Raw genomic sequence first — 57,671 nt, 5'->3', positions numbered from 1 at the left:
CCACCGGAACCGTCTCGGCACCCGGCACCTGACCCGCTGTGCGAGCTTCGGCGGTTTCCGGGAGCTCCGGTCCCTGTTCGACGATCACGTGCGCGTTGGTGCCGCTGATCCCGAACGACGACACCGCCGCCCGGCGCGAGCGGTCGGTCTCCGGCCACTCAGTCGGCTCGGTCAGCAGCTCCACCGCACCCGAGGACCAGTCCACATGCGACGAGGGCGCGTCCACGTGCAGCGTCCTGGGTAGCGTCCCGTGCCGCATCGCCATGACCATCTTGATCACGCCCGCGACACCGGCGGCGGCCTGGGTGTGCCCGATGTTCGACTTGATCGAGCCCAGCAGCAGCGGCCGATCCTCCCGCCGATCCTGACCGTAGGTGGCGAGCAGCGCCTGCGCCTCGATCGGGTCACCCAGCGTCGTCCCCGTACCGTGCGCCTCCACCGCGTCCACCTCGGACGCCGACAACCCCGCACTCGCCAGCGCCTGACGAATCACCCGCTGCTGAGACGGACCATTCGGCGCCGTCAACCCGTTCGACGCACCATCCTGATTCACCGCGGAACCACGCACCACCGCCAACACCCGATGACCATTACGCCGAGCATCCGACAACCGCTCCAGCACCAGCATGCCCACGCCCTCGGACCAGCCCGCACCGTCGGCGCTGTCGGAGAACGCCTTGCACCGTCCGTCGGCGGCCAGCCCGCCCTGGGCGCTGAAGTCGATGAACGAGGTCGGCGTGGCCATCACCGTCACGCCACCGGCCAGCGCCAGTGAACACTCACCACCGCGCAGCGCCTGCGCGGCCAGGTGCAGCGCCACCAGCGAGGAGGAGCACGCGGTGTCCACCGTCACCGCCGGCCCTTCCAGGCCGAGCGTGTAGGACAGGCGGCCGGTCGCGACACTACCGGCGCTACCCGTACCGGAGAAGCTCATCGCCTCCGGTGGCAGCTCAACACCGGTCGCGTAGTCGTGGTACATGACCCCGGCGAACACGCCGGTACGGCTGCCACGCAGCGAGAGCGGGTCGATCCCGGCCCGCTCGACCGCCTCCCACGATGTCTCCAGCAGCAACCGCTGCTGCGGGTCCATCGCCAGCGCCTCACGCGGCGAGATCCCGAAGAACCCCGGATCGAACTCCCCGGCCTCGTGCAGGAACCCACCCTCACGCACATAACTGGTCCCCCGGCTCTCCCGATCCGGGTTGTACAACGTCCCGAGATCCCAGCCGCGTGACGTCGGGAACCCGGTGATCGCGTCGGTCTCCTCGACCACCAGACGCCACAGATCCTCCGGAGAAGAAACCCCACCCGGATAACGACACGCCATCCCCACGATCACCACCGGATCGTCGGCCACCGACCGCACCACCGGCGAGAGCACGTCCTCATCGGCCCGCTCGCCGAGCAACTCACCCAGCAGGAAGTCCGCCAGCCCAACCGGAGTCGGGTAGTCGAAGACCAAGGTGGCCGGCAGGCGCAGCCCGGTCGCCGCGTTCAACCGGTTGCGCAGCTCCACCGCGGTCAGGCTGTCGAAGCCCAGCTCAATGAACTCCCGCCGGACGTCCACCGCCTCCGGCGAGGCATGCCCCAGGACCGTCGCCACCTGCGCCCGCACCGTGTCCACCAGCAACCGCACCCGATCGGCCTCACCCAACCCGGCCAGCCGTCCCACCAGCGCACCGTCACCGGTCACGACCGACGACACCGCCGATCTGCGCGAGCCGCGCACCAGCCCGCGCAGCAGGTGCGGAACCTCACCACCCGCCCGCACCGCCGCCAGATCCAACCGCGCGATCACCAGCGCCGGACGATCCGTCGCACGCACCGCGTCGAAGGACGCCAGTCCCTGCTCGGGCGAGAAAGGCGCCATCCCGGAACGCGCCATCCGCCGCAGATCCACCTCATCCAACCCGCCCGTCATCCCGGCGTCCTGCTCCCACGGACCCCACGCCAGCGAACGCCCGGTCAGCCCCAGCCCGCGCCGATGCCCCGCCAACGCGTCCAAGAACGCGTTGCCCGCCGCGTAGTTGCCCTGCCCCGCCCCACCGAACGTCCCCGCCACCGACGAGAACACGATGAAATCGGCCAGATCCTCGTCTTGAGTGAGCTCGTGCAGATGCCAGGCGGCGTCCACCTTCGGCCGCAAGACAGCGTCCAACCGCTCCGCCGTCAGCGACGGGATCGTCCCGTCATCCAGCACACCCGCGGTGTGGATCACCGCTGTCAGCGGATGAGCGGCGTCGATCCCGGCCAGCAGCGCCGCCACCTGATCCCGATCGGCCACATCACACGCCGCGACCGTGACCTCGACCCCGTGCGCGATCAACTCGGCCTGCAACTCCACCGCGCCAGGAGCATCCAACCCCCGACGGCTGGTCAGCAGCAGACGCCGCACCCCACGCTCGGCCACCACATGCCGCGCGAACAAACCCCCCAGACCACCCGTACCACCAGTGATCAACACCGTCCCCTCCGGATCCCAGACCCGATCCTCACCCAGATCAGCGTCAACCCCGGAGCCGGACGACACCGCCCGCACCAGCCGGGCAACCCGCACCTCACCCCCGCGCACCGCCACCTGCGGCTCACCCGAGGCCAACACCCCCGCCAACACCGACGACGACAACTCCTCATCGATATCCACCAGCACGAACCGGCCAGGATTCTCCACCTGCGCAGAACGCACCAACCCCCACACCGCCGCAGCCCCCAAATCCGCGACCACCTCACCCTCCCCGGCCGCCACCGCACCCCGCGACACCACCACCAACCGCGAACCCCCACACCGCTCATCAGCCAACCACCCCTGCACCAACCCCAGAACACGAACCGCCAAAGCACGCACCGCCCCCACCACATCCCCATCCCCGCCCGACCCCACCACGACGGTCACCACCTCCGGCACCACCTCCAGCGCCGCCAACTCCGCCACCGGATCCGATGCCGGGTCCAGGGACAGCTCGGCCGTACGACTGACGGAGCCGGACCCCGAGGAGGTCGCCGTCTCCGGCCTCCGCACCCACTCCTGGTGGAACAGCGCGTCCCGCCCCAGCACCCGACCGTCGGCGAGGGGGAGGTCATCCGTCGAGACCGGGCGCAGCGTCAGTGAGCGCACCGACAGCACCGGCTCCCCGACCACGTCCACCGCGCTCAACGACAGCTCACCATCACCCGTCCACGCCAACCGCACCCGCAGCACCGACGCCCCACCCGCGTGCAGACACACCCCACCCCACGAGAACGGCAACCGCACACCCTCAAAACCATCCAGATCGGCGAAGGCCACCACATGCAACGCCGCGTCCAGCAGCGCCGGGTGCAAGCCGAAACCACCCGCATCGACGACCTGCTCAGGCAGGCCGACCTCGGCGAACACCACACCGTCCGCGTCCCGCCAAGCTCCCCGCACCCCCTGGAACACCGGCCCATACCCCAGCCCACCCTCGGCCAGCCGCTCGTACAACCCACCCAACTCGACCACCGACGCACCCCTCGGCGGCCACACCCCACCCTCGAAAGCCTCGAACCGCTCCCCGGCCTGGCCATCGGACGCCAGCACACCGATCGCGTGCCGTACCCAGGGCTCCTCGTCCCCGGCCTCCGCAGGGCGGGCGTGAATGCTCACCTCACACCGGCCTGACTCATCCGGTGTCCTCACCCATACCTGCACCGCCACCGCGTCTCGTTCGCCGAGCACCAGCGGAGCGGTCAGGGTGAGTTCTTCGACCAGGTCACAGCCGACCTCATCACCCGCCCGCACCGCCAGCTCCAGGAACCCCGTGCCTGGGAAGATCACCGTCCCGCCCACCATGTGATCGGCCAGCCACGGATGCGACGTCAGCGAGACCCGGCCGGTCAGCAACACCCCGTCCGAACCCGCCACTCCCACAGCGGCTCCCAGCAGCGGATGGCTCGCGGCCGCGAGTCCCGCCGCCGTCACGTCTCCCACCTGCGAGCCGACGCCGTCGGGCCAGAACCGTTCGCGCTGGAAGGCGTACGTCGGCAGATCCACTCGGGCGGCCCGAGGAAGTGCCTCCGACCAGTTCACCGGCACCTTGCGCACGTGCAGGGCGGCGAGCGCCATCATGATCGATTTTTGCTCGTCCTGGCCCCTGCGCAGGGCCGGTACCAGCAGCACGTCCGGATCCGCCGCCGACCTCGCCTCCGCGCCGCTCACCGATCCCGCTGACGCAGCCCCGCGCGTCATCCCATCGATGTTCGCGTCGGCGAGCGCGGTGAGGGTGTCGTCGGCCATCGCGGTGAGCACACCATCGGGGCCCAGCTCCAGATATGCCCGCACCCCCTGGCCGTGCAGGGTACGGACGGCGTCGGCGAAGCGGACCGCGCCACGGACCTGCTCCACCCAGTAGTCCGGCGAACACAGCCGCTCGGCCGTCGCCTGCCCCCCGGTGAGCGTGGACACGATCGGGATCTCCGGCGCACCGTAAGTCAGCCCCCCGGCCACCGCCCGGAAGTCCTCCAGCATCGGATCCATCAACGGCGAGTGGAACGCGTGCGACACCCGCAACCGCTTCGTCCGCACCCCCCGCTCCTCCAGGCCGGCGGCCACCTCAAGCACCGCCTCCTCACCCCCGGAGATCACCACCGAGGACGGGCCGTTCACCGCCGCGACCGACACCTCACCCTCACGCCCGGCCAGCAGCTCGGCCACCTGCTCCTCGGCGACCTGGACCGCCACCATCGCCCCACCCCCGGGCAGCGCCTGCATCAACCGCGCCCGACCCGCCACCAACGCACACGCGTCCTGCAACGACAGCACACCAGCCACATGCGCCGCCGCGATCTCCCCGACCGAGTGCCCGGCCAGCACATCGGGCCGGATCCCCCACGAGGACACCAGCCGGAACAACGCCGTCTCCACCGCGAACAACGCAGGCTGCGCCCACCCCGTCCGATCCAGCGCCTCCGCCTCAGCCGACCCCGGCTCGGCGAACACCACCTCACGCAACGACCCCTCAAGCAGCGGCTCGAACTCGGCGAACACCTCGTCCAACGCCTCGGCGAACACCGGGAACCGCTCGTACAGCTCTCGCCCCATCCCGGCCCGCTGGCTGCCCTGACCGGTGAACAGGAACGCGACCTTGCCGCCGCTCCGCACCGAACCGGTCACCACCCCCGGATCCGCCGCCCCCCGAGCCAGCGCCGCCAGGCCCCCCACCAACTCCGCACGCCCGGCACCGACCACCACCGCCCGATGCTCGAACGCCGACCGAACCGTCGCCAGCGACACCCCCACCCCAGCCAATCTCGACCCGGACAAGCCCTCCACGTGCGACAACAACCGCTCCGCCTGCGCCCGCAACGCCACCTCACTACGCCCCGACACCACCCATGCGACAGTCCCGCCGTCGACCTCCTCACCACCGGCGTCCACCGGTTCCTCCACCGGCACCGGAGACTGCTCCAAGATCACATGCGCGTTGGTGCCGCTGATCCCGAACGACGACACCGCGGCCCGGCGCGACCGCTCCACCCGAGGCCACGCCCGTGCCTCGGTCACCAACTCGACCGCGCCCTCGCTCCAGTCCACATGCGAGGACGGCTCGTCCGCGTGCAACGTGCGCGGCACCATGCCCTCGCGCATCGCCATGACCATCTTGATGATTCCCGCCACACCGGCCGCCGTCTGGGTGTGACCGATGTTCGACTTGATCGAACCCAGCAGCAACGGCTCTCCGGTGTCACGGCCCTGTCCGTAGGTGGACATCAGCGCCCGCGCCTCGATGGGATCGCCCAACCGCGTCCCGGTGCCGTGCGCCTCGACCACATCCACCTCGGACGCCGACAGCCCCGCACTCGCCAGCGCCTGACGAATCACCCGCTGCTGAGACGGACCGTTCGGCGCCGTCAACCCGTTCGACGCACCATCCTGATTCACCGCAGATCCGCGAACGACCGCGAGCACCTGGTGGCCGTTGCGCCGAGCATCCGACAACCGCTCCAGCACCAGGATGCCCACGCCCTCGGCCCAGCCCACCCCATCGGCCGACTCCGCGAACGACCGACAACGCCCATCCACCGACAAACCCCGCTGCCGAGCGAACCCGATGAACGTGTTCGGCGTCGACATCACCGTCGCCCCACCCGCCAGCGCCAGCGAACAATCCCCCGACCGCAACGCCTGTGCCGCCAGGTGCACCGCCACCAGCGACGACGAGCAGGCGGTGTCCACCGTCACCGCCGGACCCTCCAGGCCCAGCGTGTACGACACCCGACCCGACGCCACACTCGGCGCCGTCCCGGTGCCCTCGTAACCCTCGACGGCATCACGTTGGCCGAGACCTTCGACCACCTCGCCGACGGCCGCCTGGTGCACCCGGCCGGCCGCGTTACCCAACGCCAGACCGTAGTCGTTGTACATCAAACCGGTGAACACCCCGGTCCGGCTCCCCCGCAACGAGCCCGGCTCGATCCCCGCCCGCTCCACCGCCTCCCACGACACTTCCAACAGCAACCGCTGCTGCGGATCAACCGCCAACGCCTCACGCGGCGACATCCCAAAAAACCCAGGGTCGAACTCATCCGCGTCATGCAAAAACCCGCCATGACGCGTGTACGACGTCCCCACCCGACCAGGATCCGGATCATAGATCCCCTCCAGATCCCACCCCCGATTCGTCGGGAACCCGGTGATCGCGTCGGTCTCCTCCACCACCAGACGCCACAAATCCTCCGGAGAAGACACCCCACCCGGATAACGACACGCCATCCCCACGATCACCACCGGATCGTCGGCCACCGACCGCACCACCGGCGAGAGCACACCCACTTCGGCCCGCTCGGCGTCCACCGAGCCGAACAGCTCCCCGTGCAGGAACTCCGCCACGCCGTACGAGGTCGGGTAGTCGAAGACGAGCGTCGCGGGCAGCGAGAGCCCCGTCGCCGTGGCCAGCTGGTTGCGCAGTTCCACCGCGGCGAGCGAATCCAGCCCCATCGCGCTGAACGCCTGATCGGGCTCCACCGCATCCCCCGACGCGTGCCCCAGCACCACCGCCACGTGCCGTCGTACCAGCTCCTCCAGCACCCGCCGGCGCTCGGCCGTGTCCAACCCGTCCAGGCGCCGCCGCAAACCGTCCTCTCCGCCGCCACCCGCGGCCACCCGGATCGGCCGCCTCGCCGGTACCAGCCCGCGCAGCAACGCCGGCACCTCGCCGCCACGGCCCCGCATCACCTCCGTGTCCACCCGAAGCGGTACCGTCAACGCCGCGTCCGTCCGCACGCTCACGTCGAACAGCCGCACTCCCTCGGCCGCGGACAGCACGGGCAGCCCGAGCCTGGCCAGCCGGTCCCGGTCGGCGTCGGACAGCTCGGAGCTCATGCCGGTGGCCACATCCCACAGCCCGTACGCCAGCGACGTCGCCGCCAGCCCTCGCGACCGTCGATGGGCCGCCAGCGCGTTCAGGAACACGTTCGCCGCCGCGTAGTTGCCCTGCCCCGCCGCCAGGACCAGCCCGCCGGCCGAGGACACCAGCGCGAACATCTCCAGCGGCAGATCCCTGGTCAGCTCGTGCAGATGCCAGGCGGCGTCCGCCTTCGGCCGGAGCACCGTCTCCAGCCGGTCTCGTGACAGCGCCTCCAGCACGCCGTTGTCCGCCGCTCCCGCCGCGTGCACCACACCCACCAGCGGAGCCGAGTCGGGAACCGACTCCACGACCCGTGCCAGCGACTCCCGATCCCCGACGTCACACGCCATCACGCGGACCTCGGCGCCCAGCGCCGTCAGCTCCCGCACCAGCGTCTCGACGCCCTCCGCCGACGGTCCTCGCCGGCTCACCAGCAGCAGGGAACGCGCGCCGTGATCGGTCACCAGACGACGGGCCAGCAACGCCCCCAGTCCGCTCGTACCTCCCGTCACCAGCACCGTCCCCGCCGCCAACCCGGCGGAGCCGTCGGCCGGCTCGACGGAGTCCGGGCCCGAGCCGTCGGCGGGCCGCTCGGGCCTGGCCATCCTGACCAGCCGGGGCACCAGGAACGTCTCCGACCTCACCGCGAGTTCCGGCTCGCCGGAGGCCACCGCCGCCCGCACCGCCACGTCCCGTTCCTGGTCCTCCTGAAGGTCCAGCAGCACGAAGCGCCCGGGGTGCTCGGCCTGTGCCGCCCGCACCAGTCCCCATACCGGCGCGACCTTCACATCCACGTCCGCGCTCTCACCCACTGCCACCGCTCCCCTGGTCACCACCACCAGAGGTGCCGATCCCCGGCTCTCCCGCTCCAGCCACGCCTGCAGCGCCTCGAGCACGTCTCCGGTCACCGAGCGCACCACGTCCGGCGTCTCGCCGGTCGGCGGTGCCGTGCAGTCCACCACCGCGATCGAGTCATCGGCACCGGCAGCCGGGTCGGACACGTCGGAGGCATGGTCGGCGGCGAGCGCGGACCACTCCGTAACCCGCGCCGAACCGGCCGTGGGCATCTCGATCGGGTTCCACTCCACCAGGAACAGGGACCGCTCCCCTGCCGCGCCCAGCTGCTCCGCCGACACCGGACGCCCCACCATCGATCCCGCCGACAGCACCGGCCGGCCGTTCTCGTCGGCCACGTCCAGGACGAGCGTGTGCTCGCCCGAATGCCGCACCCGCACCCGCAGCGTCGAGGCGCCCGCCGCGTGCAGCACCACCTGCCGCCACACGAACGGCAACACCGCCCGCCCGCCGCTCGCCACGCCCGAGGGATCGATGAGTGACACGTGCATCGCCGCGTCCAGCAGGGCCGGATGCACCCCGAACCGCCCCGCCTCCGGGGCCATCCGCTCACCCAGCACGACCTCGGCGAACAGCTCCTCCCCTCGCCGCCACGCCGCGCGCAACGCCTGGAACGCCGGACCGTAGCCGTAGCCGACCTCGGCCAGCCGTTCGTAGGCCCCCGTCACGTCCACCTCGGCCGCACCCGCCGGCGGCCATTGCACCAGATCGAACCCCGGCTCCTCCGCTCGCTCGGCGAGCACTCCCTGGGCATGCAGCGTCCAGTCGCCGCCCTCTCGCCCGTCGGCCCGGGAATACACCCGGACCGCGCGCCTGCCGGCCTCACCGGGGCCGTCGACCACCACCTGGACCCGCACTCCACCGGTCTCCGGCAACACCAGCGGCGCCTGCAGCGCCAGTTCCTCCAGCACCGCGCAGCCGACCTCGTCGCCCGCGCGGACCACCAGTTCCACGAATCCCGTCCCCGGCAGCAGTACCCGGCCCAGAACCTCGTGGTCGCGAATCCACGGGTGGGTCGACGCCGACAGCCGCCCGGTCAGGACCACCCCGTCCGACTCCGGTGACACCATCACCGCACCCAGCAGCGGGTGGAGCGCCGTCTCAAGCCCCAGACCCCGCGCGTCCCCGCCTCGCCTGCCGCTCGGCCAGAACCGCTCCTTCTGGAAGGCGTAGGTGGGCAGCTTCACCCGGCGGGCGTCGGGGAGCACGGCCGGCCAGGTCACCGGTATGCCACGTACGTACAACCCGGCCAGCGCCGTCACGATCGTCTTCTGCTCGTCCTGGCCTCCGCGCAGTACCGGCGCCAGCAGCGCGTCCGGACCTGAAGCGGTTCCGGCCGCCACGTCGGCGAGCGCTGCGAGGGTGTCGGACGCCATCGCGGTGAGCACCCCGTCGGGGCCCAGCTCCAGATATGCCCGCACCCCCTGAGCGTGCAGGGTGCGGACGGCGTCGGAGAAGCGGACCGCGCCACGGACCTGCTCCACCCAGTACTCCGGCGAGCACAACCGCTCGGCCGTGGCCTGCTCCCCGGTCAGGGTCGACACGATCGGGATTCGCGGCGGGTCGTAGGTGAGCGACCCGGCCACCGCCCGGAAGTCCTCCAGCATCGGGTCCATCAACGGCGAATGGAACGCGTGCGACACCCGCAACCGCTTCGTCCGCACTCCCCGCTCCTCCAGGGCGGCGGCCACCTCCAGCACCGCCTCCTCGACGCCGGAGACCACCACCGACGCGGGACCGTTCACCGCCGCGACCGACACCTGCTCCTCACGCCCGGCCAGCAGCTCGGCGATCTCCCCTTCGGAGGCCCGCACCGACACCATCGCCCCACCCTCGGGCAGCGCCTGCATCAACCGCGCCCGCGCCGCCACCAACGCACACGCGTCCTGCAGCGACAGCACACCGGCCACATGAGCCGCCGCGATCTCCCCGACCGAGTGCCCGGCCAGCACGTTCGGACGGATCCCCCACGAGGACACCAGCCGGAACAGCGCCGTCTCCACCGCGAACAGCGCAGGCTGCGCCCACCCGGTCCGATCCAGCACCTCCGCCTCCACCGACCCCGGCTCGGCGAACAACACCTCACGCAACGACCGGCCACCCAACCCTCCGGCCGATCCCCGCTCCACCCCCTCAAGCAACGGATCCAGCTCCGCGATCACCGCGTCCAACGCCGTCGCGAACACCGGGAAACGGTCGTACAACTCCCGGCCCATCCCGGCCCGCTGGCTGCCCTGACCGGTGAACAGGAACGCCAGCCGCGGCTCGCCTCCGGCCACCCCGCGCACCACACCCGCACCCGGCAGGTCCCCGGCCAGCGCACCCAGCCCGGCCAGCACACCCTCACGACCATCGGCCAGCACCACCGCCCGATGCTCGAACGCCGACCGCGTCGTCGCCAGCGAGAACGCCACATCGGCCAACCCGAGATCAGGCTCACCCTCCAGGAACGACGCCAACCGCCCGGCCTGCGCCCGCAACGCCCCCGCCGACCGGCCCGACACCACCACCGGAACCACACCCGGCTCGACCTCACCGTGCGGAGCCTCCGGCTCCCGCCGCGCCTCGTCGGCCTCGGCCTCGGGGAACTGCTCGATGATCACATGCGCGTTGGTGCCACTGATCCCGAACGACGACACCGCGGCCCGGCGCGGACGGCCCGTCTGCGGCCATTCCACCGGCTCGGTCAGCAGCTCCACCGCGCCCGAGGCCCAGTCCACGTGCGACGACGGTGCGTCCACGTGCAGCGTCCGAGGCAGCACCCCGTGCCGCATCGCGAGCACCATCTTCATCACACCCGCCACACCGGCCGCCGCCTGTGTGTGACCGATGTTCGACTTGATCGAACCCAGCAGTGCCGGCCGGTCCTGCGGCCGGTCCTGGCCGTAGGTCTCCAGCAGGGCCTGGGCCTCGATCGGGTCACCCAGCGTCGTACCGGTCCCGTGCCCCTCCACCGCGTCGACATCCGACGCCGAGAGCCCCGCTCCGGCCAGGGCCTGACGGATCACCCGCTGCTGCGAGGGACCGTTCGGCGCGGTCAGTCCGTTGGACGCGCCGTCCTGGTTGATCGCGGAACCGCGCACCACCGCGAGCACCTCGTGGCCGTTGCGGCGCGCGTCCGACAAGCGCTCCAGCACCAGCACCCCGACGCCCTCCGACCAGCCGACCCCGTCGGCCGAGTCGGCGAACGACCGGCACCGCCCGTCAGAGCTCAGACCGCCCTGGCGGGAGAAGTCGACGAAGGTGTCCGGGGTCGCCATCACCGTCACCCCACCGGCCAGCGCCAGCGAGCACTCACCCGAACGCAGCGCCTGCGCCGCCAGGTGCAGCGCCACCAGCGACGACGAGCACGCGGTGTCCACCGTGACCGCCGGACCCTCCAGGCCCAGCGTGTACGACACCCGCCCGGAGGTCACGCTTCCCGTGGTCCCGTTGACCACGATCCCGCGCAGTTCCTCCGGTGCGCCGTCTCCCGTCGACGGATAGTCGTGGTACATCATCCCGGCGAAGACACCGGCCCGACTGCCCTTCAAGGTGAGCGGGTCGATGCCCGCCCGTTCGACGGCCTCCCAGGAGGTCTCGAGCAGCAGTCGTTGCTGGGCGTCGATCGCCAGCGCCTCGCGCGGCGAGATCCCGAAGAACGGAGCGTCGAACTCGGCCGCGTCGTACAGGAATCCGCCCGCGCGGGCGAAGGACGCGTCAGGAACCTCCCAGCCTCGGTCGGCGGGGAAGTCCGAGATGACGTCCCTGCCCTCGGCGACCAGTTCCCAGAGTTGTTCAGGAGAGGTGACGCCGCCCGGGTAGCGGCAGGCCATGCCGACGATGACGATCGGATCCCCGGCGAGAGGGGCCGTGACCTGCGCGGGGGGCGTGTGGGTCGCCTCGACGCCGTCGAGGCGCTCGCGGATGAAGCCGGTCACCGCCGTCGGGGTGGGCTGGTCGAACACCAGGGTGGCGGGCAGCCGGATACCGGTGGCCTCGGTCAACCGGTTGCGCAGTTCCACCGAGGTGAGGGAGTCCAGGCCGAGGTCCTGGAAGGTGAGGTGCGGCGAGATCGCGTCCGCCGAGGCGTGCCCCAGCACGGCGGCCACCTGCCCGAGCACCAGCGTGGAGACGGCCTCGCCGAGTTCCTCACCCGACAGGGCGCCGAGGGCGTCGGAGCCGGTGGAGACCCCCGTCCGACGGGCGGCCCGCCGGATGGGAGCGGGTACCAGGGCACGGAAGACCTCCGGCACGTGGCTCCGCGCCCGTAGTGCGGCCCGGTCCAGCCGCGCCGCCACCGGTGTCGGCTCGGGGCTCGCCAGCGCGGCGTCGAGGAAGGCGAGCCCCTGCTCTCCGGAGAGGGGGCGCAGCCCGACCCGTGCCATGCGCCGCATGTCCGTCTCGGTGAGGCCGGCGGTCATGCCGGTGTCCTGCCGCCACGGCCCCCACCCGATCGACAGGCCCGCCAGTCCTCGGGCGGTGCGCTGCCGCACGAGGGCGTCGAGGAAGGCGTTCGCCGCGGTGTAGCTCGCCTGGCCTCCGTTGCCGAGCGTCCCGAACACCGAGGAGAACAGCACGAAGGCGGTCAGGTCGAGATCGCGGGTGAGCTCGTGCAGGTGCCAGGCGCCGTCCGCCTTCGGCCGCAGCACGGTGTCGATCCGCTCGGGTGTCAGCGACTCGACCAGCCCGTCGTCGAGCACGCCCGCGGCGTGGACCACCCCGGTGAGCGGGTGCTCCGGGGAGATCTCGGCGATCAGTTCGGCGAGGGCTTCGCGGTCGGACACGTCACAGGCGACGGCCGTGACCTCGGCGCCCAGGGCGATCAGTTCCGAGGTCAGTTCCGCGGCGCCCTCGGTGTCCATGCCGCGACGGCCGACCAGGGTCAGGTGCCGTACGCCGTGCTCGGTCACCAGGTGGCGGGCGACGAGGGCGCCCAGCCCGCTCAGGCCACCGGTGACGAGGACGGTGCCCCCGGTACGGAAGGTGCTCGGTGCGGACCCGGCACGAAGAGTGCTCGGTGCGGACCCGGCACGGAAGGTGTCCGGGGTGAACGAGGCGGCATCGCCGTCGGTGCTCCGCGGAGTGTTCGACGTGAGAGAGGCGGCGGCGCCGACCTCGACGAGTCTCGGCACCCGGAGCAGACCGTCGCGTACCGCGATCTGCGGCTCGGCGGAGTCGAGCGCCGCGACCAGGGTCTCACCGGTCACCCGCTCGACGTCGAGGTCGAGCAGGAGGAACCGCCCCCGGTTCTCCGCCTGCGCCGAGCGCACCAGACCCCAGGCCACCGCGGCGACGGGATCCGGTTCGGCGTCGGCGTCGACGGCGACCGCCCCACGCGTCACGAAGATCACGGGAGTGTCGGGGTGCTCGTCGCGTCCGCTCTCTCGCAGCCGGGCCAGGACCGCCGAGGTCACCGACCGTACGGCGGCCGGCACGTCGTCCCCGGCCGGTGTGGAGACCTCGACCAGCGTCACGTCCGCGGCCGGGTCGGGCTCGTGTACGAGATCCGCCGTCTGCCCGGCCGCGCGCAGGGCGGCGACGAGACCGCGTTCGTCGGAGCCGAGCACCGACCAGCGCCTCGCCGGACGGTCCTCGCTCCCGGACTCCGGTGCGAGCGGCCAGTCCAGCCGCAGCAGAGGCCCGCCGGTGCGCGTCGCGGGCCGTACGTCGTTCGGCCGGAGCGCGAGGGAGCGTACCGAGGCGACCAGGCCGCCCTCGGCGTCGGCCACGGCCAGCGTGATGGCGTCCGTACCGGTCCCGCTCATCCGGACGCGGAGCGTCGAGGCGCCGGACGCGTGCAGGGACACCCCGGCCCAGGCGAACGGGAGCAGCCCACCGTTCGCCTCGTCGATCCCGGTGAGGGACGCCACGTGCAGCGCGGCGTCGAGCAGGGCCGGGTGCAGCCCGTAGGAACCCGCGTCGGCGGCGGGGCCGTCCGGCAGGGCGACCTCGGCGAACACGTCCCGGCCGGTACGCCAGACGGCGCGCACCCCCTGGAACGCGGGGCCGTAGGAGAAGCCCGCCTCCGCCCGCCGCTGGTAGAAACCGTCGAGGTCCATCGGGACGGCGTCGGCGGGGGGCCATTCACCCATGCCGGGGTCGGGGACACCCGGCACGCCGGGAGTGAGCACGCCGGTGGCGTGCCGGGTCCAGGGCGCCTCCGGCTCGTCCGCCGCCTGGGAGTACACGCCGATCGTCCGGGCTCCGTCGCCGTCGGCGGCGCCGATCGCGACCTGCAGCCGCACGTCGCCCCGTTCGGGCAGCGCGAGTGGCGCGGTGAGGGTGAGTTCCTCCACCAGGCCGCATCCGACCTCGGCGGCCGCCCGCGTGGCCAGCTCGACGAAGGCCGTGCCGGGGAACAGCACCCGCCCCGCCACCACGTGGTCGGACAGCCACGGGTGCGCGGCCGTCGAGACCAGGCCGGTGAACAGGAACCCGCCGGTGTCGGGCAGGTCCACCGCCGCGCCGAGCAGCGGGTGTCGCGGCCGGTCCAGTCCCGCCGAGGTGACGTCGCCCACGGTCGCCGAGGGGTCCGGCCAGTACCGCTCCCGCTGGAACGCGTACGTCGGCAGGTCCACCCGGCGAGCCTCGGTACCGGAGAACAGCTCCGGCCAGCGCACCGGCGTCCCGCGCACGTACAGCCGGGCGGCCGCCGTCAGGGCGGCGGCCTCCTCGCCGCGGTCCCTGCGCAGGATGGGGAACGCCTGCGGTTCCGGCGTCCCCGCGGGGTTCCGGCCGGTCTTCGGGGACGGGTTCCGGCCGGTGGCCGGGGCGAGGTCACGGCCGGCCTCCGGGGCGAGGTTCTGGTGGACGAGCGCCGACAGCCCGCCGTCGGGGCCGAGCTCCAGGAAGACCGTGGCCCCCGCCGCCGCGGCGGCGCGGATCGCGTCGGCGAAGCGCACCGGACGCGTGACGTGGTCCACCCAGTACTGCGGCGAGCACAGGTAGGCGGCGTCGACGGGAGCCCCGGTCACGGTGGAGATGATGGCCGTCTTCGGCCGGTGGAAGGTCAGCCCCTCGGCGACCTCCCTGAACTCCGCCAGCATGGGCTCCATCAGCGGCGAGTGGAAGGCGTGGCTCACCCGCAGGCGCCTGGCCCCGTCGAAGCGCGCGGCGACGCGCAGGACGGCCTCCTCGGCTCCGGCGATCACGACGGAGGAGGGGCCGTTCACCGCGCCGATGACGGCACCGTCCTCCAGCGCCGCCTCGACCTGCGCCTCGCCGGCCTGGACGGACACCATCGCCCCGCCCTCGGGCAGGCGCTGCATCAGCCGGCCCCTGGCGGCGACCAGCGTGCAGGCGTCGTCCAGCGACAGCACGCCCGCCACGTGGGCCGCGGCGATCTCGCCGATCGAGTGCCCGACCAGAAGGTCGGGGGTCACGCCCCAGGACTCGACCAGGCGGAAGAGCGCCACCTCGATCGCGAAGAGCGCCGGTTGGGCGTACTCGGTGCGGTTCAGCGGCCCGGCGTCCGCGCCGAACATCACCTCGACAGGCGGTCTCTCCAGCCTGCCGGCGAGTCGTGCGAACACCTCGTTGAGCGCGCGGGCGAAGACCGGGAAGCGGGCGGCGAGTTCGCGGCCCATCCCGATCCGCTGCGCGCCCTGTCCCGCGAACAGCATCGCGAGCGAGCCGGGCGCGCCCGCGACGCCGCGAGCCATCTCGGTCACGCCGTCGGCTCCGGCCAGCAGCACCGCCCGGTGGGCGAACTCCGAACGGCCCGTCACCAGCGAGTACCCGATGTCGGCCGGATCGGCTCCGCTCTCGGCGGCGAAGGACGCCAGCCGGTCGATCTGGGCGCCGAGCGCGGCCTCGGTCTTGCCGGAGACCACCCAGGGCACCGGCGCGGGTGCCTCCGTGGTCGCACTCGGGGTCGTGCTCTGTGTAGCGGCGGGCTCGGAGGGATCGGCCTGCCCGGACGGCCACTCGACGGAGGAGTCCGGCACCTGCTCGACGATCACGTGCGCGTTGGTGCCGCTGATACCGAACGACGACACCCCGGCCCGGCGAGGCCGCCCGGCCTCCGGCCATCCGGCGCGTTCGGTCACCAGCCCGACCTCGCCTGCCGACCAGTCCACCCGCGAGGTGGGGGCGTCGACGTGCAGCGTCCGCGGCACGATCCCCCGCCGCATGGCCATCACCATCTTGATCACGCCCGCGACCCCCGCGGCCGCCTGGGTGTGACCGATGTTCGACTTGATCGACCCGAGCAGCAGCGGCCGTTCCCTGTCCTGCCCGTACGTCGCCAGCAGGGCCTGCAGCTCGATCGGGTCGCCCAGCCTGGTGCCCGTGCCGTGCGCCTCCACCACGTCCACGTCCGAGGGGGCGAGCCCGGCGCCGGTGAGGGCCTGGCGGATCACCCGCTGCTGGGAGATGCCGCTGGGGGCGGTCAGGCCGTTGGAGGCGCCGTCGGAGTTGACCGCGGATCCGCGGAGGACGGCGAGCACCCGGTGGCCGTTGCGGCGGGCGTCCGACAGGCGTTCCAGCACCAGCACGCCGGCGCCCTCGGCCCAGCCCGTGCCGTCGGCTGCGTCGGCGAACGCCTTGCACCGCCCGTCCGGGGAGAGTCCGCCCTGCTTGGCGAACTCCAGGAAGATGCCGGGCGTCGACATCACGGTGACCCCGCCCGCCAGCGCGAGCGAGCACTCCCCCGACCGCAGCCCCTGCGCGGCCAGGTGCAGGCCGACCAGCGACGACGAGCACGCGGTGTCCACCGTGATCGCGGGACCCTCCAGCCCGAGGGTGTAGGCGACCCGGCCGGACAGGACGCTGGGCGAGGTGCCCGTCAGCGTGTAGCCTTCGGCGTCTCCTGACGCCTCGTGCATCCGGGCGCCGTAGTCCTGCGCCATCGCGCCGAGATACACGCCGGTGCGGGTGCCGTCCAGCGACGAGGGCGAGATCCCGGCCCGCTCCACCGCCTCCCAGGTCACCTCCAGCGCGAGCCGCTGCTGCGGGTCCATCGCGAGCGCCTCGCGCGGCGAGATGCCGAAGAAGCCGGCGTCGAAGTCTCCCGCGTCGTGGAGGAAGCCTCCGGGATGGTCCGCGGCGAGGGTTCCCATCCGCCAGCCGCGGTCGGCGGGCAGCGCGGACACCGCGTCCTCGCCGGTGTCGACGAGCCGCCACAGGCTTTCCGGGGAGTCGATGCCGCCCGGGTAGCGGCAGGCCATCCCGATGATCGCGATGGGCTCGCCGGCCGCGGGAGTTGAAGCCACCGGTTCCGGAGGCGGAGGTTCGGAACCGGTGGCGGCTGTGGACCCCAGGAACGCGGCGAGTCTCGCCGGCGTGGGGTGGTCGAAGAGGGCGGTGGCGGTCAGCGCCGGCCCGCCGTCCGTGTCGAGCCGGGTCGTGAGCTCGACGAGCATCGCGGAGTCGAAGCCGAGCTCCTTGAACGGCAGGCCGAGGTCGATCCCGTCGGGGTCGTAGGTGCCGAGGACCGCCGCGCAGGCGTCGCGGACCAGGCCCAGCGGGTCGCCGGAGCCGGGCCGCCGAACGGTGTCCGACTCGTTCGGCCCGTCGGACCTGTTTGACCCGCCCGGTTCGTCCGGCCTCGCGGCGTCCGTCGCCGCCGCTCCCGTCCGCGGTGCCGTCCGCTCCCGTTCCCTGCCGGACTCCTCCAGCCAGTGGCGGTCCCGCTGGAAGGCGTACGTCGGCAGCTCGACCCGGGAGGCGGCGGGCAGGAACCTCTCCCACTCGACCTCCACCCCGTTCGCGTAGAGCTCGGCGATCGAGGTGAGCACGCGGGAGATCCCCGCGTTGTGCCGCTGGAGGGTGCAGACGGCCACCGCCGGACGGCCGACGGCCCGTGCGCTCTCGTGGATGCTGCCGACCAGCACGGGGTTCGGGCTCACCTCGACGAAGAGACCGAACCCGTCGGCGAGCAGCCGCTCGACCGCGCCCTGGAAGTCGACCGGCCTGCGCAGGTTGCGGTACCAGTAGTCGCCGTCGAGTTCGGTGGTGTCCAGGGGGGCGCCTGTCACCGTCGAGTAGAAGGCGATCTCCGAGCCGCGCGGCCGGATCGGCGCCAGCAGCGGTGCCAGGCGCTCCTCGATCTGCTCGACGACGGAGGAGTGCGAGGCGTAGTCGATGTTGACCCGGCCCATCCGCACCGTGTCGGCCCACTCGGCCGTCATCTCGGCCAGTGCCTCGTTGTCCCCGGACACCACCACGGAGGACGGGCTGTTCACGGCGCCGATGGACAGGCGGCCCGCCCAGCGGGTCAGCCGCTCCCGCACGACCTCCAGGGGAAGTCCCACCGAGACCATGCCGCTTCTGCCGGAGAGGACCTCGGTGATCAGCTTCGATCTGGCGGTCACGAGGTAGGCGCCGTCCTCCAGTGACAGCGCGCCCGCGACGCACGCGGCGGCGACCTCCCCCTGCGAGTGGCCGACCACCGCGGCCGGTTCCACACCGTACGACCGCCACAGTGCCGCGAGGGAGACCATGATCGCCCACAGCACGGGCTGGATCACGTCGGCGCGCTCCCTGGGCGGGCCGCCGGGCTCTCCTCGTACGACGCTCGTGAGCGACCAGTCGACGAACGGCGCCAGTGCCGCCTCGCATTCCGCCATGGCGGCGGCGAACGCCGGGGAGGAGTCGAGCAGCTCCGCCCCCATCCCGGCCCACTGCGATCCCTGACCGGGGAAGACGAAGACGTGCTGGCCGGGGCGTTGCCACACGCCGGCCAGGGGCGCGGTGTGCTGACCGAGCCCGAGGACGAGGCGCATCTGATCGAGGCGCTCCACCCGGTCGGACAGCACGCCGCCGGAAGCGGACTCGACCTCGGTCCTGCCGCGCACCACTCCCGGCGCGGAGCGCCCCTCCGACAGTGCGTCCAGCGCGTGGAGCAGCTGCTCGCGTCCGTCGCCGACGACGACCGCTCGATGGCGCAGACCGGCCCGCGTCGTCGCCAGCGAGAAGGCCACGTCGCCGGTCGAGAGGTCCTCCCGTTCCCTGACGTGGCGGGCGAGCCGCGCCGCCTGCGCCCGCAGCGCGCCCTCGGTGTGGCCGGACAGCGGCCAGGTCACCGGGGCCGGCGCCTCTTCGACGCCCTCGGGTGCGGCGATCCCGGCGGCGGTCACCGGGGCCGACGAGGTGCGTTCGGGGGCGGAGGTGAGCACGACATGGCAGTTGGTGCCGCCGATACCGAACGAGGAGACGCCCGCGATGATCTGTCCGTCACCGTCACCGTCGTTCACCGGCCACGGCGTCGCGGAGCCCACCACCCGCAGGTTCCACTCGTCGAAGCGGATCGCGGGATTCGGCCGCTCGAAGTTCAGGCTCGGCGGCAGCAGCCGGTGCTCGATGGCCAGTACGGTCTTGAGCAGCCCGACGATGCCGGCGGCGCCCTCCAGGTGGCCGACGTTGGTCTTGGCCGATCCCACCCACAGCGGCGCGTCGGAACGGCCACTGCCGTGCACCGCGCCGAGCGCCGCGGCCTCGACGGGGTCGCCCACCCTGGTGCCGGTGCCGTGCAGCTCGACGTAGCCGACGCTCGCCGGGTCCACGCCGGCACGCCGGTACGCGGAGCGCAGCACCCGCTCCTGCGCCCGGGGGCTCGGGGTGGTGAGCGTCTCGCCGGAACCGTCGTTGTTCACCGCGCTGCCCGAGATGACGCAGTACACGTGGTCGCCGTCCGCGACGGCGCGCGCCAGCGGCTTGAGGAGGACGACGGCGCCGCCCTCGCCGCGGACGTAACCGTTCGCCCGCTCGTCGAAGGTGAAACACCTGCCGTCGGGGGACAGCGCGCCGAGTTCCGCGGCCGCCAGGGCGCTCTCCGCGGCGAGGTTGAGCTGGACACCGCCCGCGAGGGCCATGTCCGACTCACCGCTGCGGATGCTCTCGCAGGCGAGGTGCACCGCGACCAGCGACGACGACTGGCCGGTGTCCACGGCCATGCTCGGGCCCGTCAGGGCGAGGAAATGCGACACCCGGTTGGCGAGGATGCTGCGGTTGACGCCCGTGAGCGAGTGGTGGCCGATTCCCGCCGCGCCGCTCTGGCGGCTCAGCAACGCGTAGTCGTCGGCCATCACGCCGATGAACACGCCGACGTCGGTACCGCGCAGGAGCGCGGGCGCGACACGCGCGTTCTCCAGCGCCTCCCAGCCGAGTTCCAGCATCAGCCGCTGCTGGGGGTCCATCGCACGGGCCTCGCGGGGCGAGATCCCGAAGAAGCCGGCGTCGAACCGGTCGACCGCGTCCAGGAAGGCGCCGTGCTCGCCGGGCCCCGGCTCGGTGTTCGCGCTCCAGCGGCCGGGTGGCACCGTGGACACGGCGCTCACTCCGTCGCGCAGCAGCCGCCAGAACTCCGCCGGACCTGGCGCGGAGGGCAACCGGCAGGACACTCCGACGATCGCGATGCGATCGTCGTCCGTGCCGGAGTCATGGTCAGGCATGAACTCGGGTCGATTCACGCACCGCTCCCCATACACGTCGTCATGCCGATACGCGGAGACTCGATTCGCCGCCCGGCGAGGGTGGGCGCTCGGATCACCGCGTTCGGCTCGTGGCCTCACGGCCAGCACGAACTATGCCGAGCACGGGCTGCGCGTTTCACTAGTTGTGCGGCCACCGCAGGTCAGGCGGCGCGAGAAGCCGGTGCGGGACGGACCGGCGCGGATCCTAGTGTTTTCACGAGTGCCGTCCGGGTTCTTCTTTGGTTGGCCCGGCACGTGCCCGGAGAGTCCCGCGTCGCGGCGGGGAAGGCGGGATTTTCTGAGCGCCTCCTATCGTCCCGTGCCAACGAGCCCGGCCGGCTGATGAGTGAGGAACCCCATGGCGTTCAGATATCAGGTTTCGAAACCGTACCTCGCAGGACGGGAGATGGAGTATCTCACCGAGGCCGTCGGCTCCGGCTGGATATCCTCGCAGGGCCCCTTCGTCAGGCGCTTCGAGGAGGAGTTCGCCCAGTACAACGGCGTCTCGTACGGCGTCGCGTGCTCCTCGGGAACGACCGCCCTCACCCTCGCGCTGCGGGCGCTCGGGATCGGCCCCGGCGACGAGGTCCTGGTGCCCGAGTTCACCATGGTGGCCACCGCGTGGGCGGTCACCTACACCGGCGCGGTGCCGGTGTTCGTGGACTGCGGCGACGACCTCAACATCGACGTCTCGCTGATCGAGTCCCGGATCACCCCCCGTACCAAGGTCATCATGCCGGTGCACGTCTACGGCCGGCGGTGCGACATGGACGCGATCATGAAGCTGGCGCACGAGTACAACCTGAGGGTGGTGGAGGATTCGGCGGAGGCGCACGGCGTGCGTCCCGTGGGTGACATCGCGTGCTTCTCGCTGTTCGCCAACAAGATCATCAGCGCCGGTGAGGGGGGCGTCTGCGTCACCAACAGCGAGCATCTCGCCCAGCAGATGGCCCACCTGCGCAGCATGGCCTTCAGCAAGGAACACGACTTCATCCACAAGAAGCTGGCCTACAACTTCCGCATGACGAACATGCAGGCCGCGGTCGCCCTCGCCCAGCTGGAGCAGATCGACGAGATCCTCGCCATCCGCAAGCGGATCGAGAACCACTACGACAGCGGGCTCGACGGCATCGAAGGGCTCACCCTCATGCCGCCCCGCGACGTCCTGTGGATGTACGACATCCGGGCGGAGCGCCGGGAGGAGCTGCGGGAGTTCCTCACCGACGCGGGGATCGAGACCCGGCCGTTCTTCCAGCCCATGAGCCGTCAGCCGATGTACTTCAACCCCGACTGGCCGGCGCTGAACGCCGCCCGCTTCGCGGCCGACGGGCTCTACCTGCCCACCGACCCCGGGCTGTCCGAGTCCGACCAGGACTTCGTGATCGAGAAGGTGCGGGAGTTCCATCTGGAGGGTCGGCACACGCGTATGTGACCCGTCGGCCGGTACGTCTCCGGGCCGTTGTCCGCCGGTCGCTCCGGACGGTCGTCCGTCCGTGCGTCACCGCCCGTCCGTCCCTGCGTACACGTCGCTCGTCCGTCCGTACACGTCACCGCACGCCCGTCCGGCTCGTGCGTCACCGCCGGCGCGTCGCCTCAGATGGCCGTTCGCCGGAACTCCGGCCACAGCTGCGGCCACGGGGCCCGCGGATCGTCGCACCGCCAGACGGGCGTGCCGACCTCCAGGCCGAGTCCGGTGTCCACGGTGGCCACCTGCCGCACGTCGCCGAAGTACGTGCGCAGCCGCTCGCCCTCGTCGCCGACGTACAGCACCGTGCGGGTCCCCTCGGGGGGCATGCCGAAGTACCAGTACCCACGGCTGCCGCTGTACGTCTTCGGCAGCCCACGCTCACCGCCGTAGAACTCGAGGGCGGCGGCCTGCCAGTAGACCCTGGTGATCACCACGGCGTCCCGCCGCTCGTCCGGCGGCAGTGTCCGGTACGCCCGGCTGACCGTGTCGGCGAACTCCGGCCAGCCGAACTGGCCGATCGTGATGAGCTCGACCCCGAGGTTCTCACCGGCCCTGGGCTGCCGCACCCACTCCGCCGGCAGCACCGGTAGCCAGTAGAGGGACGGCAGCACCGACAGCGCGACGACCGGCCAGGTGGGCACCCAACGCCACCAGCGCGCCGCCCGGCGCCGCTGCAGTTCGACCGCGGCCGCGGACCACAGCACGGGGAAGAGCCCGATCACGTAGTACCACCGGCCACCGGCCAGCCAGAAGACCAGGATCACCGTGACAGCGGTCACGCCGTAGAACCGGTAGGGCCTGAGCAGCGGGGAACGCAGCAGCCGCCACAGGCCGTACCAGGCGAGCACGGCCCCGGCCAGCAGGCCGGGCTGGGCGAGCACGAGCGGGAGGAACAGCGCGCGGCCACCGTTCAGGCCCACCTCCTCCGACACCGTCCGGACCATCTCGAACTGCGGCCATCCGTTGCCGGCCTGCCACACCAGTCCGGGAAGCGTGGTGAGCAGGGTGATCGCGGCACCGGCCCACAGCAACGGCCTGCGCGGCAGGTCCCGTGGCCCCACCGCGAGCGCGGCCACCGCCAGCGCGAGCCACAGCACCGGGATGAGGAACTTGACCTGCAGGGCGACGGCCGTGGCGAGACCCGCCCACAACAGCGGGCGGTCGTCGGACCGCCCCTCCTCACGCAGCCGGACCCAGCGGATCACCAGCCATGAGACCACCGCCCACAGGAAGCCGTCGAAGGCGTTCGTCGCGAGGAGGTGGCCGTTGACGACCATGCCGATCGCCGACACCGCCGCGGTCATCACCTGCGCCCGGCGCCGGCCGCCCAGCTCCCTCGCGATCTGGGCTGCGACGACGACCCCCAGCGCCGTGACGAGCGTCGCCGGAAGCCGCAGCGCGACCAGGGATCCGGGAAACAACGTGTCCATCGCATGCGCGATCAACGGGAGCATTGGCGGCTGGTCGGCGTACCCCCAGCTCAGGCGCTCGCCGGCCGCCACGAAGTACAGTTCGTCGGCGAAGTAGCCGTATCGGCCGCTTGTCACCAGCAGCAGCACCGCGACCGCTCCGGCGATGACCGACACCGGCCCCCGGGCGAGAGGTGCGATCGTGCCCTCCAACGCGTCGGCCACCGCCCGCGCCTTCGTCACCGGCTCGCCCATCCCTCACCCGTCCTGTTGTTCCTCGAACCGCGACGTCCCACCGGGAAACGGTCAGGAAATGGCGAACTCGGGCGAGTAGATGTCAAGCCAGCAGTGCATGTCGATTATCTTGTCGAGCAGAAGCTTGTCTCCGTGCGATATCTTCGCCGAGTCCATTTCGACAATGGACTTCAGCCATTCTCGGTTGAACAGCGTGAACAGCGGGCTGTGCGCGTCGGCCAGCACCTCTTTGGCCTGAATCTGCAGGGTGCTCGAATAGCGGACGTCATGCATCATCGTCGGGTAACCACTCTTCACCCGATTGGCCACCGACGGCGGAAGCAGATCCTTCACGGCGTGCCTCAGCAGGCTCTTCTCCCTGCCGTCGAACGACTTGAGCTTCCAGGGGGTGTTGTAGAGGTACTCGACGAGACGGTGGTCACAGTACGGAACCCGCACCTCAAGGCCGACCGCCATGGACAGCCGGTCCTTACGGTCGAGCAGCATCCGCAGGAACCGGGTCAGGTGCATGTGGAACATGACGCGCATCTGGCGCTCGACCCGCGACGCGCTGTCGAGGTGATCGACGGCCGCCACCGCCGTCGCGTACTGATCCCCGAGGTAGCCTTCCAGTCCCATGGCCTGCAGTGCCTCCCCCGTGAAAGGCATGACGGCGGAGGCACTGGGCTGCGAGTTGAGCACCGCCGCCATCCAGGGAAAGATGGGAAGCGCGCGCATGTCGTCGTGGAACCACCGGTAGCCGCCGAAGTTCTCGTCCGCCGCCTCGCCGGACAGGGCCACCGTCGATTCATTGCGTATTTCTCGAAACAGCCTGTACATCGAGATATCCGATTCACCGAACGCGTTCGGCGTGTCCCGTGCAGTGATCACGGAGCGGCGAATGGTCGGATCGGCCAGATCATCCGCGCTCAGCACCACCTGCCGGTGCACCGGCTTGATCAGATCGACCATGTCCTTGACGAACGGCGCGTCCGGGGTGCTCCGGAACACGTCCGCCTTGAAGCGGTCGACGTGATCGACGAAGTCGACCGAGAACGTACGTACCCGTTCACCGCTCGCGGCCAGCCTGGGCGACGCGAGAGCGGTGATCGCGCTGGAATCCAGCCCACCGGAGAGCAGGACGCACTGCGGCACGTCGGAGATCAACTGCCGGCCGACGGTGTCGCCGAGCAGCTGCCGCACTCGTTCGACCGTCTTCTTCTGGTCGTCGGTGTGCGGCGCCGTCTGGAGTCTCCAGTACGTCCTGTTGCGGATTCCGCTCGCCTGGACGGTGACGATCGTGCCCGGCTCGACCTCGTGCATCCCCTTCCAGATCGCCTGGCCCTGCCCGATGCCGGTCACCGCGGTGCGGATCCCGTCGAGGTCGATGGCCTTGCGAGCGAGGGGGTTGGCCAGAATCGCCTTCGGTTCCGATCCGAACAGCACACCGTCGCGAGTCGGGTAGTAGTAGAGCGGCTTCACTCCCAGGCGGTCACGGATCATGACGAGCTTCTGGTCACGGGAATCCCAGACGGCGAACGCGAACATCCCGTTGAGGTGGTCGGCGACGCCTTCCCCCCATTCGAGATAACCGTGCAGCACGACCTCGGTGTCGCTCGCGGTGAGGAACCGGTGCCCTTTGGCCTGCAGTTCCTTGCGCAGCTCGATGAAGTTGTACGCCTCGCCGCTGTACACCAGGACCACCGGACCGTTCGGCGTGGCGAACTCCATCGGCTGCACGCCACCGTCCAGGTCGATGACCGCCAGTCTTCGATGACCGAGCGCGACGTGTCGTTGAAGCCATGTTCCGGAGGCGTCGGGCCCGCGCAGCGCCATGGTGGCGGTCATCGCGTCGATCGTGGCCTGCCGTTCGGTCAGATCCGCGTCATAGGACACCCAGCCGGTGATCCCGCACATAAAGGGTTCTCTCCTTGTCCGTCAAAGAAATCGACCGCGGCTCTCATGAGCGGCCTGCCCGGTCGGATCCCGGCAGACCACCGATGAGGGTCGAGAGGTCTGCCGCGGACCTGGCCTTCCACCGGGGGCCCGACTCGACGCTCGCCTGTCGGCCGGAGGCTTGGACGACATCGGGGAGATGTCATCGCCACCCCGCCCCGGTAACGCAGACACCGGCCCCGGCACCCTACTGAGACCTGATGCTATGAACGCTCGGCTAGGAAAACGCCTACTTAATCCGCGAATTCGACGCCACCTGCGATCACGCCTCTGACCTGGGACAACAAGGGGATTCTGTGTCGACGGAAGCGCGGCACCCATAAAACGGACACCGTTTTTTGAAGAATCAGGCGGGCCGTTAACGGCCGGCCGCGCACCGGGCCGCGAGCGCCCGCCCATCACCCGCATCGACACCGCGAATCTAATGATTTCCGGGAATCGGTCACACCAGGATGTGCCGGACAGGAAACTCAAGATCGCTGCTCGGATCCGTCACACATGTCACCTCGGCAGCCGATCCAGGGAGGCAACCAAGGGTGAACCCGACTTCGACCGCCACCGGCCCGGCCCTTGAACGTCCGACTGTGACGCGATGCGCGCTCTCATAGCGACCGTCGGCTCCGAGGGGGACGTCCAGCCTTTTCTCGCCCTCGGAAAGCGCCTGCTCGCCGAGGGTCACGACGTCGTGTTCTCGGCCTCCGACAGCTACACCGCACGCGCCGGCGCCGTCGGCGTTCCCTTCGTCGGCAGGCCGACCTGGAACGAGACGGAATTCCGGGCGAACTACCTCCGCATCATCAGCGAGAGGAACAAGCTGCGGCAACTGACCGTGGTGATCGAATTCCTGGCGCAGGAGCAGCGTGCCGCGCTACCTCAGCTGATGGCGCTGGCCGGTGAGGCCGATGTCGTCATCCACTCACCGCTGGCCATCGGCGCGGTCGCCGCGGCACGCGCGGTCGGCACGCCCCACGTGAGCGTGCACCACACCTGGCCGCTGCGCCGAGCACGCGGGCACGGCCCGACCAATGTCGACCTCGGCCCCGTCGGCAACGCCCTTGCCTGGGCGGTCACCGGCGCGGGAGTCAGGCTCGCGACCGACAAGCTCCTCAACCAGGTCGTCGCCGCGGCCGGCCTTCCCCCCTGGCGCGACATTCTCTTCGACGCGAGCCATTCGCGCCTGCTCAACCTCATCGCCATCAGCCCGCACACCCTTGAGCACGATCCGCTCTTCGGTCCCGCCTACCTCAACACGGGATACTGGTTTCTCGACGAGCCGGACTACGTGCCCCCGGACGACCTCGCGGCGTTCGTGGCCGACGAGCCGCCGGTCGTGATCGGCTTCGGCTCGAACAACGGGTTCGACGCCAACGCGGTCACCGAGCAGCTGCTCGACGCGGTCAGCGGCCTGGGCCGGCGCGTCGTCCTGCTGTCCGGCTGGGCGGGGCTCGGAGACCAGGAGCTCCCGCCCCACGTCTTCCTGGCGGGCTTCGTCCCGCACGGGTGGCTCTACGCCCGCGCCGCGTGCGTCATCCATCACGGGGGCGCCGGCACGACCGCGGCGGCGTTCCGCGCCGGTATCCCGCAGGCGGTCGTGTGGCTCCAGGGCGATCAGCTCCACTGGGGAAGAAGGATCGCGCAACTCGGCGTCGGGCCGTCTCCTCGTTCCCAGCACGCCCTCAAGGCCGGCTGGTTGCGGGGCGCGCTCGACAGCCTGCTCGACAACGGCGACATGGCGGCCCGTGCCCGGATGCTGGGCACCGCGATCCGCGCGGAGGACGGAACCGGTATGGCGGTCCGCGCGATCGAGAAGGCGTTCGCGGCCAGGTGAGGACGGCCGCGGCGGCAGTCGCATCGCACCCGAAACCCGCGCGGCGAGGCGCATGACCCGGGCGCGGCCGTACCGCCGGGGTGCCCTCAAGGTGCTGTCGGGGTGTGGCGATCGAAGTCGTCGAGAGGGTCCGTACGGCGGGCCGTCGGAGATCGCGTCACCGCGCGGGTTGCCCCTCACACCAACCCGCGAAGCGGCACCGGGACTTCCGGTCGCGATCCCTACGCGTCAAGGGACTCCCACCAGGATCGGTTCTCCTGATACCAGGTGACGGCGTCCGCGAGGCCCTCCTTGAAATCGATCACGGGTTCGTAGCCGATCTCCTCGGTGATCTTCCCGTGGTCCAGCGAGTACCGGTAGTCCTGGACGCGCCGGTCCGGCACGTAACGAACCCGGTCCCAGTCGGCACCGGCCAGTTCGAGCAGAAGACCGGTCAGCTCACGGTTGGTGAGCTCTATCCCGCCGCCGATGTTGTAGATCTCACCGGCGCGGCCCTTGTCGAGGACCATGGAGATGCCACGGCAGTGGTCGTCGACGTGCAGCCACTCGCGGACGGCGCTGCCGTCGCCGTGCAGGGTGAGGTCACGCCCCTGGAGCAGGCGGGTGACGAAGCGAGGGATGATCTTCTCCGGGTACTGCCGGGGTCCGTAGTTGTTGGAGCATCGGGTGATCGAGAGGTCCAGCCCGTAGGTGCGCCAGTGCGATCGGGCGAGGCAGTCACTGGCCGCCTTCGACGCCGAGTACGGGTTGTTGGGCTCAAGCCGGAACCGTTCCGTCCACGACCCCTGCTCGATCGACCCGTACACCTCGTCGGTGGACACGTGCACGACCCGCTGGATCCCGTTCATCCCGCACTGTTCGAGAAGCCGGTGGGTGCCCATCACGTTGGCCCAGACGAACGGCTCCGCGTCGTCCACCGCCCTGTCGACGTGCGACTCGGCGGCGAAATGCACGACCGCGTCGTGCCCCGGCACGAGGTCGGCGAGCAGTTCCCGATCGCAGATGTCACCGCGTACGAAGGTCAGCCTTGGATGTTCCTCGGGCAGGTTCTCCCTCCTGCCGGCGTAGGTCAGCTTGTCCAGAACGGTGATTCGGGTGTCCTCGTGGCCGGGATATCGGCCTTCCAGCATTGACCGAACGAAATGGGATCCGATGAACCCAGCTCCGCCAGTGACCAGGATTCGCATCTGATACTCCTTCATCCGCGTTACCTGCCTCGCCTCTGGCGGACAACTCGGACGGAAACACGGTGTCGGCGATCATGTGATTCCCCCAGATCAAGGGGTTTCGTTCAGGCGATTGTGCCTCAGCCGATCAGGTAATTCCCCTAGTGTTGTCGGACGTAGGCTCCGACCGCCGGCCGATCGAGGACTGGTCGTGAGCTGTCGAAACGCCTTCCGGCAGATCGAGCGCGGTGGCCACGGCGGCCGGGCGACCCGACAGCTGGAGGGAGAGAACGCTGATGGACACCACCAGCCGGTGCCTGGTGTGCGGGGCCGACCGCCTGGAGGAGGTGGTCTCGCTCACCCCGACTCCGCCCGCCAACGACATCGCGCCCACCGCAGAGCTGGCCAGAGCCCAGGACCGATACCCGCTGGACCTCGTGCGCTGCGCCGGATGCGGTCTGGTCCAGCTGGTGGACGTCATTCCCCGGTCGGTGCTGTTCGCCGACTACCGGTACGCCACGGGTGCCGCTCCCGCCCTCGTCGACCACTGCCGTGCGCTGGCCACCCTGGTCACGGATCGGCTGGGGCTCGCCGCCGGGGCGAAGGTTCTGGAGATCGGCTCGAACGACGGCACGCAGCTGAGCTTCTTCGGTGAGCGCGGCATGCGGGTGCTCGGCGTCGACCCGGCGGTGGAGGTGGGGACCTACGCGCGGGAGCACGGGGTTCCGACGCTGACCACACATTTCGGTGTGGAGACGGTCGAGAGGATCCTGGGCGACATCGGACCCGTCGACGCGGTGCTGGGCAGTAACGTGCTCGCCCACGTCAACGACGTGAACGGAGTCCTCCGCGCGATCCGCATGCTCCTCAAGCCGGGGGGCAGTGCCGTCATCGAGGTCGCGCACGTCCTGCCGATGGTCCAGCACGGTATCTTCGAGTTCGTCTACCACGAGCACCTTTCCTACTTCTCCCTGCACGTGCTGGCCCGGGCGGCCGAGGCGAACGGCCTCGCGGTGTTCGACGCCGAGCTCATCTCGACCCAGGGAGGCTCGCTGCGCTGCTGGATAGGCCGCGACGACGACGGCCGCTCCCCGAGCGCCGGGTTCGACCGGATCCTGTGGGCCGAGGTGGACGCGGGGGTGCCGGACGGCGGTTTCCTCGACGGCTTCGCGAACCGCGTCGACCGGGTCTGCACGACCCTCAACGACGTGCTGGGCGGCCTGTCGAAAACCGGCCGGCGGATCAGCGGGTACGGCGCGTCGGCACGAGCCGTCACCCTCCTCTCCCAGGCGGGAGTGGGCGGCGAGATCGACTGGATCGTCGACGACAACCCGCGCAAGGTGGGCAAGTTCACGCCGGGCGACGGTATCCCCATCGTGGGCTCCGAGCGGCTCGTCGCGGGCTCGACCGACTACTGCGTACTGTTCGCCTGGAACTTCGAGGCCAGCATCCGCGCACGGTCGACGGCGTTCTCCGCGGCCGGCGGCTCGTTCGTCGTGCCGTTCCCCGAGCTGTCCATCCGGTGAGGCCGATCCTGTCGGCCCGGCACATCGCGTGACGATCGTCTGGAGGAGTTGACGTGCACGTCCTGGTCACCGGAGGCCTGGGTTATCTCGGCCGTGCGCTCACCCCCGGGCTTCTCACCGCCGGTCACCGGGTCACCGTCCTGACCCGGGGCCACCCGGACACGGAGCGGCCCGCCGACGTCGGCCTGGTGGAAGGCGATGTCCGCGACCGCGGCCGCATCCGGGAGATCGTCGCCGCCGGACGCTTCGACGCGGTGTGCCACCTCGCCGCGGTGTCGCGGGGGCGGGACTCGTTCGCCGACCCGCTGACGTACTACGACGTGAACGTGGCCGGTACCCTCAACCTTCTCATGGCGCTCGACGACATCCGCGAATCGGTGCCGCCGGTTCGATTCGTGTTCGCGTCGACCGACAAGGTCTACGGTTCGCGGCACGTCGGCGCCCTGGGCGAGGACGTGGAGCCCCATCCGGAAAGTCCCTACGCGGCGTCGAAGGTCGGTGCGGAGCAACTCGTCGCCGCGTACGCCGCCACCGGGGCGATCGGCGCGGTCACGCTGCGGTGCTTCAACATCGCCGGAGCGGCCGGCGGGCGCGCCGACACCGACACCGCGCGCATCATCCCGAACATCTTCCGCGCGCTCACCGGCGAGTCGCCGTACGTCACCCTCAACGGCGACGGGTCCGCGGTCCGCGACTTCGTCCACATCCTCGACGTGGCGGCGGCGATACGGCTCTCCCTCGCCGCCGTGCGGGTGGGCGAGCACCGTGTCTACAACATCGGGAGCGGCACCGCGTCCAGCATGGCGCAGGTCGTGGCGACGGCGGAAGCCGTGACCGGGCTCCCGGTACCGGTCAGGAAGGCGCCGCCCAAGCCGGAACCGCAGATTCTCACGGCCGACAACGGCCGCGCCGTGAAAGAGCTCGGCTGGCTTCCCGAACGGTCGGACCTCACCGAGATGATCACCGAGGCGTGGAACGCCTGGAACGCCTGACGATCGGCCGCGCGGGCGAAGCCCGCCGTCGGCCCGCCGTCCGCGGCGGGCCGACGCGGCTACGCTCCGAGTTCCCTGGCGATCTCCTCGTTCACCGCCTGCTGGTGCCGGGTGAGGAAGAAGTGACCGCCGGAGAACACCTTGATACGGAAACGCCCCGAGGTGTGCCGGCTCCAGGACTCCGCCTCCTCGATCGTCGTCCTCGGGTCGGCGTCCCCGGTCAGCACGGTGATCGAACCACTCATTCGCTGCTCGGGATCTCCGGTGTAGGTCTCGATCGCGCGGTAGTCGCCTCGCAGCGCGGGCAACGCCATCCGCAGGATCTCCTCGTCGCCGAGCAGCCCGGCGTCCGTACCGTTCAGCAGCTTGAGCTCGGCGATGATGCCGTCGTCGTCGCGCCGGTGCACCGACTCGTCCCGGTAGGTGGACGGCCCACGGCGTCCCGAGGCGATCAGCGTGTGGGGCGCGTTGACGCCCTTGCGCTCCAGCCGGCAGGCCACCTCGAAGCCGATCACCGACCCCATGCTGTGGCCGAAGAAGACCGTCGGCTTCTCCGACAGCGTGATCAGCTCGTCGACGATCCGATCTGCCAGGGTGCCGATCTCGGTGATGCATGGCTCCCGCAACCGATCCTGCCGACCGGGGTACTGGATGGCCACCACATCGGCGCCCGGCGAGAACCTGGCCGAGGCCGGACGGAAGAAGCTGGCCGATCCGCCCGCGTGCGGGAAGAACACCAGGCGCTTACCCGCCCCCGCCGCCGGATGGTAGCGACGGACCCATGCGGTGCTGACGTCGTCCGCGATACTCACGATCCGTTGACCCCTTCATCTCGCCGAATAGCACTCGGGACCAGTGAAACCCATCGCGACTCACAAAAACACTAGAAGCCGGGCCGGTGGGTTCCGCCCCGAGGCCGCCGACCTGTCTTCAGGCCACGAACTCCGGTGATTTCCTGGTCTTTCGCCGTTTACTGTCACCACTGGCCGTCACTGCGCGCCGCCACCGAGTCGCGCCGCCAGGTCGATCGGCCGGCCACCGTCCGGGTGCGCCGGGTACGCGCCGTACAGAGGATGTCATGGACGCAGACAGCGGAGACCCTCGGGGTCAGCAGGCAGGCGGCATACCAGCGCCTCGGATGGAGAAGGTTCCGCGCGGGCGGGTGCGCCTCGGCGGCCTGGGCAGTTGGAACTCGTGGCGGCCGCTGTTCGACCTGGTCCGGCCGCACAAACGCGTGCTGCTGCTGGGTGGCGTGTTCACCCTGGTGGGGAGCTCCGCCGGGCTGGCGATGCCGATCCTCGCCAAGAGCGTGATCGACGCCTTCGGAAACGGTGGCGACCTCGCCGGCCCGATCCTCTGGCTGTCGGTGGCGGTCCTGCTGGCGGCCCTGCTGCTGGGGGCGGGTCGCTTCCTGCTGGAGCGGATGGGCGAGGGCATCGTGCTGACCTCGCGCATGAGCCTCGTCGACCGCATCCTGCGGCTCAGGGTGGCCGACGTGGACCGGCTCAAGCCGGGAGACCTGCTCTCCCGGGTCAACTCCGACACCACGCTGCTGCGCGCCGTCTGCACGGACGCGCTGGCCAGCTCGGTGAACGCGATCTTCATGTTCCTGGGCGCGGTGGTGCTGATGGCCGTCATCGACGGCCTGCTCCTCCTGGTCACGCTCGCGGTGGTCGCCCTGATCGGCCTCATAGCGGCGTCGATCGTGCCGCGCATCGGCCGGGCGTCGCTCCAGGCCCAGGTCGCCCTCGGCGAGATGAGCTCCATACTCGACCGCGCGCTCCAGGCGTTCCGCACGGTCAAGGCCAGCGGGGCCGAGGCACGCGAGATCGCGGTGGTGGGCGTCGCGGCCTCCGAGGCACGTGACCGCGGCGTGGCCGCCGCCGCGTGGACCTCGGTCACGAGCGTCGGCACCTGGATGGCTACCCAGCTGGCGTTCCTCGCCGTACTCGGGGTGGGCGGCGCGCGCGTCGCCGGCGGGGCGTTGGAGATCTCGTCGCTGGTCGCGTTCCTTCTCTACATGTTCTACCTGGTCTCCCCGATCGGGACGCTGATCGACAACCTCACCCAGATGCAGAACGGCCTGGCCGCGATAACCCGTATCCGGGAGATCTCCGAGCTTCCGTCCGAGCCGCCCACCCCTGGGACGCGGGAGCCGGAGAGCACCGACCCCGTCGGTCTCGTCTTCAGCGGCGTGGTCTTCCGGTACGGCGAGAACCGGTCGATCGTCCACGACCGGGTGGACTTCGAGGTGCCCGCGGGCGGCATGACCGCCCTGGTCGGCCCTTCGGGAGCCGGCAAGTCCACGGTCTTCGGGCTCATCGAACGGTTCTACGAACCACAGGCCGGGCGAATCCTCATCGACGGCCGGGACATCCGCGAATGGCCGCTGAGCGAGCTGCGCGCCTCGCTCGGCTACGTGGAGCAGGACGCCCCCGTCCTCGCCGGTACATTCCGGGAGAACCTCGTCTTCGGCGCGCCCGGCGCCACCGAGGAGGAGATCGCCCACGCCGTGGCCCGCACCCGCCTGGACGATCTGATCGCCCGCCTGCCCGAAGGCCTCGACACACCTGTCGGCCACCGCGGCGTCCTGCTCTCCGGCGGGGAACGCCAGCGGGTGGCCATCGCGAGGGCACTGCTTCGCAAACCCCGTCTGCTGCTGCTCGACGAGGCCACCTCGCAGCTCGACGCCGTGAACGAGCTGCGCCTGCGCGAGGTGGTGGCCGAGGTGGCGCGGGAGACCACGGTCCTGGTCATCGCCCATCGGCTCTCCACCGTCACCGGCGCCAACCGGATCATCCTCATGGAGGCGGGCCGGGTCCGCGCCTACGGCACCCATGACGAGTTGGTCGACGCCGACGACCTCTACCGCGAACTCGCCGCGACCCAGTTCCTCGTCACGTCCTGACGCTTCAGGAAGCCGGTGCGGCATTCGTGGGCGACAGCCGCGAGGCCGCTCCGGTGGGGCGCTCGAACCTTCGGCCGCGAGATCCGCCGGCCGGTGCTCTCCCCGTCGCGACGGGGAGAGCACCGGTCATGACGGTGTCGGTCCGTGCGCGGGAACGTTCATGTCGAGCGCGGTGCCCTCGGTCCAGGGTTCCGGCCGGGTCAGGAACACCGAGTCGCCGTCGGTGCCCTCCTGCATCCGCACCCACCGCCGCATGGCGGCCTGGGTGACCGGTGACGACATGCTCATCAGCGCGGCGACGGCCTCCTGGTTGAGGCTGGCCCTGGCCGAGAGTGAAGGGGCGTCATTGAAGATCCGCTTCTGCAGGGCCACGGCCTTCCGCGGTCGCCTGGCATAGCGTTCCGCCATCCGCCGCACCGTGTCCAGCAGGTCCTCGGCCGGCACCACCCGGTTCACCAGGCCCAGTTGCAGAGCCTCCTGCGGCGTGTAGGAACGCGCTTCGAGCATCATCTCCAGGGCCCGGGACGGCCCGACGAGCTGGACGAGCCGCTGCCCGCCCAGGGAGGTGTTCAGCCCCAGCGACAGTTCGGGCAGGCTGAAACCGGCATCACGGTCGGCGGACACCCGCATGTCGAAGAAGACCGACATCTCCAGGCCACCGCCGCCGCACGGCCCGTTCACCGCGGCGATCCACACCGCCGGGGAGTGCATCAGCCGCAGCGCCATGTCATGGAACCGGGTCACCGCGAGCAGTCCTTTGAGCGAGGAACGGGCGATCAGACGTTCACCCGCCCGGCCCGTCATGGTCCGCACAGTCCGGTACAGGTTCTGAGCGACCGCGCGGGAGATCTCCGGCGTGCCGTCCGCCTGCGAAGAGAGGTCGGCGATGTCGAAGTGGGTGATGAACCGGCCGGGGCGCGCGCCGGTGACGACGACCGCGCCGACCGAGGCGTCCTGCTCCACCGCCTCGACGAGCCGGATGAAGTCCCGTTGCATCGCCAAGGTCATGTAGTTGAACGGCGGGGCGTCCACCCGCGCCGTCAGCACCCGGCCCGACTGCTCAAGCCGCAACGTGGACAGTTCGAGACCCGCTGAGCTGCCATCCACCGGCCGGTGGTCCGTCTGTTCTCTACTGGGTGGAGCTGCACGATCCATTGGTCTGACAAACCCTCCCGGCGATGCCACTGGGCACAGTGAACCGCAGAAGCGACTCGCACAATTACTATTACTGGTGGCCACCTCTTCGAGCGGCCCGCGTCCGTACGTGACGCGACGGTCAGTGTGCCGAGCGGAACCAACCGTCGATCAGGCGGGCCGTGTCCTCTGCCTTCTCGGCGAGCATCGAGAAGTGGTTCGCCTCGATCGTCCGTATGGCATGCGATGGGTCGAACGGCGTCGCCCGCCAGTAATCCGATTCGGGTTCGACCTCGGAGAACGGCTCCGTGCACTGTACGAACAGCACCGGCGCTCTCACATCGGCCAGTTCGATGCCGTGCGTAATGGCAGACCAGTGCCCCATGGCGGACAGTCGCGCGGTGTTGAACTCGCCGAAAACCGTCTCCATCTGCATGATGTACTGCAGCACCTGCTCGGACAGCATCTGCGAATCGCCACCCGCGCGGGGATGGAAGGAGTCCATCATCACCACCGCCTCCGGGGAGATCCCCGACTTCTCCAGTACACCGGCTGCGCCGTAAGCGAGAATGCCACCGGCCGAATGACCGACGAGCACGAACGGTTCCCCCTCACTGGCCTGCACGATGCTTTCCGCGATGCTCCCGAGGGCGACATCGATCGTGGCGGGAAGGCCCTCACCGGTGGCGTAGCCGAGCAGGGGAAGCGCCGAGACGTGCCTTTCCCCGCGGAAGTGCGCGGCGAACCGCGCGTACTGGTGAACGCCACCGGTCACCGTGGACGAACTCACACAGATCAAGCGAGGCAGAGTCGCGCCACCGGCCAGCGTCACCGATCGGGGTATTTCCTTCGGGTCGACAGGTGCGTCGTACGTGGGCCGGGCCCTCGCCACGGCATACAGCAATTCGAACGCCTCCTGCGTTTTCCCGGAACGGAAAGCGCCACGGAACAACTCTGCCAAGGTGTCGTTCACCTGGCCCGCCATCGAGGTCGCAGTCGCCTCGCCGGCATTCGTCCGGGTGACGAGTTCATGCCGAAGCCAATGGGCGAGACCAGCGGAGTTCTTGTTCTCGAACACCGCCATCAACGGGAATTCCCAACCAACCGCCCTGGCGAGGGAGTTACGCAATTCGGTCGCGCTGAACGAGTCGAAGCCCAGCTCGAAGAAATCATGTTCGAGATCGACGGCCGAGGATTCCCCGTGGCCGAGAACGACAGCCGCATGACGCTGCACCAGTTCCTGCAGCACCTCGTGCTGCTGCGCTTCTCCAAGCCCGCGCAACCGCTCCCGAGCGGTCAGCACCACCTCGTCGGAATCGGCCAGAGCCACCGCCGCGGCCAGCCCTGTCTCCGCCGGGTTCCCCGTAGGCGAACCGGTTCCGTCGAGCCAGTAACGCCGACGCTGGAAGGCGTAGGTGGGCAGGTCGATCCGGCGCCCGCCAGGCGGCAGCACCAGCCGCCAGTCGACAGGAACCCCGTGCACGTACAGCTCGGCCAGCGCAACCGTAGCCGCCGTATGCTCGTCCCTGTCCTTACGCAACACCGGCACCAGCACCGTGTCCGACCGGTGCCGGTTGGCGGGCGATGCGGCGAGCGCGGCGAGGGTGTCGCCGGCCATCGCGGTCAGCACGCCGTCGGGGCCGAGCTCCAGGTAGGCCCGTACGCCCTGCGCGTGCAGGGTGCGCACCCCGTCGGCGAAGCGGACCGCGCCGCGCACCTGCTCCACCCAGTAGTCCGGCGAGCACAGCTGCTCGGCCGTGGCCACCTCGCCGGTCACGTTCGAGACGACCGGGATTCGCGGCGCGCTGTAGGTCAGCGTACGGGCCAGAGCGCGGAACTCCTCCAACATCGGATCCATCAACGCCGAATGGAACGCGTGCGACACCCGCAACCGCTTCGCCCTGATCCCCCGCTCCTCCAACACCGCGGCGACCCCGAGCACCGGCTCCTCCACGCCAGAGATCACCACCGAGGACGGACCGTTCACCGCCGCGATCGATACCTCACCCTCATGGCCCGCCAGCAGAGCGGCGACCTCCTCCTCGGAGGTCTGCACCGCCACCATCGCCCCACCCGCAGGAAGCGCCTGCATCAACCGCGCCCGACCCGCCACCAACACACACGCGTCCTTCAAGGACAGCACCCCGGCCACATGCGCAGCCGCTATCTCCCCGATCGAATGCCCCGCCAGCACACGTGGCCGAACCCCCCACGAGGACACCAACCGGAACAACGCCGTCTCCACCGCGAACAACGCAGGCTGCGCCCACCCCGTCCGATCCAGCAACCCCGCCTGCTCACTACCCGGCTCGGCGAACAACACCTCCCGCAACGAACAACCCCGGTAACGCCCCGCCCGCTCAGCCGCCTCGCTGTCCGCCCCCCAGGCAGGCTTCCGGTCGAACTCCTCCAGCAGCGGCTCAAGCTCGGCGAACACCTCGTCCAACGCCTCCGCGAACACCGGGAACCGCTCATACAGCTCGCGGCCCATCCCCGCCCGCTGACTCCCCTGACCGGTGAACAACACCGCCAGCCGCGGCTCCGCCCCGGCCACCCCGCGCACCACACCCGCACCCGGCAGATCCTCGGCAACAGCCCGCAGACCGGCCAGCACACCATCACGATCGCCGGCCAGCACCACTGCCCGATGCTCGAACGCCGACCGCGTCGTGACCAGCGAGAATCCCATATCCACCGGGTCCAACTCGCGGTGCGCACTCACCTGCGCCGCCAGCCGTCGCGCCTGCTCACGCAACGCCTCGTCACTTCTGGCGGACACCACCCAGGGCACCGGACCCGCCACCGGCGTCCGGTCCCGCACCCCTGGCTCGGCCTGCGGTACCTCCGGCTCCTGCTCGATGATCACGTGCGCGTTGGTGCCGCTGATCCCGAACGACGACACACCCGCCCGGCGCGGACGACCCGTCTGAGGCCACTCGGCCTGCTCGGTCAGCAGTTCCACCGCGCCCGCCGACCAGTCCACCTGCGACGAGGGCGCGTCCGCGTGCAGCGTCTTGGGCAGCACTCCGTGCCGCATGGCCAGCACCATTTTGATCACACCGGCCACGCCGGAGGCCGCCTGGGTGTGACCGATGTTCGACTTGATCGCGCCCAGCAGCAGCGGCTGGCCGGCTTCACGGTTCTGACCATAGGTGGCCAGCAGCGCCTGGGCCTCGATCGGGTCACCCAGCCTGGTGCCGGTGCCGTGCGCCTCCACCGCGTCCACCTCGGCGGCGGTCAGCCCGGCACCGGCCAGCGCCTGACGGATCACCCGCTGCTGCGAAGGACCGTTCGGCGCGGTCAGGCCGTTGGAGGCACCGTCCTGGTTGATCGCCGAACCCCGCACGACCGCGAGCACCTCGTGGCCGTTGCGGCGGGCATCCGACAGCCGCTCCAGCACCAGCATGCCCACACCCTCGGACCAGCCGGTGCCGTCCGCGCTGTCGGAGAACGCCTTACACCGCCCATCGGGCGCCATCCCGCCTTCCACGCCGAGACCGAAGAACCCGAACGGGGTGGCTATCACCTTGACACCGCCTGCCAGCGCCAGGCTGCACTCGCGCGAACGCAGCGCCTGCGCCGCCAGGTGTATGGCGACCAAGGACGACGAGCACGCGGTGTCGATCGTCATCGTCGGGCCTTCCAGGCCCAGGGCGTAGGACAGGCGGCCCGACAGCACGCTGGCCGCCGTACCGGTGAGGGCGTACTGCCTCACCTCTTCCCCGGCTTCCAGGAACAGATTCCCGTAGTCCTGGCCACTGGTGCCCACGAACACGCCCGTGTGGCTACCTCTCAGCGAGACCGGGTCGATCCCGGCCCGCTCGATCGCCTCCCACGCCCCTTCCAGCAGCAGGCGCTGCTGCGGGTCCATCGCCAGCGCCTCACCCGGCGTGATCCTGAAGAACCCTGGATCGAACCCCGCCACATCGGACAAGAACCCGCCCTGACACTCCTGGCCCAGCATCGATACCGTCTCCACATCCCAGCCCCGATCGACCGGGTATGTAGAGATCGCGTCCTGTCCCTCGATCAGCAACCGCCACAGATCCTCAGGAGAGCTCACCCCACCCGGATACCGGCATGCCATCGACACGATCGCGATCGGATCGTCCGCCACCGGCACCACCGCCGACGGCACCCCCACCTGCCCCTGCTCGCCGAGCAGCTCCGTCAGCAGGAAGTCCGCCAGGACGGCGGGCGTCGGATAGTCGAAGACCAGCGTCGCCGGCAGGCTCAGGCCGGTCGCGGCATGGAGCGCGTTGCGAAGTTCGACCGCGGTGAGCGAGTCGAACCCGAGGTCCTTGAAGGCGCGCTCGGCCTCGATCGCCTCCGCGCTGGAATGCCGCAGCACCACGGCGACCTGCTCACGGACCATGCCCCGCAGGACCTGCGACCGCTCATCCGCCGCCAGCTCGCGCAGCCGCTCCCGGAGCGCGGAAACGGCCGACTGCTCTTCCTCCCGGAGCGTACGGCCTGCCTCAACCAGACTCCGCACCTCCGGCAGGTCGCCGAGCAGAGCGCTCTGCCGTACGGCGGTGAAGGTCGGGGCGAACAGCTCCCAGGCGATGTCCGCGACCGCCACGCTCGCGTCCTGATGCGCGACCGCCCGCCACAGCGCGGTGACGGCCGCCCCCGGCGCCATGGTCCGGACGCCCCGCCTGGACAGGTAGTCCTGCGCCCCGTCGGCGGCGGCCATGCCATCCCCGGCCCACGGGCCCCAGGCGACCGAGGTCGCCACGACTCCACGCGTACGCCGCCGACTGGCGAGGGCGTCAAGGGAGGCGTTGGCGGCGGCGTAGGCGGCCTGGCCACCACTGCCCCACACCGCGGCGATCGAGGAGAACAGCACGAAGAAGTCGAGCTCGCGGTCGCCCAGCAGCGCGTCGAGGTTCAGCGCGCCGAGGACCTTCGCCCGCATCACCTCGGCCAGCTCGGCGGCGTCCAGCCCGTCCAGGCTGTTCACCGGGCTGATACCGGCGGCATGGACCACCCCGGTCAGCGGGCACTCGGCCGGGATGTCGGCCAGCACGGCCGCGAGGGCGTCCGCGTCGGCCGCGTCACATGCCACGATGCTCACCCGGGCGCCCAGCGCGGTCAGCTCGTCGCGCAACTCGGCCGCACCGTCGGCCGCCATGCCCCGCCTGCTCGTCAGCACGAGATGTTCGACGCCTTGGGCGGCCAGCCACCGGGCCACGTGACCACCGAGCGCCCCCGTGCCACCGGTGATCAAGACCGTGCCGTGCGGTCGTGGCATGGTGTCGGTGCCCTGGTAGGGAGCGTGGGCCAGTCTGCGGCCGTAGACGCCGGTCGAGCGGATCGCCACCTGATCCTCGGAGTCGGGAACGGTGAGGATGCCCGCCAGCCAGGTCACCACCCGCTGGTCCAGCGTCTGGGGAAGGTCGATCAGGCCGCCCCACCGGTTCGGGTGCTCCAGCGCGGCCACCCGGCCGAGGCCCCACACGCCCGCCTGAGCCGGGCTCGGCGCCGTGTCGGACCGGCCGATCGAGACGGCGCCCTTCGTGACGCACCACAACGGCGCCTCGACACCGGCATCGCCCAGTGCCTGCAGCAGGGTCAACGTCAGCGCCGAGCCCTCCGAGACACATGGCTCCGTGGTCTCACGCAGCGCCAGCAGCGATGCGACCCCGGCCGGCTCCGCGTCGAGGCTCTCGCGCAGTTGCTCGGCGAGCGCGGCCCGGTCCTGTCCGGATACGTCCAGCCGTACGGCTGCCGCGCCGAACATCTGGACCACGGACTCCGCCCAGACATCGCCGGTCAGCTCCGCGGGCACCACGACGAGCCAGGTGCCCGGGACGACGGCGGCCGAGACGTTGGTCAGCGGTTTCCAAATGACGCGGTATCGCCAGGAGTCCGCGACGGACGTCTCGCGCCGGGCTCGGCGCCAGGACGTCAACGCCGGCAACACCGCGCTGAGCGTCTCCTGCTCCACATCCAGCCGCGCCGCGAGGGACTGGAGATCCTCACGCTCGATGGTCGCCCAGAACTCCGCGTCCACCGGATCGGCCGCGGCGGCGCCCTGGGCCAGGCCGTCGGTCTCGGGCCAGAACCGCTGGTGCTGGAAGGCGTAGGTGGGCAGGTCGACCCGGCGTCCACGCGGGAGCAGCGCCTGCCACTGCACCGGTACGCCGTGCACGTGCAGATGAGCCAGCGCCTCGGTGACGACCTCGTGCTCGTCCCGGTCCCTGCGCAGCACCGGGACCAGCACCACGTCGGAGCTTGGGTCCGCCGCCAGCGTGTCCTGAGCCATGGCGGTCAGGACGCCATCGGGGCCCAGCTCCAGATAGGCCCGCACGCCCTGCCCGTGCAGAACGCGCACGCCGTCGGCGAAACGGACCGCGCCACGGACCTGGTCCACCCAGTAATCCGGCGAGCACAACTGCTCAGCCGTGGCTGCTTCTCCCGTCAGGGTGGACACGATCGGAACCCGCGGAGGGTTGTAGGTGAGGCTGCTCGCCAGCGTGCGGAAGTCCTCCAGCATCGGATCCATCAACGGCGAATGGAACGCATGCGACACCCGCAACCGCTTGGTTCGCACCCCACGCTCTTCCAGGACGGCGGCGATCCCGAGCACCGGCTCCTCGACACCGGCCATCACCACAGAGGTGGGACCGTTGACAGCCGCGACGGACACCTCGCTCTCACGCCCGGCGAGCAGCTCGGCGACCTCCTCCTCTGTCGCCTGCACCGCCACCATCACCCCGCCGGTCGGCAAGGCCTGCATCAGCCGCGACCTGGCCGCCACCAGCGCACACGCATCGGCCAGCGACAGCACCCCGGCCACGTGAGCCGCCGTGATCTCCCCGATCGAATGACCGGCGAGCACATCCGGCCGTACACCCCACGACTCGACCAGTCGGAACAGGGCGGTCTCCAGCGCGAACAGCGCCGGCTGCGCCCAGCCCGTCTGATCCAGCAGCCCGGCCTGGTCGGCGAACAGCACCTCACGCAGCGAACCGTCGAGCATCGGGTCCAGCTCCGCGATCACCGCGTCCAGGGCCTTGGCGAACACCGGGAACTGCGCGTACAGCTCGCGGCCCATCCCCGCCCGCTGACTGCCCTGACCGGTGAACAACACCGCCAGCCTCGGCTCACCCGCCGCCACCCCGCGCACCACACCCGCACCCGGCCGATCCTCGGCCACACCTGCCAGCCCGGCCAGCACACCCTCACGATCGGCTGCCAGCACCACCGCCCGATGCTCGAACGCCGACCGCGTCGTCGCCAGCGAGAACGCCGCATCGGCCAGCCCCGGACCAGACTCACCATCCAGGACCGACACCAACCGCCCGGCCTGCGCCCGCAACGCCTCACCCGTCTTCGCCGACACCAGCACCGGCACCACACCCACAGCCGGCGCCCGGTCCTGCGGCACGTCCTCTTCCGGTGCTTCCGGCCCCTGTTCGAGGATCACGTGCGCGTTGGTGCCGCTGATCCCGAACGACGACACACCCGCCCGACGCGGACGACCCGTCTGAGGCCACTCGACCTGCTCGGTCAGCAACTCCACCGCACCCGAAGCCCAGTCCACATGCGACGACGGCGCATCCACATGCAGCGTCCGAGGCAGCACACCGTTCCGCATCGCGAGCACCATCTTGATCACACCGGCCACACCGGCCGCCGCCTGCGTGTGACCGATGTTCGACTTGATCGCGCCCAGCAGCAGCGGACGATCCTCGCCCCGGTCCTGCCCATAGGTCGCCAGCAGCGCCTGGGCCTCGATCGGGTCACCCAACTTGGTACCCGTACCGTGCGCCTCCACCGCGTCCACCTCGGACGCCGACAATCCCGCACCGGCCAACGCCTGACGAATCACCCGCTGCTGGGAGGGACCGTTCGGCGCCGTCAACCCGTTCGACGCACCGTCCTGGTTCACCGCCGAACCCCGCACCACCGCGAGCACCTCATGCCCGTTGCGGCGGGCGTCCGACAACCGCTCCAGCACCAGCATGCCCACACCCTCGGACCAGCTGGTGCCGTCCGCGCTGTCGGAGAACGCCTTGCAGCGACCATCGGGCGACAACCCGCCCTGCGCGCTGAACCCCATGACCCCCATCGGTGACGCCATCACCGTGATACCGCCGGCCAGCGCCAGCGAGCACTCGCCCGACCGCAGCGCCTGCGCCGCCAGGTGCAGTGTCACCAGTGACGACGAACACGCGGTGTCCACCGTCATCGCCGGGCCCTCCAGGCCCAGCATGTAGGACAGGCGGCCCGACAGCACGCTGGCCGAGAGACCGGTGACGCTATGGCCTTGCCCATCCGCCTGAGTACCCACGATCAGGCCCGTGTAGTCCAGGCTGTTGCTTCCCACGAACACGCCGGTGGAGCTGCCCTTCAGCGAGACCGGGTCGATCCCGGCCCGCTCCACCGCCTCCCACACCCCCTCCAACAGCAGGCGCTGCTGCGGGTCCATCGCGAGCGCCTCACGCGGAGAGATCCCGAAGAACCCGGCATCAAACCCCGCCACATCCGCCAGGAACCCACCCTGAACATCAATGCCCATCCCGGACAGCAGATCCATATCCCAGCCCCGGTCGGCCGGGACCGGCGAGATCGCGTCCTCGCCCTCCGACAGCAACCGCCACAGCTCCTCCGGAGAGTTCACCCCACCGGGGAAGCGGCAGCTCATCCCCACGATCACCACCGGATCGTCGGCCACCGACGCCCTCGGCCCGGCCACCACACCCGAGACCGCCGACAGGTCCTCGCGGCCCAGCAGCTCCGACACCAAAAACCGCGCCAGCGCGGCCGGCGTCGGATAGTCGAACACCATCGTCGTCGGCAACCGCAGGCCGGTGGCGACATTCAGCCGGTTACGCAGATCCACCGCGGTGAGGGAGTCGAAGCCCAGCTCACGGAACTCACGCCCAGGCTGAACGGCCTCCCCCGAGTCGTGCCCCAGCACCACCGCCGCCTGCGCCCGCACCAACTCCACCACCAGCCGAACCTGCTCGGCCTCGTCCAGCCCCGCCAACCGCCGCAACAACTCCGAATCCCCACCCGCCGACGTGGAGATCGCCAGGCGACGGCCCGCACGCACCAGGCCCCGCATCAGATGCGGCACCTCGCCCATCGCCCGCAACGCCGACGGCTCCAGCCGCACCGGCGCCACCATCGCCCGGCCCGACGCGGTGGCCGCCTCGAACGCCGCGAGCCCCTGCTCGGCCGACAACGCCGGTATCCCCGTCCGGTTGATCCGCCGCATCTCGATCTCACCCAGCGTGCCGGTCATCCCAGCGTCCTGGGCCCACGCACCCCACGCCAGCGACAGCCCCGCCAGCCCCTCGGCCCGGCGCACCTGGGCCAACGCGTCCAAGAACACGTTGGCCGCCGCGTAGTTACCCTGCCCGGCGTTGCCTATCACCCCTGCGAGCGAGGAGAACAGCACGAACCCGGCCAGGTCCAGGTCCTGGGTGAGCTCGTGCAGGTGCCAGGCGGCGTCGACCTTCGGCCGCAGCACGCTGTCCAGCCGCTCCGGCGTCAGCGACATGATCGTCCCGTCGACCAGCACACCGGCTGTGTGGATCACGGCGGTCAGGGGGTGCTCGACCGGGACCTGCGCCAGCAGGGCCGCCACCGCGTCCCGGTCGGCCATGTCGCACGCCGCGATCGTGACCTCGACCCCGTGTGCGATCAGCTCGGCCTGCAACTCCACCGCGCCAGGAGCGTCCAACCCCCTGCGGCTGGTCAACAGCAGGTGCCGCACCCCACGCTCGGCCACCACATGCCGCGCGAACAACGCACCCAGACCACCCGTACCACCGGTGATCAACACCGTCCCATCCGGGTTCCAGACCTGACTTGCCTCTCCGTCCAGGTCGGGACCGGGCGCCACCCGTGCCAGGCGCGGAACCCGCACCTCGCCTCCGCGCACCGCCATCTGCGGCTCCTCGGACACCAACATCCCCGGCAGCCCCGACAGCGGGGTTTCCTCATCCACGTCGATCAGCAGGAACCGGCCCGGATTCTCCGACTGAGCACTGCGGACAAGGCCCCATACCGCCGCAGCCGCCGGATCGGTCACCACCCCGCCATCGCCGGACGCGACCGCGCCCCGGGTGACGAATACCAGCCGCGACTCGGCGAACCGATCATCGGCCAGCCACCCCTGCAACAACTCCAGCACGTAGGCGGTCAACGCATGCGCCGACCACACCACCCCGCCCACCGGATCCGAGACCGCCTCCACCATCACCACGGCCGGGACCGGACCCGCCTCAGCCAGCACGGACAGATCCGCATACACCGGCACCACATCGCCGGCCTCCCACAACGCCGGAGCCACACCCAACGCATCCGCACCGAGCACCGCCACCGGCGTCGACGCCTGACCCGCCTGCGCCACGGCACCCGCCGGTGCCCACTCCACCCCGAACAACGACTCCCAGCCCGCCCCGACACCATCGGAGACCCTCAGCTGCTCGGCCGAGACCGGCCGCAACACCACGTTGCGCGCCGACACCACCGGCCCCCCGGCCGCATCCACCGCGCTCAGCGACACCGCATCCAGCCCCGTCCTGACCAGCCGCACCCGCAGCACCGACGCCCCACCCGCGTGCAGACACACCTCACCCCAGGAGGACGGCAACAAACCGCCCTCGGAATCATCCAGATCGGCGAAGGCCACCGCGTGCAGCGCCGCGTCCAGCAGCGCCGGATGCACCCCGAACGAACCCGCACTCGACGCCGCCTGCTCCGGCAGCGCCACCTCGGCGAACACCTCACCGTCGCGTCGCCAGGCCGCCCGCAACCCCTGGAAGGTCGGACCGTAGACGAAACCGTCTTCGGCCAGCTCCTCGTACAGCCCGTCCACCTCGATCACCGATGCCCCGACCGGCGGCCACGTCGCCGCCTCGAACGGCGCGACCTCCGCCGCCTCGGTCGTGAGCGTGCCGCTGGCGTGCCGTACCCACGCCACCTCCTCGGCCGCATCCGCCGAACGGGCATACACACCCACGCTCCGACGACCCGACTCCTGCGAAGCCCCCACCGACACCTGCAACGCGACCGTGTCCCGCTCACCCAGCACCAGCGGCGCCTCCAAGGTCAGCTCCTCGACCACCTCGCAACCGACCTGGTCACCGGCACGCACCGCCAGCTCCACGAACGCCGAACCCGGCACCACCACCGAACCCGCCACCACGTGATCGGCCAGCCACGGATGCGACGAGAGCGACAACCGACCCGTCAACACCACCCCATCGGAATCGGCCAACCCAACCGCAGCGCCCAACAGCGGATGATCCGCCGCCGCCAATCCCGCCGCCGCCACATTCCCCGCACCGGAACCGCCCTCAGGCCAGAACCTCTGATGCTCGAAAGGATAGGTCGGCAGATCGACCCGGCGCCCGCGCGGGAGCAGCGCCTGCCAGTTCACCGGCACCCCGTGCACGTGCAGACGAGCCAGTGCCTCGGTAACGGACTCATGCTCGTTTCTGTCCCTGCGCAGCACCGGCACCAGTACCACGTCCGGATCCGGCTCCACATCCGAGCCGGACTTCGCGGTGCTCGGGTCCGGGTCCGCCTCCAGCGTGTCCTGCGCCATCGCGGTCAGCACCCCGTCGGGACCCAGCTCCAGATACGCGCGCACACCCTGCGCGCGCAGAGTGCTCACACCGTCGGCGAAACGGACCGCGCCACGCACCTGCTCCACCCAGTACTCCGGCGAACACAACTGCTCGGCCGTGGCCGCCTGCCCGGTCAAGGTGGACACGATCGGAGTCCTCGGCGCCCTATAGGTGAGCCTGCTCGCCAGCGTGCGGAACTCCTCCAGCATCGGATCCATCAACGGCGAATGGAAGGCGTGCGACACCCGCAGCCGCTTCGTCCGCACTCCCCGCTCTTCCAGGGCGGCGGCCACCTCAAGCACCGCCTCCTCGACGCCGGAGATCACTACCGAGGACGGGCCGTTCACCGCCGCGACCGACACCTCACCCTCACGTCCGGCCAGCAGCCCGGCGACCTGCTCCTCGGAGGCCCGCACCGACACCATCGCCCCACCCTCGGGCAGCGCCTGCATCAACCGCGCCCGCGCCGCCACCAACGCACACGCGTCCTGCAGCGACAGCACACCGGCCACATGAGCCGCCGCGATCTCCCCGACCGAGTGCCCGGCCAGCACGTTCGGACGGATCCCCCACGAGGACACCAGCCGGAACAGCGCCGTCTCCACCGCGAACAGCGCAGGCTGCGCCCACCCGGTCCGATCCAGCGCCTCCGCCTCAGCCGACCCCGGCTCGGCGAACAACACCTCACGCAACGACCGGCCACCCAACCCTCCGGCCGATCCCCGCTCCACCCCCTCAAGCAACGGATCCAGCTCCGCGATCACCGCGTCCAACGCCGTCGCGAACACCGGGAACCGGTCGTACAACTCCCAGCCCATCCCGGCCCGTTGGCTGCCCTGACCGGTGAACAGGAACGCCAGCCGCGGCTCGCCTCCGGCCACCCCGCGCACCACACCCGCACCCGGCAGATCCTCGGCCACACCTGCCAGCCCAGCCAGCACACCCTCACGACCATCGGCCAGCACCACCGCCCGATGCTCGAACGCCGACCGCGTCGTCGCCAGCGAGAACGCCACATCGGCCAGCTCCGGACCAGACTCACCCTCCAGGACCGACACCAACCGCCCGGCCTGCGCCCGCAACGCCTCACCCGTCTTCGCCGACACCAGCACCGGCACCACACCCACAGCCGGCACCCGGTCCTGCGGCACGTCCTCTTCTTCCGGCGCTTCCGGCCCCTGTTCGAGGATCACGTGCGCGTTGGTGCCGCTGATCCCGAACGACGACACACCCGCCCGACGCGGACGACCCGTCTGAGGCCACTCGACCTGCTCGGTCAGCAACTCCACCGCACCCGAAGCCCAGTCCACATGCGACGACGGCGCATCCACATGCAGAGTCCTGGGCAGCACCCCATGCCGGAGAGCCAAGACCATCTTGATCACACCGGCCACGCCCGCGGCGGCCTGGGTGTGACCCAGGTTCGACTTGATCGCCCCCAGCAGCAGCGGCCGGTCCTCGTCCCGGTCCTTGCCGTACGTGGCCAGCAGGGCCTGCGCCTCGATCGGGTCGCCCAGAACCGTGCCGGTCCCGTGCGCCTCCACCGCGTCCACCTCGGACGGCGACAACCCGGCACCGGCCAACGCCTGACGAATCACCCGCTGCTGAGACGGACCGTTCGGCGCCGTCAACCCGTTCGACGCACCGTCCTGGTTCACCGCCGAACCCCGCACCACCGCCAGCACCTCATGCCCGTTGCGGCGGGCATCCGACAACCGCTCAAACACCAGCACGCCCAGGCCCTCGGACCAGCTGGTGCCGTCCGCGGCGTCGGAGAACGCCTTGCACCGCCCGTCGGGCGACAACCCGCCCTGCGCGCTGAACCCCATGACCCCCATCGGTGACGCCATCACTGTGGCACCGCCGACCAGCGCCAGGCTGCACTCGCCCGACCGCAGCGCCTGCGCCGCCATGTGCATCGCCACCAGCGACGACGAACACGCGGTGTCCACCGTCACCGCCGGGCCCTCCAACCCCAGGGTGTAGGACAGCCGACCCGACAGCACGCTGGCCGACATACCGGTGACGCCATGGCCTTGCACATCCGTCTGCGTACTTACGATCAGGCTCGTGTAGTCCTGGCCGTTGGTGCCCACGAAGACGCCGGTGTGGCTGCCTTTCAGCGAGAGCGGGTCGATCCCGGCCCGCTCGACCGCCTCCCACGACGTCTCCAACAGCAAACGCTGCTGCGGATCCATCGACAACGCCTCACGCGGAGAGATCCCGAAGAACCCCGCATCAAACCCCGCCACATCCGCCAGGAACCCGCCCTGGACATCAAGGCCCATCCCGGACAGCATCCCCAGGTCCCAGCCTCGGTCGGCCGGGACCGGCGAGATCGCGTCCTCACCCTCGACCAGCAACCGCCACAACTCCTCCGGCGAGTTCACCCCACCGGGGAAGCGGCAGCTCATCCCCACGATCACGATCGGATCGTCCGCCACCGACGTCCTCGACCTGGCCACCACATCCGAGACCGCCGCCAGGTCCTGCCGACCCAGCAGCTCCGACACCAGGAACCGCGACAGCACGGTCGGCGTCGGATAGTCGAACACCAACGTCGCCGGCAACCGCAACCCCGTCGCGATGTTGAGCCGGTTACGCAGGTCCACCGCGGTCAGGGAGTCGAAGCCCAGCTCACGAAACTCACGCCCAGGCTGAACCGCCTCCCCCGAGTCGTGCCCCAGCACCACCGCCGCCTGAGCCCGCACCAACTCCACCACCAGCCGAACCTGCTCGGCCTCGTCCAGCCCCGCCAACCGCCGCACCAACTCCGAATCCCCACCCGCCGACGCGGAGACCGCCAGGCGGCGCCCCCCGCGCACCAGGCCACGCATCAGATGCGGCACCTCGGGAATCGTGCGCAGGACCGAGAGATCCAATCGCATCACCACCACCGGCGAGTGACCCGTCGTAGCGGCCGCCTCGAACGCCGCGAGCCCCTGCTCGGCCGAGAGCGCCGGCATCCCCGCCCGCGCCATCCGCCGCATCTCGATCTCACCCAGCGTGCCGGTCATCCCAGCGTCCTGAGCCCACGCACCCCACGCCAGCGACAACCCCGCCAGCCCCTCGGCCCGGCGCACCTGGGCCAACGCGTCCAAGAACACATTCGCCGCCGCGTAGTTACCCTGACCAGGTGCTCCTACCACCCCCGCCATGGAGGAGAACAGCACGAACGCCGCCAGATCCAGCTCCCGGGTAAGCTCGTGCAGATGCCAGGCCGCGTCGGCCTTCGGCCGCAGCACACCGTCCAGCCGCTCCGGCGTCAGCGACGGAATCGTCCCGTCATCCAACACACCGGCTGTGTGAATGACCGCGGTCAGGGGGTGCTCGACCGGGACCTGCGCCAGCAGGGCCGCCACCGCGTCCCGGTCGGCCATGTCGCAGGCGGCGACCGTGACCTCGACGCCGTGCGCGATCAACTCCGCCTGCAACTCCACCGCGCCAGGAGCGTCCAACCCCCTGCGGCTGGTCAACAGCAGGTGCCGCACCCCACGCTCGGCCACCACATGCCGCGCGAACAACGCACCCAGACCACCCGTACCACCGGTGATCAACACCGTCCCCTCCGGATCCCAGACCCGGTCGGCGCCATCACCGGAGACATCAGCGAGAACGTCGGCCGAGACGTTGCCGGATGTCACCCGCACCAAGCGCGGGACCAGCACCTCGCCCCCACGCACCGCCGCCTGCGGCTCACCCGCCACCAACACTCCCGGCAGCACACCGAGCAAGGCCGACAGCGAGGCCTGGTCCTGGTCCATGTCGACCAGTACGAACCGGCCCGGGTTCTCCGACTGAGCACTGCGGACCAATCCCCACACCCCGGAAGCCGGCAGATCCGCCACCACCTCGCCGTCACCCGACGCGACCGCACCCCTGGTGACGAACACCAGCCGCGACTCGGCGAACCGGTCATCGGCCAGCCAGCCCTGCAACGACTCCAGCACGTAGGCGGTCAGCGCATGCGCCGACCCCACCACCCCGGCCGCCGGATCCGAGACCACCTCCACCAGCACCACACCCGGGACCGGATCCGCCTCGGCCAGCGCGGACAGATCCGCATGCACCGGCACCACGTCCCCGGCCGCCCGCAACGCCGCCGCGACACCCAGCGCATCCGCACCGAGCACCGCCACCGACACCCCACCGACCTTCGGCACAGCACCCGCCGGCGCCCACTCCACCCCGAACAACGACTCCCAGCCCGCGCCAACCCCCTCCGAGACCCTCAGCTGCTCGGCCGAGACCGGCCGCAACACCACCGACCGCGCCGACAGCACCGGCTCCCCGACCGCGTCCACCGCGCTCAGCGACACCGCATCCAGCCCCGTCCTGACCAGCCGCACCCGCAACACCGAAGCGCCACCGGCGTGCAGACACACCTCACCCCAGGAGAACGACAACAAACCGCCCTCGGAATCGTCCAACCCGGCGAAGGGCACCGCGTGCAGCGCCGCGTCCAGCAGCGCCGGATGCACCCCGAACGAACCCGCACTCGACGCCGCCTGCTCGGGCAGGACGATCTCGGCGAACACCTCACCGTCGGCGCCGTGCCACGCCGCCCGCAGCCCCTGGAACGTCGGACCGTAGACGAACCCGTCCTCGGCCAACCCCTCGTACAATCCCTCCACCTCGATCGCGACCGCCCCAGCCGGCGGCCACACCGCCGCCTCGAACGGCACGACCTCCGAAACACCGGCCGCGAGCGTGCCGGTCGCGTACCGCACCCACGCCACCTCCTCGGCCAAGCGGGCATACACGTTCACGCTCCGACGGCCCGACTCCTGCGGAGCCCCCACCCACACCTGCACCACGGCCGTATCCCGCTCGCCCAACATCAACGGCGCCTCCAGGGTCAGCTCCTCGACCACCTCGCAGCCGACCTGGTCACCGGCACGCACCGCCAGCTCCACGAACGCCGAACCCGGCACCACCACCGAACCCGCCACCACGTGATCGGCCAGCCACGGCTGCGCACTCACCGACAACCGACCCGTCAACACCACCCCGTCGGAATCGGCCAGCGACATCACCGCACCCAGCAGCGGATGATCCGCCGCGGCCAACCCCGCCGCTGCCACGTTCCCTATACCGGAACCGATGTTCTCCGGCCAGAACTGCTGGCGCTCGAAGGGGTAGGTGGGCAGGTCGACCCGGTGCCCGCCCGGCAGTACTGATCGCCAGTCGACCGGCACCCCGTGCACATGCAGCTCGGCCAGCGCCGTCATGGACGCCATGTGCTCGTCCCGCCCCTTGCGCAGCACCGGCACCAGCACCGCAGGCGACTCGTGTCCATGTGCCTCCGGCTCGGTCGCGATGGTGTCCTGGGCCATGGCGGTCAGCACCCCGTCGGGGCCGAGCTCCAGGTAGGCCCGCACCCCCTGAGCGTGGAGGGTGCGGATGCCGTCGGAGAAGCGGACCGCGCCGCGGACCTGCTCGACCCAGTAGTCCGGCGAGCACAGCTGCTCGGCTGTCGCCGCCTGCCCGGTCAGGGTCGACACGATCGGAGTCCTCGGCGCCCCGTAGGTGAGCCTGCTCGCCACCGCCCGGAACTCCTCCAGCATCGGATCCATCAACGGCGAATGGAACGCGTGCGACACCCGCAACCGCTTCGTCCTGATCCCCCGCTCCTCCAGAGCGGCGGCCACCTCCAGCACCGCCTCCTCGGCCCCGGAGATCACCACCGACGTGGGGCCGTTCACCGCCGCGACCGCAACCTCCTTCTCGCGTCCGGCGATAAGGGCGGCGATCTGCTCCTCGGAGGTCTGCACCGCCACCATCGCCCCACCGGCGGGCAACGCCTGCATCAACCGCGCCCGCGCCGCCACCAACGCACACGCGTCCTTCAAGGACAGCACTCCGGCCACGTGCGCGGCCGTGATCTCCCCGATCGAGTGCCCGGCCAGCACATCGGGCCGCACCCCCCAGGACTCCACCAGCCGGAACAGCGCCGTCTCCACCGCGAACAGGGCAGGCTGAGCCCACCCAGTCTGATCGAGCGCCTCCGCCTGCGCCGACCCCGGCTCGGCGAACAACACCTGCCGCAGCGATCCGTCCAGCAACGGGTCGAACTCGGCGATCATCTCGTCCAACGCCTCGGCGAACACCGGGAACCGCTCATACAGCTCCCGGCCCATCCCGGCCCGCTGGCTGCCCTGACCGGTGAACAACACCGCCAACTGCGGCTCACCCGCAGCCACCCCGCGCACCACACCCGCACCCGGCAGGCCCTCGACCAGACCGGCCAACCCGGCCAGCACACCCTCACGACCGTCGGCCAGCACCACCGCCCGATGCTCGAACGCCGACCGCGTCGTCGCCAGCGAGAACGCCGTATCGACCAGCGCCGTCTCACCGCGGTTCTGTATGTGCGAGACCAGTCGCTCGGCCTGCACCTGCAACGCCTGACCCGTCTTCGCCGACACCAGCACCGGCACCACACCCGCAACCGGCACCCGGTCCTGCGGAACGTCCTCTTCTTCCGGCGCTTCCGGCCCCTGTTCGATGATCACGTGCGCGTTGGTGCCACTGATCCCGAACGACGACACACCCGCCCGGCGCGGATGACCGGTCTCCGGCCATTCCGCCGACTCGGTCAGCAACTTCACCGCGCCCGCCGACCAGTCCACGTGCGAGGAGGGAGTATCGACATGTAGCGTCTTGGGCAGCACACCGTGCTGCATGGCCAGCACCATCTTGATCACACCGACCACACCCGCCGCCGCCTGCGTGTGACCGATGTTCGACTTGATCGCCCCCAGCAGCAGCGGACGATCCTCGTCCCGATCCTGCCCATAGGTCGCCAGCAGCGCCTGCGCCTCGATCGGGTCGCCCAGAACCGTGCCGGTCCCGTGCGCCTCCACCGCGTCCACCTCGGACGACGACAAACCGGCGCTGACCAGTGCCTGGCGGATCACCCGCCGCTGGGAAGGACCGTTCGGCGCGGTCAACCCATTGGACGCACCGTCCTGGTTGATCGCCGACCCACGCATCACCGCCAGCACCTGGTGACCGTTGCGGCGCGCGTCCGACAACCGCTCCAGCACCAGCATGCCCACGCCCTCGGACCAGCTGGTGCCGTCCGCGGCGTCGGAGAACGCCTTGCACCGCCCGTCGGGCGCCATCCCACTGCCCTGTAGGCCGAATCCGACCAACGCCATCGGCGACGTCATCACCGTGATGCCGCCGGCCAGCGCCAGCGAGCACTCCCCAGACCGCAGCGCCTGCGACGCAAGATGCAGTGTCACCAGCGACGACGAACACGCGGTGTCCACCGTCACCGCGGGCCCCTCCAGACCCAGGGTGTAGGACAGCCGACCCGACAGCACGCTGGCCGCCACGCCGGTGACGCCATTGCCCTGCACATCCGCCGGGGCGTTCATGATCAGGCTCATGTAGTCCTGGCCGTTGGTGCCCACGAACACGCCGGTGTGGCTGCCCTTGAGCGAGAGCGGGTCGATCCCGGCCCGCTCGACCGCCTCCCACGCCCCCTCCAACAGCAAACGCTGCTGCGGATCCATCGACAACGCCTCACGCGGAGAGATCCCGAAGAACCCCGCATCAAACCCCGCCACATCCGCCAGGAACCCACCCTGAACATCAAGGCCCATCCCGGACAGCAGCTCCACATCCCAGCCTCGATCGGCCGGGACCGGCGAGATCGCGTCCTCACCCTCGACCAGCAACCGCCACAAATCCTCAGGAGAATCGACCCCACCTGGAAAGCGGCATGCCATCGACACGATGGCGATCGGCTCATGCCTGCCCGACTCCACCTCTTCGAGCCGCCGGCGGGTCTCGTGCAAATCGGCGGTGACCCACCTCAGGTATTCGACGAGCTTCCGGTCTTCAGACATGAGAGTGGCCCTTCACATTGTTCAGACGCGGGCTCGAATCACAGATCTTTCGAGCGGCCCAGTTCGTTGTCGATGAAGCTGAGGATTTCCTCGGTACTCGCCGATTCGAGCATGCCCGCGACAGCGATTTCACTAGTTTCCGTACCGCTCTCGCTCACCTTCGTCAGCAGGTGCCGCAGCCGGGTCGAGATGCCGTTCCGGGCGAGTTCGTCGAGCGTGTAGCCGGAAAGAGCGGTCTCGAAGCGGTCGAGATCGGCCAGCAACGACAGCTCCACCGTGGTGTCCGCTCCGGGCGCGATTTCCTCCAGGAGGTATTCGGCAATGCTGGCCGGGGTGGGGTAGTCGAAGATGAGGGTGGCGGGCAACCGCAGCCCGGTGACGGCGTTGAGCCGGTTGCGCAACTCCACCGCGGTCAGGGAGTCGAAGCCCAACTCACGGAACTCCCGTCCCGGCCGGATCGCGTCCACCGAGTCGTGCCCCAGCACCGCCGCCGCCTGCGCCCGCACCAGCTCCACCACCAGCCGAACCTGCTCGGACTCACCCAGCCCCGCCAGCCTCCGCACCAGCTCCGCTTCCCCGCCCGCGAGAACGGAGACCGCCGAGCGGCGCCCCACACGGACCAGGCCCCGCATCAGATGCGGCACCTCGGGGAACGTGCGCAGTACCGAAAGATCCAGCCGCGCCGCCACCACCGTCGCCCGACCCGACGTGGTGGCCACCTCGAACGCCGCCACCCCCTGTTCGGCCGACAGCGCCGGCATCCCCGCCCGCGCCATCCGCTGCAGATCGATCGTCCCGAGCCCTCCGGTCATCCCGGTCTCCTGCTCCCACAGGCCCCAGGCCAGCGACAACCCCGGCAGTCCCGCAGCTTGACGCGCCTGGACCAATGTGTCCACAAACGCGTTCGCCGCCGCGTAGTTGCCCTGCCCGGCGTTGCCCATCACCCCGGCGAACGAGGAGAACATCACGAACCCGGCCAGGTCCAACCCCTGGGTCAGCTCGTGCAGATGCCAGGCGGCGTCGGCCTTCGGCCGCAGCACCGCATCCAACCGCTCCGAAGTCAGCGACGGAATCGTGCCGTCGGCCAGCACACCGGCTGTGTGGATCACGGCAGTCAGGGGGTGCTCGACCGGGATCTGCGCCAGCAGCACCGCCACCTGATCCCGATCGGCCATGTCGCACGCCGCGATCGTGACCTCGACCCCATGCGCGATCAACTCGGCCCGCAACTCCACCGCACCGGGAGCGTCCAGGCCCCGGCGGCTGGTCAGCAGCAGATGACGCACCCCACGCTCGGCCACCACATGCCGCGCGAACAACGCACCCAGACCACCCGTACCACCGGTGACCAGGACGGTTCCCTCCGGATCCCAGGCCCGGCCCGCCTCGTCGCCAACGTCAGATCCTGGCGCCATCCGCACCAGGCGCGGAACCCGCACCTCACCCTCGCGCACCGCCACCTGCGGCTCACCTGAAGCCAGCACTCTCGGCAATGCATCGAGCAGGGTCGGCAGCGAGGACTCCTGGTCATCCATGTCTACCAGTACGAACCGGTCTGGGTTCTCCGACTGAGCACTGCGGACAAGGCCCCACACCCCAGCGGCCGGAAGGTCAGCCACCACCTCACCATCGTCGGTCGCGACGGCGCCCCGGGTGACGAACACCAGGCGCGAATCGGCGTACCGCTCATCCGCCAACCACCGCTGCAGCAGATGCAGCACGTGGGCGGTGAGCGCATGCGCCGACTCCACCACCCCGGCCGCGGACTCGGAAAGCACCTCCACCATCACCACGGCCGGGGCCGGACCCGCCTCGGCCAGCGCGGGCAGATCCGCATGCACCGGCACCACGTCCCCGGCCGCCAGCAACGCGGGGGCAAGCCCCAGGGCGTCCACACCGAGCAGCGCCACCGGCACCTCGTCGGTCAGCGGCAGGCCACTCACGGCAGACCACTCCACCCGGAACAGCGCGTCCTGCCTGGCCTCACGGGGGTCGAAGCCGACCAAGTGCTCGGCGGCCATCGGCCGCAGCACCACCGACCGGGCCGACACCACCGGCGCCCCGGCCGCGTCCACCGCCACCAGCGACACCGTATCGCCGCCCGTCCTGGCCAGCCGTACCCGCAGCACCGACGCCCCGCCCGCGTGCAGGCACACCTCACCCCATGACAGCGGCAACCGGCCACCTTCCACCGGCTCCAGCCCGGCGAAGGCCACCGCGTGCAGCGCCGCGTCCAGCAGCGCCGGGTGCAGCCCGAACGAAGCCGCATCACCGGTCTGCTCCGGCAAACTCAGCTCGGCGAACACCTCGTCATCACGTTGCCAGGCTGCCCGCAATCCCTGGAACGCCGGGCCGTACGCCAAGCCCTCCTCCGCCAGCTCTTCGTACAGCCCCGCCAGCTCGATCGCAGCCGCGCCGGCCGGAGGCCACACCGCCGCGTCGAACGGCACGGCAGGCGAAGCACCCGCGGTGAGAGCGCCGGTCGCGTGCCGCACCCACGGCACCTCCTCGACCGCATCCGCCGAACGGGCGTACACGTTCACCGTCCGACGGCCCGACTCCTGAGAGGCGCCCACCCAGACCTGCACCGCGACCGCCTCGCCCTCCCCCAGCAGCAGCGGCGCCTCCAGCGTCAGTTCCTCCACCGCGTCGCAGCCGACTTGGTCACCGGCCCGCACCGCCAACTCCACGAACGCCGAACCGGGCACCACCACCGAGCCCGCCACCACGTGATCGGCCAGCCACGGATGCGCACTCACCGACAACCGACCCGTCAACACCACCCCGTCGGAATCGGCCAGCGGCATCGCCGCACCCAGCAGCGGGTGATCCGTCGCGGCCAGCCCCAGCACGCGAGCATCACCATTCTGCTTGGCGTTCGGCCAGAACCGCTGGTGCTGGAAGGCGTACGTCGGCAGATCCACCCGGCGACCGCCCGGCAGCACCTGCAGCCAATCCACCGTCACACCACGCACGAACAGCTCCG

The 57,671-nt window shown here is 70.7% G+C and carries 13 protein-coding genes (1 of these 13 running past the window's edge); 5 read left to right on the top strand and 8 right to left on the bottom strand.

All coding sequences use genetic code 11. The annotated features are described in order from the left end of the window. On the bottom strand, window positions 1–20,611 hold the 5' portion of the coding sequence (locus ACFY3V_RS36680; protein WP_389779859.1) for an SDR family NAD(P)-dependent oxidoreductase. Its footprint begins 15,029 nt before the window's first position; 20,611 of the gene's 35,640 nt are visible here — the first part of the coding sequence; its start codon is at window positions 20,609–20,611; its stop codon lies off the left edge, out of view. A gap of 409 nt (window positions 20,612–21,020) precedes the next feature. Between ACFY3V_RS36680 and ACFY3V_RS36675 the strand changes: the two genes are divergently transcribed. After that, window positions 21,021–22,046: a DegT/DnrJ/EryC1/StrS family aminotransferase gene (locus ACFY3V_RS36675; protein WP_350949972.1), complete on the top strand. Its 1,026-nt coding sequence runs from the start codon at window positions 21,021–21,023 to the stop codon at window positions 22,044–22,046. Between the two features lie 161 nt (window positions 22,047–22,207). Here ACFY3V_RS36675 and ACFY3V_RS36670 read toward each other — a convergent pair whose 3' ends face one another. Together ACFY3V_RS36670 and asnB are read right to left on the bottom strand one after the other, a co-directional pair. Further along, window positions 22,208–23,746 carry an ArnT family glycosyltransferase gene (locus ACFY3V_RS36670; protein ID WP_389779857.1) on the bottom strand — a complete coding sequence of 513 codons (1,539 nt, stop codon included), beginning with the start codon at window positions 23,744–23,746 and terminating at the stop codon, window positions 22,208–22,210. Between the two features lie 51 nt (window positions 23,747–23,797). Further along, window positions 23,798–25,642 (bottom strand): asparagine synthase (glutamine-hydrolyzing), encoded by a 1,845-nt coding sequence (gene asnB, locus ACFY3V_RS36665; RefSeq protein WP_389779855.1) that lies wholly within the window; start codon window positions 25,640–25,642, stop codon window positions 23,798–23,800. A 631-nt stretch (window positions 25,643–26,273) separates the two neighbouring features. Here asnB and ACFY3V_RS36660 point away from each other — a divergent pair. Further along, window positions 26,274–27,509, top strand: coding sequence for a glycosyltransferase (locus ACFY3V_RS36660; RefSeq protein ID WP_389779853.1), 1,236 nt, complete (start codon window positions 26,274–26,276; stop codon window positions 27,507–27,509). A gap of 221 nt (window positions 27,510–27,730) precedes the next feature. Here the strand turns inward: ACFY3V_RS36660 and rfbB are convergent, their stop codons facing one another. Beyond that, window positions 27,731–28,696, bottom strand: coding sequence for a dTDP-glucose 4,6-dehydratase (rfbB, locus tag ACFY3V_RS36655; protein ID WP_389779851.1), 966 nt, complete (start codon window positions 28,694–28,696; stop codon window positions 27,731–27,733). Window positions 28,697–28,971: 275 nt separating this feature from the next. Between rfbB and ACFY3V_RS36650 the strand changes: the two genes are divergently transcribed. Both ACFY3V_RS36650 and ACFY3V_RS36645 read left to right on the top strand, forming a co-directional pair. Then, the gene (locus ACFY3V_RS36650) at window positions 28,972–30,201 is read left to right on the top strand and encodes a class I SAM-dependent methyltransferase (protein ID WP_362906550.1); all 1,230 of its coding nucleotides are present in this window, start codon (window positions 28,972–28,974) and stop codon (window positions 30,199–30,201) included. Window positions 30,202–30,254: 53 nt separating this feature from the next. Then, the gene (locus tag ACFY3V_RS36645; protein WP_362906548.1) at window positions 30,255–31,193 is read left to right on the top strand and encodes an NAD-dependent epimerase/dehydratase family protein; all 939 of its coding nucleotides are present in this window, start codon (window positions 30,255–30,257) and stop codon (window positions 31,191–31,193) included. Between the two features lie 59 nt (window positions 31,194–31,252). Here ACFY3V_RS36645 and ACFY3V_RS36640 read toward each other — a convergent pair whose 3' ends face one another. Further along, the gene (locus ACFY3V_RS36640; RefSeq protein WP_362906546.1) at window positions 31,253–32,005 is read right to left on the bottom strand and encodes an alpha/beta fold hydrolase; all 753 of its coding nucleotides are present in this window, start codon (window positions 32,003–32,005) and stop codon (window positions 31,253–31,255) included. Window positions 32,006–32,331: 326 nt separating this feature from the next. Between ACFY3V_RS36640 and ACFY3V_RS36635 the strand changes: the two genes are divergently transcribed. Further along, window positions 32,332–34,101 (top strand): ABC transporter ATP-binding protein, encoded by a 1,770-nt coding sequence (locus ACFY3V_RS36635; RefSeq protein ID WP_362906544.1) that lies wholly within the window; start codon window positions 32,332–32,334, stop codon window positions 34,099–34,101. A gap of 126 nt (window positions 34,102–34,227) precedes the next feature. Here the strand turns inward: ACFY3V_RS36635 and ACFY3V_RS36630 are convergent, their stop codons facing one another. The 3 genes from ACFY3V_RS36630 to ACFY3V_RS36620 all read right to left on the bottom strand — a co-directional run. After that, entirely contained in the window at window positions 34,228–35,208 is a 981-nt protein-coding gene (locus tag ACFY3V_RS36630; RefSeq protein WP_389779848.1) for an enoyl-CoA hydratase/isomerase family protein, read from the bottom strand. Window positions 35,209–35,377: 169 nt separating this feature from the next. Further along, the gene (locus ACFY3V_RS36625; protein ID WP_389779846.1) at window positions 35,378–54,685 is read right to left on the bottom strand and encodes a type I polyketide synthase; all 19,308 of its coding nucleotides are present in this window, start codon (window positions 54,683–54,685) and stop codon (window positions 35,378–35,380) included. Window positions 54,686–54,723: 38 nt separating this feature from the next. Next, a partial coding sequence (locus ACFY3V_RS36620) for an SDR family NAD(P)-dependent oxidoreductase (RefSeq protein ID WP_389779844.1) occupies window positions 54,724–57,671 on the bottom strand: 2,948 nt, incomplete at its 5' end.

Source organism: Streptosporangium sp. NPDC000095, from assembly GCF_042899335.1.
In the GTDB taxonomy this organism is placed as follows: domain Bacteria; phylum Actinomycetota; class Actinomycetes; order Streptosporangiales; family Streptosporangiaceae; genus Streptosporangium.
This window is presented reverse-complemented; position numbering and strand designations above follow the sequence as displayed.

What these genes read in the sequence shown, in the direction of transcription:
- ACFY3V_RS36635 (WP_362906544.1), top strand. Translation starts at nt 32,332, where the DNA reads ATGGAGAAGGTTCCGCGCGGGCGGGTGCGCCTCGGCGGCCTGGGCAGT.
- ACFY3V_RS36660 (WP_389779853.1), top strand. Translation starts at nt 26,274, where the DNA reads ATGCGCGCTCTCATAGCGACCGTCGGCTCCGAGGGGGACGTCCAGCCT.
- ACFY3V_RS36670 (WP_389779857.1), bottom strand. Translation starts at nt 23,746, where the DNA reads ATGGGCGAGCCGGTGACGAAGGCGCGGGCGGTGGCCGACGCGTTGGAG.
- asnB (WP_389779855.1), bottom strand. Translation starts at nt 25,642, where the DNA reads ATGTGCGGGATCACCGGCTGGGTGTCCTATGACGCGGATCTGACCGAA.
- ACFY3V_RS36625 (WP_389779846.1), bottom strand. Translation starts at nt 54,685, where the DNA reads ATGTCTGAAGACCGGAAGCTCGTCGAATACCTGAGGTGGGTCACCGCC.
- rfbB (WP_389779851.1), bottom strand. Translation starts at nt 28,696, where the DNA reads ATGCGAATCCTGGTCACTGGCGGAGCTGGGTTCATCGGATCCCATTTC.
- ACFY3V_RS36650 (WP_362906550.1), top strand. Translation starts at nt 28,972, where the DNA reads ATGGACACCACCAGCCGGTGCCTGGTGTGCGGGGCCGACCGCCTGGAG.
- ACFY3V_RS36675 (WP_350949972.1), top strand. Translation starts at nt 21,021, where the DNA reads ATGGAGTATCTCACCGAGGCCGTCGGCTCCGGCTGGATATCCTCGCAG.